46 protein-coding genes and 2 pseudogenes are annotated in these 54,279 nt (G+C 51.9%); 17 read left to right on the forward strand and 31 right to left on the reverse strand.

The features are described 5' to 3' along the window. Window positions 1–334: 334 nt before the first annotated feature. The 5 genes from PsAD37_RS08530 to PsAD37_RS08550 form a co-directional block, all read right to left on the reverse strand. Window positions 335–952 (reverse strand): imm11 family protein, encoded by a 618-nt coding sequence (locus tag PsAD37_RS08530; protein ID WP_063295781.1) that lies wholly within the window; start codon window positions 950–952, stop codon window positions 335–337. Window positions 953–1,570: 618 nt separating this feature from the next. Continuing rightward, window positions 1,571–2,899 carry a TRAP transporter large permease subunit gene (locus PsAD37_RS08535; RefSeq protein WP_063295782.1) on the reverse strand — a complete coding sequence of 443 codons (1,329 nt, stop codon included), beginning with the start codon at window positions 2,897–2,899 and terminating at the stop codon, window positions 1,571–1,573. After that, window positions 2,896–3,435 (reverse strand): TRAP transporter small permease subunit, encoded by a 540-nt coding sequence (locus PsAD37_RS08540; RefSeq protein WP_063295783.1) that lies wholly within the window; start codon window positions 3,433–3,435, stop codon window positions 2,896–2,898. Before PsAD37_RS08540 ends, PsAD37_RS08535 begins: the two co-directional genes overlap by 4 nt. 77 nt (window positions 3,436–3,512) lie before the next feature. Next, on the reverse strand, window positions 3,513–4,532 hold the full coding sequence (locus PsAD37_RS08545; RefSeq protein WP_063295784.1) for a TRAP transporter substrate-binding protein: 1,020 nt from the start codon (window positions 4,530–4,532) through the stop codon (window positions 3,513–3,515). Window positions 4,533–4,573: 41 nt separating this feature from the next. Beyond that, complete coding sequence (locus PsAD37_RS08550; RefSeq protein WP_063295785.1) at window positions 4,574–5,104, reverse strand: gluconokinase; 531 nt, start codon at window positions 5,102–5,104, stop codon at window positions 4,574–4,576. 110 nt (window positions 5,105–5,214) lie between these two features. On the opposite strand from PsAD37_RS08550, the gene PsAD37_RS08555 reads away from it, so the two are divergent. Further along, window positions 5,215–6,213, forward strand: a complete 999-nt coding sequence (locus tag PsAD37_RS08555; protein WP_063295786.1) for a LacI family DNA-binding transcriptional regulator — start codon at window positions 5,215–5,217, stop codon at window positions 6,211–6,213. Window positions 6,214–6,240: 27 nt separating this feature from the next. Here the strand turns inward: PsAD37_RS08555 and dld are convergent, their stop codons facing one another. From dld to PsAD37_RS08570, 3 genes are all read right to left on the reverse strand, one after another. Further along, window positions 6,241–7,926 carry a D-lactate dehydrogenase gene (dld, locus tag PsAD37_RS08560; RefSeq protein ID WP_063295787.1) on the reverse strand — a complete coding sequence of 562 codons (1,686 nt, stop codon included), beginning with the start codon at window positions 7,924–7,926 and terminating at the stop codon, window positions 6,241–6,243. Between the two features lie 9 nt (window positions 7,927–7,935). Beyond that, complete coding sequence (locus PsAD37_RS08565; RefSeq protein WP_063295788.1) at window positions 7,936–10,002, reverse strand: TRAP transporter large permease subunit; 2,067 nt, start codon at window positions 10,000–10,002, stop codon at window positions 7,936–7,938. Between the two features lie 102 nt (window positions 10,003–10,104). Then, on the reverse strand, window positions 10,105–11,169 hold the full coding sequence (locus PsAD37_RS08570; protein ID WP_063295813.1) for a TRAP transporter substrate-binding protein: 1,065 nt from the start codon (window positions 11,167–11,169) through the stop codon (window positions 10,105–10,107). A 339-nt stretch (window positions 11,170–11,508) separates the two neighbouring features. Here PsAD37_RS08570 and PsAD37_RS08575 point away from each other — a divergent pair, with 339 nt between their 5' ends. Further along, entirely contained in the window at window positions 11,509–12,294 is a 786-nt protein-coding gene (locus tag PsAD37_RS08575; RefSeq protein ID WP_057462458.1) for a FadR/GntR family transcriptional regulator, read from the forward strand. A gap of 74 nt (window positions 12,295–12,368) precedes the next feature. Here the strand turns inward: PsAD37_RS08575 and PsAD37_RS08580 are convergent, their stop codons facing one another. Continuing rightward, window positions 12,369–12,854 (reverse strand): DUF2478 domain-containing protein, encoded by a 486-nt coding sequence (locus tag PsAD37_RS08580; protein WP_063293076.1) that lies wholly within the window; start codon window positions 12,852–12,854, stop codon window positions 12,369–12,371. A gap of 461 nt (window positions 12,855–13,315) precedes the next feature. On the opposite strand from PsAD37_RS08580, the gene PsAD37_RS08585 reads away from it, so the two are divergent. The 4 genes from PsAD37_RS08585 (at window position 13,316) to PsAD37_RS08600 (ending at window position 17,154) form a co-directional block, all read left to right on the forward strand. Continuing rightward, window positions 13,316–14,305, forward strand: a complete 990-nt coding sequence (locus PsAD37_RS08585) for an ABC transporter substrate-binding protein (protein WP_063295789.1) — start codon at window positions 13,316–13,318, stop codon at window positions 14,303–14,305. 104 nt (window positions 14,306–14,409) lie between these two features. Next, on the forward strand, window positions 14,410–15,165 hold the full coding sequence (locus PsAD37_RS08590; protein WP_208991778.1) for an ABC transporter permease: 756 nt from the start codon (window positions 14,410–14,412) through the stop codon (window positions 15,163–15,165). Next, window positions 15,155–15,967, forward strand: coding sequence for an ABC transporter ATP-binding protein (locus tag PsAD37_RS08595; protein ID WP_063295790.1), 813 nt, complete (start codon window positions 15,155–15,157; stop codon window positions 15,965–15,967). Before PsAD37_RS08590 ends, PsAD37_RS08595 begins: the two co-directional genes overlap by 11 nt. Then, complete coding sequence (locus PsAD37_RS08600; RefSeq protein ID WP_063295791.1) at window positions 15,964–17,154, forward strand: NnrS family protein; 1,191 nt, start codon at window positions 15,964–15,966, stop codon at window positions 17,152–17,154. The genes PsAD37_RS08595 and PsAD37_RS08600 overlap by 4 nt, the downstream gene beginning before the upstream one ends. A gap of 255 nt (window positions 17,155–17,409) precedes the next feature. Here the strand turns inward: PsAD37_RS08600 and PsAD37_RS08605 are convergent, their stop codons facing one another. Further along, window positions 17,410–20,007, reverse strand: coding sequence for an ATP-binding protein (locus PsAD37_RS08605; RefSeq protein ID WP_063295792.1), 2,598 nt, complete (start codon window positions 20,005–20,007; stop codon window positions 17,410–17,412). Beyond that, window positions 20,004–20,777 carry a response regulator gene (locus PsAD37_RS08610; protein WP_063295793.1) on the reverse strand — a complete coding sequence of 258 codons (774 nt, stop codon included), beginning with the start codon at window positions 20,775–20,777 and terminating at the stop codon, window positions 20,004–20,006. Before PsAD37_RS08610 ends, PsAD37_RS08605 begins: the two co-directional genes overlap by 4 nt. 313 nt (window positions 20,778–21,090) lie before the next feature. Here PsAD37_RS08610 and PsAD37_RS08615 point away from each other — a divergent pair, with 313 nt between their 5' ends. The 4 genes from PsAD37_RS08615 to PsAD37_RS08630 all read left to right on the forward strand — a co-directional run bounded on the left by PsAD37_RS08615 (window position 21,091) and on the right by PsAD37_RS08630 (window position 26,805). After that, window positions 21,091–22,113, forward strand: a complete 1,023-nt coding sequence (locus PsAD37_RS08615; protein WP_063295794.1) for an ABC transporter substrate-binding protein — start codon at window positions 21,091–21,093, stop codon at window positions 22,111–22,113. A 106-nt stretch (window positions 22,114–22,219) separates the two neighbouring features. Further along, window positions 22,220–24,427: an iron ABC transporter permease gene (locus PsAD37_RS08620; RefSeq protein ID WP_063295795.1), complete on the forward strand. Its 2,208-nt coding sequence runs from the start codon at window positions 22,220–22,222 to the stop codon at window positions 24,425–24,427. A 23-nt stretch (window positions 24,428–24,450) separates the two neighbouring features. Further along, complete coding sequence (locus PsAD37_RS08625) at window positions 24,451–25,521, forward strand: ABC transporter ATP-binding protein (RefSeq protein WP_063293066.1); 1,071 nt, start codon at window positions 24,451–24,453, stop codon at window positions 25,519–25,521. A 192-nt stretch (window positions 25,522–25,713) separates the two neighbouring features. Beyond that, the gene (locus PsAD37_RS08630; protein ID WP_063295796.1) at window positions 25,714–26,805 is read left to right on the forward strand and encodes a DUF2235 domain-containing protein; all 1,092 of its coding nucleotides are present in this window, start codon (window positions 25,714–25,716) and stop codon (window positions 26,803–26,805) included. A 53-nt stretch (window positions 26,806–26,858) separates the two neighbouring features. Here the strand turns inward: PsAD37_RS08630 and PsAD37_RS08635 are convergent, their stop codons facing one another. The 8 genes and pseudogenes from PsAD37_RS08635 to PsAD37_RS08665 form a co-directional block, all read right to left on the reverse strand. Beyond that, a complete protein-coding gene (locus PsAD37_RS08635) occupies window positions 26,859–27,464 on the reverse strand; it encodes a cytochrome b/b6 domain-containing protein (protein WP_063295797.1) in 606 nt (201 codons plus the stop codon). A gap of 3 nt (window positions 27,465–27,467) precedes the next feature. Beyond that, on the reverse strand, window positions 27,468–27,929 hold the full coding sequence (locus tag PsAD37_RS08640) for a cytochrome c (protein ID WP_063295798.1): 462 nt from the start codon (window positions 27,927–27,929) through the stop codon (window positions 27,468–27,470). Between the two features lie 266 nt (window positions 27,930–28,195). Further along, window positions 28,196–28,912 (reverse strand): ATP-binding cassette domain-containing protein, encoded by a 717-nt coding sequence (locus tag PsAD37_RS08645; protein WP_063295815.1) that lies wholly within the window; start codon window positions 28,910–28,912, stop codon window positions 28,196–28,198. 12 nt (window positions 28,913–28,924) lie between these two features. Next, a complete protein-coding gene (locus PsAD37_RS08650; protein WP_063295799.1) occupies window positions 28,925–30,100 on the reverse strand; it encodes an FtsX-like permease family protein in 1,176 nt (391 codons plus the stop codon). Continuing rightward, window positions 30,097–30,906, reverse strand: a pseudogene (locus PsAD37_RS08655) (HlyD family efflux transporter periplasmic adaptor subunit); the annotation flags it as partial. The gene PsAD37_RS08650 and the pseudogene PsAD37_RS08655, both read right to left, overlap by 4 nt. Before the next feature lie 12 nt (window positions 30,907–30,918). Then, complete coding sequence (locus PsAD37_RS28690; protein WP_208991780.1) at window positions 30,919–31,326, reverse strand: hypothetical protein; 408 nt, start codon at window positions 31,324–31,326, stop codon at window positions 30,919–30,921. 181 nt (window positions 31,327–31,507) lie between these two features. Beyond that, window positions 31,508–33,187, reverse strand: coding sequence for a methyl-accepting chemotaxis protein (locus PsAD37_RS08660; protein ID WP_063295800.1), 1,680 nt, complete (start codon window positions 33,185–33,187; stop codon window positions 31,508–31,510). Window positions 33,188–33,198: 11 nt separating this feature from the next. After that, window positions 33,199–34,215 carry a cytochrome-c peroxidase gene (locus PsAD37_RS08665; protein ID WP_063295801.1) on the reverse strand — a complete coding sequence of 339 codons (1,017 nt, stop codon included), beginning with the start codon at window positions 34,213–34,215 and terminating at the stop codon, window positions 33,199–33,201. Between the two features lie 732 nt (window positions 34,216–34,947). Here PsAD37_RS08665 and PsAD37_RS08670 point away from each other — a divergent pair. Further along, the gene (locus PsAD37_RS08670) at window positions 34,948–37,302 is read left to right on the forward strand and encodes an autotransporter outer membrane beta-barrel domain-containing protein (RefSeq protein WP_208991781.1); all 2,355 of its coding nucleotides are present in this window, start codon (window positions 34,948–34,950) and stop codon (window positions 37,300–37,302) included. A gap of 150 nt (window positions 37,303–37,452) precedes the next feature. Next, window positions 37,453–38,502 (forward strand): TIGR03032 family protein, encoded by a 1,050-nt coding sequence (locus PsAD37_RS08675; protein WP_244272499.1) that lies wholly within the window; start codon window positions 37,453–37,455, stop codon window positions 38,500–38,502. A gap of 78 nt (window positions 38,503–38,580) precedes the next feature. On the opposite strand, the gene mbfA is transcribed toward PsAD37_RS08675, so the two are convergent. Next, window positions 38,581–39,531, reverse strand: a complete 951-nt coding sequence (mbfA, locus tag PsAD37_RS08680; RefSeq protein WP_244272500.1) for an iron exporter MbfA — start codon at window positions 39,529–39,531, stop codon at window positions 38,581–38,583. 369 nt (window positions 39,532–39,900) lie between these two features. Between mbfA and PsAD37_RS08685 the strand changes: the two genes are divergently transcribed. After that, window positions 39,901–42,141 (forward strand): hypothetical protein, encoded by a 2,241-nt coding sequence (locus PsAD37_RS08685; protein ID WP_063295803.1) that lies wholly within the window; start codon window positions 39,901–39,903, stop codon window positions 42,139–42,141. An 83-nt stretch (window positions 42,142–42,224) separates the two neighbouring features. Here the strand turns inward: PsAD37_RS08685 and PsAD37_RS08690 are convergent, their stop codons facing one another. After that, the gene (locus PsAD37_RS08690; protein ID WP_063295804.1) at window positions 42,225–43,121 is read right to left on the reverse strand and encodes an AEC family transporter; all 897 of its coding nucleotides are present in this window, start codon (window positions 43,119–43,121) and stop codon (window positions 42,225–42,227) included. Window positions 43,122–43,226: 105 nt separating this feature from the next. Between PsAD37_RS08690 and PsAD37_RS08695 the strand changes: the two genes are divergently transcribed. From PsAD37_RS08695 to PsAD37_RS08705, 3 genes are all read left to right on the forward strand, one after another. After that, complete coding sequence (locus PsAD37_RS08695; protein WP_063295805.1) at window positions 43,227–44,141, forward strand: LysR family transcriptional regulator; 915 nt, start codon at window positions 43,227–43,229, stop codon at window positions 44,139–44,141. 370 nt (window positions 44,142–44,511) lie between these two features. Continuing rightward, window positions 44,512–45,828, forward strand: coding sequence for a sodium:alanine symporter family protein (locus tag PsAD37_RS08700; protein WP_244272502.1), 1,317 nt, complete (start codon window positions 44,512–44,514; stop codon window positions 45,826–45,828). 392 nt (window positions 45,829–46,220) lie between these two features. Further along, window positions 46,221–47,276 (forward strand): SEL1-like repeat protein, encoded by a 1,056-nt coding sequence (locus tag PsAD37_RS08705; protein ID WP_208991782.1) that lies wholly within the window; start codon window positions 46,221–46,223, stop codon window positions 47,274–47,276. Window positions 47,277–47,428: 152 nt separating this feature from the next. Here PsAD37_RS08705 and PsAD37_RS08710 read toward each other — a convergent pair whose 3' ends face one another. From PsAD37_RS08710 to PsAD37_RS08720, 3 genes are all read right to left on the reverse strand, one after another. Continuing rightward, window positions 47,429–48,184, reverse strand: coding sequence for a hypothetical protein (locus PsAD37_RS08710; protein ID WP_208991783.1), 756 nt, complete (start codon window positions 48,182–48,184; stop codon window positions 47,429–47,431). 150 nt (window positions 48,185–48,334) lie between these two features. Further along, window positions 48,335–49,063, reverse strand: coding sequence for an RES family NAD+ phosphorylase (locus PsAD37_RS08715; RefSeq protein ID WP_244272501.1), 729 nt, complete (start codon window positions 49,061–49,063; stop codon window positions 48,335–48,337). Next, entirely contained in the window at window positions 49,060–49,398 is a 339-nt protein-coding gene (locus tag PsAD37_RS08720; protein ID WP_084407702.1) for an MbcA/ParS/Xre antitoxin family protein, read from the reverse strand. The genes PsAD37_RS08715 and PsAD37_RS08720 overlap by 4 nt, the downstream gene beginning before the upstream one ends. Before the next feature lie 127 nt (window positions 49,399–49,525). On the opposite strand from PsAD37_RS08720, the gene PsAD37_RS28325 reads away from it, so the two are divergent. Continuing rightward, the gene (locus tag PsAD37_RS28325; protein WP_193778235.1) at window positions 49,526–49,675 is read left to right on the forward strand and encodes a hypothetical protein; all 150 of its coding nucleotides are present in this window, start codon (window positions 49,526–49,528) and stop codon (window positions 49,673–49,675) included. A gap of 170 nt (window positions 49,676–49,845) precedes the next feature. On the opposite strand, the gene PsAD37_RS08725 is transcribed toward PsAD37_RS28325, so the two are convergent. From PsAD37_RS08725 to PsAD37_RS08750, 7 genes and pseudogenes are all read right to left on the reverse strand, one after another. Beyond that, the gene (locus PsAD37_RS08725) at window positions 49,846–50,523 is read right to left on the reverse strand and encodes a type 1 glutamine amidotransferase domain-containing protein (protein ID WP_063295810.1); all 678 of its coding nucleotides are present in this window, start codon (window positions 50,521–50,523) and stop codon (window positions 49,846–49,848) included. A 90-nt stretch (window positions 50,524–50,613) separates the two neighbouring features. Continuing rightward, window positions 50,614–51,645: an NADP-dependent oxidoreductase gene (locus PsAD37_RS08730; RefSeq protein ID WP_063293039.1), complete on the reverse strand. Its 1,032-nt coding sequence runs from the start codon at window positions 51,643–51,645 to the stop codon at window positions 50,614–50,616. A 47-nt stretch (window positions 51,646–51,692) separates the two neighbouring features. Next, window positions 51,693–52,106, reverse strand: coding sequence for an Ohr family peroxiredoxin (locus PsAD37_RS08735; protein WP_082826929.1), 414 nt, complete (start codon window positions 52,104–52,106; stop codon window positions 51,693–51,695). 62 nt (window positions 52,107–52,168) lie between these two features. Then, window positions 52,169–52,561, reverse strand: coding sequence for a TetR family transcriptional regulator C-terminal domain-containing protein (locus tag PsAD37_RS08740; RefSeq protein ID WP_244272503.1), 393 nt, complete (start codon window positions 52,559–52,561; stop codon window positions 52,169–52,171). 51 nt (window positions 52,562–52,612) lie between these two features. Next, window positions 52,613–52,762 (reverse strand): annotated as a pseudogene (locus PsAD37_RS29385) (TetR/AcrR family transcriptional regulator); the annotation flags it as partial. A gap of 148 nt (window positions 52,763–52,910) precedes the next feature. Further along, window positions 52,911–53,519 (reverse strand): TetR/AcrR family transcriptional regulator, encoded by a 609-nt coding sequence (locus tag PsAD37_RS08745; protein ID WP_063295812.1) that lies wholly within the window; start codon window positions 53,517–53,519, stop codon window positions 52,911–52,913. Window positions 53,520–53,716: 197 nt separating this feature from the next. Beyond that, the coding region (locus PsAD37_RS08750) for a trans-aconitate 2-methyltransferase (RefSeq protein ID WP_153039696.1) at window positions 53,717–54,279 on the reverse strand (563 nt) is incomplete at its 5' end.

Genomic DNA, 54,279 nt, shown 5'->3' on the forward strand with positions numbered 1-54,279 from the left:
GCCCCATCAGAACTTCAACCTGCCGTAACTTCACAACAATATCTTCAGGTTTGGGGCGCTTGATAGCCATCTATGGTCCTCCGGTTTCCTAACTATAGGCGTGGACCACTTCAAAGGGGGAGGCTCATTAACATCCAAATGTTCAGCAATCGGCAGGCCACTGTTCATATGCTTGAAAAGCCATTTTAGGTCAGGGGCGAGCCTCGCCTTTCCATGAACGTGCGCTCCTTGGAAACCATTTCCTGTCACATCACCAAAACCAGACAGATCGCTCAAATCCGGGCGTTTTAAATCTTTAAAGTTAGTCATAATTGTAAATGTCCCGAAATCTATTTTAAGCAACCTGCATTGGATCGTAGTTCAGACCGGTAAGGTTCAGTGCCTGCAACCGGGCAGCAAACTCATCAGAGATACGGCGACCCATATTAAATTTGTCGACCCAAGCGTGATGGCCTGCGATCTTCTCTTTCGAAAAGACAATCTTTACCTTCTCACCGCGTGGAGGACGGCGAATGAAGCCTTGGTCATCTCGCTCTGGCCAGCAGGCTGTATCGTGCAGCGTGTCCAGGCGCTTACAAAAGATGAAGAGATACCCTTCTCCAATCTTGCTCGACCCTTCAAAATACTCCATCGGGAAAAACTGATGCGTGTTGGGCTCCAGCTCTTCAAGAATATCCTTGAATGCTTGAGGGACGAGGGTAATTCCATTCCACCTGTTAAAATCGAGTAATGGCCGGGTTTTGATTGAACCGTTTAGGCGTTCCAGTTTGGTCGGCACATGATCAGGTAAGATGGGGCGGCCTGCTTCCATATCCCCTGTCATAACCAAAGCTCCCCCATCAGGGGCTGGATCAACCAGGCGGATTGTGTCCTCATCTCCATTAAGCGCATCAAATGATGTTGTACTGTCATCAGTGCCGGGCTGCTTGCCGCCTGTAATGTGAAATGGCATGAGTAACTCTTCCATATATCTGTTTTAACTTGTGAAATTGATGAAGAATGACCTCTTCGTGATTAATCGCGCGGATTACACGAGCAATCAGCAAGAGGTGAAAGTCTGATGAGAATTCCTTGCAACACGATGTAAAAGTAGGTGAGCTGTGTCTCACTGAATACCAAATTCAGAATAAGAATTTTCCTGCTTCTCCTCATCTAAATGACGAATCCGAGCACGCCTAATTTATGTTCAATTAACTATTGATCGGCGTGGGCTCTGAGTGTGTCAAGAAGATAAATTCCATGTAATTTTAATGAATCAATACCACTCAGCGTTCTTTGGAGGACTTGTTCAACATCCTGCTCATCGCGTTATTCCAATAAAAATCTGATCGATTGTTCCCCATCGAAGCCTTTTGGGCAGCTCGGTTGATTTGAGTAAAGGAATGTTTTGGCCATGATCACTAGATTAAGAGTGAACAATTAGACCAAACACAAAGACCGCCAGAGCAGCAGCTGAGAGGGCAGATAAAGATTGTGCAGCAGTGGGTCACTGCCAGAAGCACATAGGCTTAAACAGTAAAAGAGCCTGCGGTGGTGGCCGCAGGCTCTTTTTTCAGTGTGGTTATTGTTGTTAGCTGACTGCGATGCCGGGGAAGATGATCAGCAGGGCGACGGCTGCGATCTGGATCATGATGAAAGGCAGCAGTGCTCTGAAGATTTCGCCCAGACTTATATCGGGCGGTGCCACACTCTTCAGGTAGAAGGCTGCGGGTCCGAATGGTGGCGACAGGAAGCTGACCTGCATGTTCATGGCAAAGACAACGCCGAACCAGATTGGATCGTAACCAAGCTGTGAGACGATTGGCACGAAGATCGGCATGGTAAGCAGTGCGATGCCAACCCAATCCAGGAACATGCCAAGCACGAACAGGATGAGCATCATGAACAGGATCACGACGGTTGGATCGTCGGAGATACCTGTGATCAGCGCCTGAACAAAGCGGATACCACCCATCAAGTTGAACACGCCGACCAGTGCAGAGGCCCCTACTCCAATCCAAACGATCATACCAACAGTTGATAAGGTCTGCTTAGCTGCCCCCATGATGAGGCTGACAGAGAACTCGCGGCGGATGATGGTTGAGATGGTTACGCCGAGCACACCGATGGCAGAAGCCTCAGTCACACTCGCGATGCCGCCATAGATAGAGCCAAGAACGAACACCACAACGAGGATCGGAAGAAACAAGCCTTTCAGGAGGCGCATTTTTTCAGCGATTGGGATCTCGCCAGCTTCTGGTATTGGCGCGACTTCAGGGTTGGAATAGGCGCGGATCAGAATATACGCTGCGTACATGCCTGCTAGCATCAGGCCCGGGAAGAACGCTGCCGTGAAAAGGTCGCCGATGGAGACACTGGCGGTCAGGCCATAAATGATGAGTACGATGGATGGCGGGATCATTGTACCCAGAGCGCCACCTGCACAGCATACACCAATCGCAAGTTTGCGGTCGTAGCCAAGACGCAGCATTTGCGGCAGGGCGATCACTCCAAGCAGAACAACTTCACCACCGATGATGCCGGACATGGCCGCCAAAACAACAGCCACGAGAAGCGTCTGGATGGCGATGCCACCGCGCAGACGCCCGCCAACGAGGCGCATGGCGTCAAACAGGTCCTTGGCTATGCCCGATCGATCCAGGATCGCGGCCATGAGCACAAACATGGGAACGGAGACAAAAACGAAGGAATTCACAAAGCTGAAGATGCGGCTGACGATCAGCGGCACAGCGCCTGGGCCGAACCAGCCCAGTGCGAAAATGAGAGCAACAAGCAGTGTGACGAAAGCAAGAGGCATGCCCGTCAGCAGCAGCAGAAGCAATGAGCCGAACATCAGAACCGTAGCCAGCTCGATGCCCAGAGCTTTAAAATCCGGGATCAGGACGAGTAAATCGGTCATTTTTTCTTAGCGTAGTTGACGGCCAGAATTGCAAATTGCAGGCACATGAGAATAAGGATACCAAGCAAGAACAGCTTTAGCAGACCTGGTGTTGGCGGGTTCCATGCAGAGCCGGAGGTCTCCAGACGGAAATCGCCGGCGGGTGTCCAGATTGCGCGTTTTACAACGAGCCAGCCTGCCCAGGAGAACAAGGCGCTGGCGAGTGCACAGGCAATGGAGATAGCAACGTTAAAGACACGCCGAAGCTCGGGAGAGAGTGCATCGTAAATCAGAACCACACGGATGTGTTTGTTTGTCGATGCGCAGTAAAGACCACCAAACAGGAATGTTGTCGCCGTCAGGAAGATGACGGTTTCGTGGGCCCAAATGGTTGGTGAATTAAACAGATACCGCATTGCGACTTCAAAAATCAGAATTGCCGCAGACGATACGATTGCAAGTGAAAAGAGTGTGCTGAGTTTTGCTATTATGCGCCCGAACAGACCCGCTTCAGGTATGGCTCTTTGGCCAGCGTCTTTTTCTTCGTGATCTGACATTCACCCTGCCTCCCCGCTAGGTACCGAACCGTCGGGGAATTTGACGGTCCGGTATGTTTCACGCGATTTAAATCAGCTTACTGAGCAAGCAGACCCTGCTCTTTCAGGTAAGCAGACAGTACCGCGTAAACGCGTTTTGCGTTATCAGATTTCGCAGCAACTTTTTCCCACTGAGAGCGTGCAATTGCACGGAACTTAGCACGCTCTTCTGCAGACCAATTGTGAACGGTGATGTTTGGATCTGCAATAGCTTCTGCCACTGCAACAGCATCACGCATGGATAGTTGAGCAGTAATGTCACGTGCGTAATCACGCACAGACATTTCCAGGATTGCCTGAATGTCGGCTGGCATGCCGTCCCATGTTTCTTTATTCATGGAAACTTCAACCAATGGCATGGAGTGGAAGCCTGGATACACCGGATGACCTGCTACAGCGTGCATGCCCTGCTGGTGGTTGGTTGAGAACACTGTGTAGTCTGCTGCGTCGATCACGCCTTTATCCAGCGCGGTGAACACTTCAGAACCAGGCAGGTTCACAGGTGCTGCGCCTGCTGCAGCGAATACGTTCTGTACCAGACCTTCTGGTGCACGCATTTTCAGACCCTTCAGGTCATCAACGCCGTCCAGAGGAACTTTGGAGATAAAGGCTTCGAGCCCCGGAGTGCTCGCGCCGATGAACTGAAGACCATATGGGTTCAGCAGTTCGTTCATCAGCTGCTTGCCGCCGCCGTACTCCATGAAGTTGAGCATTTCGGATGGAGAACCGTATGCACCAACCGGGTTTGCGATCAGACCGAAGGCTGCATCTTTACCGGTGAAGTAAGAGGTGTCAGTGATGTGACCGTCAATGATGCCTGCTGCAACAGCATCCTGAGTTTCAGTGTGCTGAACGATGGTGCCAACTGGCAGCATTTCAATATTAACGCGGTCGTTGGTAAGAACGCCAACACGTGCTGCCCAAGCCTGCTGAAGTTCAAAGTTTGGGTTGCCAGCTGGGTCAGATGACTGGAAACGCAGAGAATAATCTGCTGCAAGTGCCGTTGTGGCAGTGGATGCTGCAATCACTGCTGCAGCTGCAAATTTCAAAAACTTCATACTCACAGTACCTCCCTGAAGAGTATTCGATGTTGGCGGCCTTAGGCCACAGTTTCCGGCATGATTTGGTGCAAAATTTGATTGATGATGTCAGTTTTAGCGCCACTCACGTCGACGTTGATGTGCAGCTCGTCTAAAGACGGAGGCTGCAGGATTTCTAACTGGCTGTCTAGCAGCTCAAGTGGCATGAAATGATCCTGCCGGTTGAGCATTCTTTCACGAATGATATCTTTTGATCCTGAAAGGAAGATAAAACAGGCATGAGGCAAATAAGTGCGGATGATGTCACGGTAAGACCGCTTAAGGGCGGAACACGCAACAACAACAGCAGGTGTTGCTTCTTGTTTGTTTAAGTCAACGATCGCTTGCGAAAGATCATTCAGCCAAGGTCGGCGCATGTCATCCGTTAGCGGATGCCCCCGGCCCATTGCTTCAATATTGCCTTCAGGATGAAAATCATCGGCCTCGACATAGGTCGCCGGTAAACACGTAGCCAAAGAGCGTGCCACTGAAGTTTTGCCGACGCCACAAACACCCATGACGACAAATACTGATTTTTTATAGTCTTCCACGGCCCTAATTTTCCTCCTAAGAGAATTTGATCATAAATGATTGCGCAATCATTTTGCAAGAGGTATCTGAAATATCTACAAAGGCGCTCAGGAATAGGGAGTATTTTTTGATGCCAAAACCAACGCTTGTAGATGTTGGACGAGAAGCTGGCGTTAGCGCAATCACAGTTTCCCGCGCACTTCGCTCACCGGAAAAGGTGTCTGAGACATTGCGCGCGAAAGTTGAAATTGCTGTGAAAAAACTTGGCTATGTGCCAAACCAGTCTGCTTCTACTCTTGCGTCAAATAAGTCCAGTTCCATCGTGGTCATGGTCCCTTCCATCTCGAACAACGTGTTCACTGACGTGCTTGGTGGCATCAGTGATGCATTGCACGGGTCGCGCTTCAATATGCAGATCGGCTACACCAACTATGATTCGCAGGAAGAAGAGCGCATCCTGCGATCATTCCTGAATCCTACTCCCTCCGGCGTAATAATTTCTGGTCTTGAACAAACTGACGAAACCCGGCAAATGCTTGAGAATGCGGGCGTTCCTGTCGTGCAGATTATGGACATTAGCCCGAAACCAATCGATATGATTGTCGGTTTCTCGCATGATCAGGCCGCAGAGACAGCAACGCAACATCTGATCGATTCGGGTTATAAAAACATCGGTTTCATTGGTGCGCAGATGGATCCACGCTCCCTGAAACGTCTGGCTGGCTTCAAGAAAGCGATCAGCGACAATGGGGAATTGCGGGAGCAGTGTATCGCGGTAACGAACAAACCCTCCAACGTGCGGCTGGGTGCAACATTGCTGGATAAGCTCACCTCGCAGTTTCCTGAGTGCGATGCTGTCTTTTGCAACAATGATGACTTGTCTGTCGGCGTGCTGTTTGAATGCCAGCGCCGGGGTATCAAGGTTCCTGAAGAGCTTGGCATTTGCGGTTTCAATGATTTGGGCATCTCATCAGAAACCGTCCCAAGCATCACCTCGGTGACCACTCCGCTGCGAGAGATTGGTCGTCTTGCCGGTGCGATGGTGATTGGCGAAGAAGGCGCACCTTCAACTCCGATTGTTGATTTGAGCTACACAATCTCCGCACGCGAAAGCACAAAAAGAACATAAGCCAGAGTGGTCACTCTGGCTTTTTAATCAGTGGTAGTGTTTGCAGCGGGATGTTTTGCCAAGACCCGGATTGAAGCTGTTTGTCGGGTCTATGGACTTATAGAACTCGACCAGATCCGGTTTCGCTTTATAGATGTGTCCGACATTGTGTTCCGCCGGATATTCAGCGCCGCGTGTGTCTAAAATGTCAAGCATCTTTTGCTTGAGGGTAGCTACATCCACGCCCTTTTTCACGATGTAATCCTGATGCAGCACATGGCACATGAAGTGGCCGTAATAGAGCCGGTGGATCAGCTTGTCTTCGATATGTGCGGGTAATTGCTCAAACCAGCTGCGATCATCCCGGCGCAATGCGATGTCCAGCGCAAGAATGTCTTCCGCCGCATCTTCATGCACCGCTTTGTACCGGATTGCAGCACCTGCCGCAGCAAAGCGGTGAAGCGCAGCCATCTTGCCCTCCTTCGCATCACAGGCGAAGAAGTCACCTGAGCGTGATGCAAAAAAGTCCTTCAGGAAAGTTCTCGCTTCATCAATGCCTTTATCGCTCATCTTCAGGATGAGGTGATGCTCATAATCTCTGCGGTACTGCCTCATACGTGTTGGCAGAACGTTCGGCCAGACCTTCGCAAGCACTTGCATGAAGCGGTCCGTCAGGTTCTTTGGGAGAAAGTTGACCTTGTTCAGGTAAGCATCCACCGCCCCCTTCAGAGCAAAGAAAGTTGGCAGGCGATCTGTACCGAGGTGGTTGATCATGACGACGGTGTCTTTGCCGTACTTCTCTGAGATGTCATAGGCTTCGCGGTGCATGTACTCCGCTGAAACCGGAAGGTTCTCAAAATGTGACAGGATATGGCGGCGCAGTTCAGTCAGCTCTGCCGGATCATTGGTGCCTATGTAGAAAGTCTTTTCAGCACCTGCTTTGGGGAACGTATCCAGACGAACAGCAAACACGCCAAGCTTACCTGCGCAGCCGCTGGCCTCATAAAGACGGCGTTTATCCGCATTAAAACGCGCTGGTGTGGCAGCATCTACATCGCGAACACGGCTGTGGTATTCGCTATCCGATGCTTTCTGGTTGGTGTCGTTCACATCGGTTGGAGCGTAATTGCCACTTTCCAGATTGCTCAGGATTTCCTCAGCTGAGTTGCCAAGTTCAATCCCGAGATGGTTGACGAGAACCAGCTCACCATCCGCATTGAGCTGAGCGAACAGAGAAAGCTCGGTGTAGCACGGGCCGCGCTCAATGAGCGATCCGCCAGAGTTATTGCATACACCGCCAATGATGGAGGCACCAATGCAGGACGAGCCGATGACCGAGTGTGGCTGGCGGCCCAGTGGAGCCAGCATTTTCTCCAGATCAAACAAAATAGAGCCGGGAAAGCTGATGATTTGCTTGCCGTCGTCCAGAGCCTGAATCTGTGTCATCCGGTTGGTGTTGATGAGCACCACATCGCGCTCATACGTTCCCTTGGGCGTAGAGCCTTCCGTCAGTCCTGTGTTCGCAGCTTGCATGATGACGATCTTGTCTGCTGCAACACAGGCTTCCAGTATCTTCCATTGCTCCAACAGTGTGCCGGGACGCACAACTGCAATCGCCTCCCCTTCTCCAGAGCGGAACCCTTTACGGAACCGCTCTGTCTTTTTTGGGTCGCTGAGAACGTGGCGAATGCCAACGATACCTTCAAATTGCTTGATCAGGTCTGCGTTGTTCATCTCGGCATCCTAATAGGCGACGGATGGCAGCCATGTGACCAATGGAGGCAGGAAGTACACCAGCATCAGGCCCAGCAACTGCAGCAGCACGAACGGGATGATACCGCGATAGATGTCCATCAGCTTGATCTCCGGCGGGCACACACCTTTCAGGTAGAACAAGGCGAAGCCTACGGGCGGTGTCAGGAACGAGGTTTGCAGGGTGACTGCCACAAGGATTACGAACCAGATCAGTGCAGGCTCATCAATCACGCCGTAGCCACCGATGTCGAGACCAAGGCCATTGATGATCGGACGCATTAGCGGCAGCACAATCAGGGTGATCTCGATCCAGTCCAGTACGAAGCCGAGCAGGAACACGATGAACAGGATGAACAGAACTGTTCCGTTAGCACCAAAGCCAGTGGAAGCCACCATCTCCTCGATCAGCGCATCTCCACCCATCTCACGCAGCACATAGGAAAAGATGGTCGCGCCGAGGAAAATGGCGAAGATGTAAGCGGTAGTGTTGAAGGTGGACTTCAGAACGTTGACCAACTTGCGGAATGTGAGCTTGCGATAGCCGAGGGCCAGCACAGTCGCACCCAGCGCGCCGATTCCGGAAGCTTCCGTTGGTGTGGTCAGGCCAGCGAAGATAGAACCCAGCACGGCAAGGATCAGCAGCAAGGTTGGCAGCGCTGCAATCATTACGTCTTTGATGGCGTGCCAGTCTGGTGCCTTCGCACCTTTAGGTACTGGAGCCGCATCCCGTTTGATCAGGGCAATCACGAAGATGTACACGAGGTAGAGCATACCGATGATGACGCCAGGGAACACCGCCGCCATGAACAGGTCACCAACAGACAGTGCCATCTGGTCTGCCATGATTACCAGCATGATGGAAGGCGGAATGAGGATGCCCAATGTCCCGGAGGCAGAGACCACGCCAGCCGCAAGTGACTTGGAGTATTTTTGTTGCATCATGGATGGGAGAGACAGCACACCAAGCAGCACAACAGAAGCACCGATGATACCAGTGGAGGCAGCAAGGATGATGCCGATGAGCGTTACTGTGATTGCGAGACCACCACGCATTGTACCGAACAGCTTCTGCATGGAGGTCATCAAGCGCTCGGCCACGCCGCTTTCGTCCAGCATCAGACCCATGAAGATGAACATAGGTAGAGCGACAAGAACAGCGTTGGACATGGTCGCATAAACACGGTTTACGGTAGCGCCCAGTGTCAGGTAGTCGAGGCCGGTGAAAGTGCTCTCAAGGCCGGTCCAGACCATGTAGTCGTTGTCAAACAGGTAAGCTAAGCCGCAATACGCAATGCCCACGCCTGCCAGAACCCATGCAACAGGGTAACCGGAAAAGAGCAGCGCGATGAAGCTCAGGAACATCGCGATGACGAGTTTCTCTTCGGTGGTCTCGACGAGGAAAGACAAACCGTAAGCAACAATAGCAAAGCCAAGGAATGCGAGGAGGATCAGGCGGATGCCCTTGCCTTTACGCTCGCTCTCACTGTTGACCCAGATTGCGTGAACGTCGTGAATAAGGCGGGCGAGTGCTGCAATTCCCAGCAAAACAAAGCTTAGCGGGATGACTGCTTTGAGTGCCCAACGCGCAGGCAAGCCAGTAGGACTGGAGGAGCGTTCACTCACGCGGAAACTGTCGTAGAAATAGTCGTAGCCCTGATCCACCATGAGGTAGATGAAAGGAACTAAAAGCGCAGAAATGCCGATGATTTCAATGAAGCGCTGTGTCCGCGGGCTCAGCTGCATGTGCAGCAGATCCACACGTACATGACTGTCTGTAACCAGTGCGTAGGAGATGCCCACCATGGTCACCAGACCGTAGATATGCCACTGAAGTTCATCAAGCTTAGGGAAGTTGTAGTTAAACAGATAACGCATTGTTACCTGAGTGACGATTGCAAGGATCAGTAGCAGGTTGGCCCACATTACAACGTGGCCAACGCCTTTTACAAAGTGATCCAGTGCAACGGCTATGGGTTGTTTGTCAGTGTCTTCGTGCTCGAGAATTTCTTCAAAGAGCTCAATTGGATCTGAAGTGTCCTGAGGATTTTGTATCATAGCATTCACTCTTGCAGGTCAACGCCGCAACTATCTGGTCTGGAAGGCTGAGGCCAATAGTAGAAATGGGAGCGGCAAAGAAAAGCCGCTCCCAAGTTTTTATTACTTACGCGGCAGGAACGCGTTTTCTTTCCAGATTTTGTAGTTATCGCGGAACTGGTTGAGGTCAGTCAGAACCTTTGCGAAGAATGCATCGTTTGCAGCTTCTTCCTGAGCAACGTCGTTCCATGTTGAACGGAACACGTCGAGCATTTCAGGAGACCACTGCTTGATCTGAACGCCGTTGTTGTTGACGTTGTCGAGCAGAGCTTCGTGCTGGATTGCTTCACCTTCAGCAAAACTGTCGGTGACAGATGCCTTACATGCGTTCTCGATGATCGCTTTGTGGGTGTCGCTTGCTTTGTTCCATACGTCTTTGTTGATCAGCAATTCGAAGACGGTGGCCTGCTGATGCCAACCTGGGAAGTAGTTATACTTTACCAGTTTGTGGAAGCCGAGGCGTGCGTCAATGGCAGGCATGGAGAATTCGGTCGCGTCAATTGCGCCTTTCTCAAGCGCCGGGAAGATTTCACCACCTGGCAGCAGGGATGTTGCAACGCCGAGCTTCTGCATGACTTTACCGCCAAGGCCGAAGAAGCGCATTTTCAGGCCCTTCAGGTCTTCAGGAGAGTTGATCTCCTTAGCGAACCAGCCGGATGTCTCTGGAGCGATGATCGCACATGGCAGAACTTTTACGTTGTAGCCAGCCTGATCGTACATTTCCTGATACAGAGACAGGCCGTTGCCGTAGTAGAGCCAAGCCGCGTATTCACCAGCTTCCGGGCCAAAAGGAACGGCTGAGAACAGTGGAGCTGCAGGAATTTTACCAGCCCAATAGCCAGCCGTTGTGTAGCCGGAATTGATTTTGCCTGAAGAAACAGCGTCGAGAATTTCAAATGGTGGAACCAGCTTGCCCGGCTCATACACCTTCATTTTGATGGAGCCGCCAGACATCAGCTTCAGCTGTTCAGCGACCCGAGGAATTGGGCTTCCCAAACCTGGCAGAGAGGTAGAGAAGGCAATTGGTGTCTTCAGCAGCAGCTTATCGGCTGCGTTTGCGATAGGAGCTGCGAGCACCGAGGCAGCTACAGAGGCGGCGAGAGCAAGGCTTAAGACAGATTTTTTCATGTTTCCTCCAAATGGCATTCGGCTGCTAAACGCGCTTTTGCGCTGTCCTCCCAAGCAGCTGGCTAATGGTAAATAATATTGACCTCTAAAATAAATCAAGAAATATATTTTGCCGTTTTAGCCGTTTTTCGGGCTTGACATGCGGGCAAATACTAATGGTGTGGATGCGTAGGGTTATTGGGTTTGCATACCTAAGGGATAGAAAATTCGCTGTAAAACAACGTATTAGTGCGTAATACATGCTTTGATATATCAATATTGTGGCTCTCGGCGCTCTTCCCCTTGAATTGGAAAATAAAATCGACCAATATTGGAATTGTGACCGGCAGGAAGTGTAAAATGGTGTCTGTAGATTATCTTTTTGAGCCTATCGACCACGATACAGTGGTGGATTCTGTAACTGAGCAGATTGAGGGACTCATTTTGGCCGGCGTGCTGAAAGAGGGGACGAAGTTACCCTCTGAAAGAGATATTTCCGAGCGTATGGGTGTCTCTCGTCCGAAGGTTCGTGAAGCGCTGAAGCGACTGGAAGATTCCAATCTCATTGCTATCCGTCACGGTGAAGGATCGTTCATAGCGCCTCTTATCAGTGCAGCTATGAGCCCTGCCTTGATCAATCTGATCAGCCGCAATCAGACGGCTTTTTATGACTACCTTGAATATCGGCGCGTTCAGGAGGGGTTTGCAGCTCGTCTGGCTGCTGAGCGTGCAACCAAACTGGATCTTGAGCGACTTGAGGCTATTCTCGTAAACCTGCGGGAAGCACAGGCCAATGGTGACGATATTGCTTCAAAGAAGAATGATATCGCGTTCCATTTGGCGATTGTGGATGCAGGTCACAATGCCATGCTTATTCATATGATGTCTTCCATCTATGAGCTGACGCAGAAGGGTGTCTTCTATAATCGCGAGTTCTTGCGCTCGATTGATGGGACTGGGGAACAGTTGTTAGAGCAGCACGAGGAGATCGGCAGGGCTATCTTTACGCGAAATGGCGCAAAGGCTGAAGAGGCCGCGCACCGGCACATTGATTTCGTGGAGACGTCTTTCCGCCTCGGACAAGATCAACAGCGCCGTGAGCTTATTTCCTCAAAACTCTTTGCGCTGCAAAGAGGTGAAGAATAATTACCACTCTTACGTATTGGGAATAGAGAGGATCATTCGCATACGCCGTAGCGAATGATCCATATTATCAGTGCCTAGCGATTTTCAACCCAAGCGGTGAGATCAGCAACGTTTGGTTCTACGAACTCTGCCATGCCACCGGAGAATTCTTTAAAAGCATCGATGTTGATGTGGTTGGTACCAACAAGGACAGATGCTCCGCTTTCCAGGGCTTTCACAATCAAATCACGAAAACCGCTGCCATTGGCTTCCTGCTCACCAAACTTGTTCAGGATGAACACGTCAAACGGCTCGTCGATCCGCTGAGTAACTTCGCCTGCAGCTTGCGCGAGGGCTGATGTGTCTAATCGGCAGCCGGAAGACTCCTTGCCAAGGGATTGTGTGATGGAAATCTGTGGTCCGTTTGGCAGGACCAGAACGTCCATGTCGCAGCGATGGCGATCTTCGTTGACCGTATCTGCCTGCACGATACCGCAAGTCCGTATGCCGTTTTCCCGAAGTTTCTCGGAAAGCTCTGTCAGCACCAGTTTCCCTTTTGGTAGGGTGTAAGCAATTCTCATCTGGGGTCTTCCTTGCGCTTCTGTTTTTTCAGCTATGTGAAAACTCTCATATCAAACTGTAATAATACTGGTTTGATCTACGCAAGGTTACCCCTGCGGCGAATGCGCACAATTATTATGAGGAATGTGTTTTTGCGCATTTACCGCAAGAGAGGTTAACTTGATTTCGTGCAGTTTGGGTATCTTTGAGCCTACCCTACATGAGCAAGCTCATCCCCTTGATAGCTTTGTGCTTTGAACTTAAAATTCAGGGAAACTATGAAATAGTCGCGCAATGCTCCTGCGCATCTTGGAGGCTCTAAGTGGGATTTTGTAGGCTAAATTGCCTTAATATGAGTTTAATCTTCAGGTTATTGACTTTTGTCAAATAAGCGAAGGAATGTTCGTGATCTACAGTAGTTGCAATTCATTCGCATTTGCGAGCTGTTCGCTTTCTATCTCGTTTCGATGGAAACTCAAAAATGATCACACGTCGTTCTTTTCTTTCGCACACTGCAGTGTTTACTGCTGCAGCATCTCTGGGTAGTACGCTGCCATTCGTGGCACAAGCGGCAAATCCGGCGCTGGCTCTGCATGGTCCGCCAGTGGGGCCATCTGTCGTGTTGTCTTACATTGCCAACAAAGGCTTGCTCTCTGACTTTACAGAGAAAGTAGATTTCTCCGTTTACAAGTCACCAGATGTCCTGCGCGCTGGTTTCGTTTCCGGTGACTGGAAATTGGCGGGCACCCCGTCTTATGTTGCCGCGAACCTTGCCAACAAAGGCCTTCCCGTGAATATGCTGAACATCATGACCTGGGGCATGCTTTATGTGCTCAGCTATGATGGTTCTGTGAAGTCCCCTGCGGATCTGGCCGGTGAGAAGATCGGCATGTTCTTTCGAAATGATATGCCGGATCTGGTGTTTGGTCGCGTCATGCAACAAAACGGGCTGACTGAGGGCAAAGACTATTCCTTGCACTATGTCAGCACCCCGTTTGAAGCATTACAGCTTCTGCTCTCAGGTCGTATCAAGCATTGCGTTCTGCCAGAGCCGGCTGCGACAGCGGGTATGGTCAAAGGCAAAAAGATGGGTAAGTCGATCCATCGTTCTATCGATTTGGCCAGTGAATGGGCGTCTGTGACGGGCGGCGAAGGTCGCTTCCCGATGGCAGGTATGATGGTGCATGAAGATCTTCTCAATGCGCAGCCAGAGCTGATTGAAGGCTTCCACAAAGCCTGTGTCACCGGCACTGAGTGGGTGAAGGCAAACCCCAAGGAAGCGGCGGCTGTTGCATCTGAAAGCATCACGCTTCCTGCGCCTGTGATCGCCAAGTCCATTCCGCATACGCATCTAACAGCAGAGCGTGCCAAAGACATTCAGGCCGAGTTGGAGCAGTTCTACTCCATTCTGGCGGAAAAGAACCCATCCATCATTGGCGGAAAATTGCCGAACGCAGACTTCTATCTGTAGCGAAGCAGGCTTGGCAGGCTGCGCAAAGGTTACGGTCACCTGATCTGCTGAGCCCAACACACAACGAGAAATACCTGATGATCCATCACATGCTATCGACGTTAATGAGTAAACTTTGGAGTGGTTGGGGCACTCTGGCGGGGGTATTTCTCATTTTCGCGCTCTGGCAAGTCGGTTTTGAGACCTTCGGGTCTTTGGTGTTGCCTGCGCCATTGGAAGCATTGAGCCGGTTGGTGGATCTTGTCGCTTTGCCATCCGGGCTCGAATACATTCTGATCACTGCCAAGCGGGCCTTTGCTGGCTTTCTGCTTGCCAGCGCTTTTGGTATTTTCTTTGGCCTGATAGCCGGTTGGTCCAACACACTGTCGCTACTCTGTAAGCCGTTTATTACCGTGGCTCTTGGGGTGCCGCCGATTGCATGGATCGTGCTTGCGCTGCTGTGGTTTGGCGGCGATGACGGCACGCCGATCTTTACAGTGTTCATCTCAACGATCCCGCTCATTTTCGCAGGCGCTCTACAAGGCGTGCGGATGCGGGAGAAGGAGCTGGATGAGATGGCGCAGAGTTTTCATGTGCCGCTGGTTCAGCGGTTCTGGCAGGTGCAGGCACCGCAAATCGTCTCCTACCTCTTTCCGGCATGGGCAACAGCGTTGGGGTTGAGCTGGAAAGTTGTGGTGATGGCAGAGCTTCTCTCCAGCACGCGCGGTATTGGCGCTGGCCTTGCGGAAGCGCGCGTCAACATCGATACAGCATCCACCATGGCGTGGATTGTTGTGGTTGTTGGGCTGTTGTTGGTCATCGAAGGTACGTTGCTCAACCCGGTGAAAGATTATGTGGAGGGTTGGAAGCATGCTGAATGATGCAGCTCCCCTGCTCTCCGTCGTGCCAAGTGGCGCAGCAGATACAAAGCCAACCGTTTTATCTGTCTCAGTGGAAGACCACCTCTATCATCCTTTGCAGCAAACACTGGCACCGAGTGCGCTGGAGCTGAAAAAAGGCGAAGTAGTCAGTATCATCGGCCCATCAGGATGTGGGAAGTCGACTTTTCTACGCATTGCAGCAGGGTTGATTGAGGCAAGTTCCGGGAAGACCTCAAGCACTGCAGATCGAACGGCGATCCTGTTTCAGGAACACCGGTTGTTGCCATGGAAGAGCCTTCTGAACAACATCAGCTTTGGTCTTCAGGGCCAAAAGCTCTCCAAGTTCCAGCGTATGAAGAAAGCACGTGCCGTCGCTTATGCCATGGGTTTCACTGAGGATGATCTGATCAAGTATCCCTCAGAGCTCTCCGGTGGCATGCGTCAGCGTGGAGCGTTAGCACGTGCGCTCGCGGTAGAACCTGATCTGCTGTTTTTAGATGAGCCGTTTAGCGCTCTCGACATTGGCCGCCGCCGCGATCTTTACCGGTTGGTGTTGCATGAAGTTGATAAGAAACAGTGTTCCGTTCTGATGGTCACTCACGATGTGACAGAGGCTTTGGCTTTGAGTGACCGTGTTTTGGTCATGGCGCCGGATCCGGGTCATTTTGCCAAGGAATATGAAGTGCCACTGGCTCGCTCCGAGCGTACGCGTCAAAACCTTTTGGAACTTGAGGCGAGCTTGCTGGCAGATGATCGGATTGCGCAGCTGTTCAACATGAGCAATTGGGAGCAACTCGTATGACTGAGCTTTCCCATGTGCCTGCACAACAGGTTTCTTTTTTTGATGCTCCGGTGTTTTCTGAAGGGTTTCGCGTCTTCTTTCCGCTGTCAGCGCTTTATGCGGTGTTCTCCATCGTCGTATGGGGGCTTGTGCTTGCTGATGTGTTGCCAGTGCCACTGGATGCAGATCCTCTGCTCTTCCATCAGTATGAGATGTTCTTTGGCTTTTTCACGGGTGCGATGGCAGGCTTTTTGACCACTGCTGTCCCATCCTGGTCAAACACACCAAAAATTGCAGGCGCACAATTGGCGGGGCTTGGCGCGCTTTGGCTGGCGGGCCGCGTTGCTTTCTGGATGCTTGGCGTGCTTTCGCCAACTGTTGTCTTTGTGGTTCAGGCTCTCCTTCCTGCTGCACTACTGGTTGTGATTTTACCAAGGCTCTGGCGTGCCAAGATGCGCCATCTCATGTGGCCGGTGCTTCTGCTTTGCGTGGCGCAGCTTGTTTGCTTTTGGGAGTACACGCAGATTGGCGTTCTTAATCAGGGGCTTGCGATTGCGGAGGGGGCGTTTGTCCTGATGGTCCTTACCGCGCTTGCACCTGTTTCCATGGTGATTGTGAATGATGCTTTGTCCACGCGAGATGATGGCGCCGTTTTTGTTCCGCGCCCACCAATGAGGCGTGCAGCGCTGTTCTGCATCTCTGCGTTTACTCTTGCCAAGGTGCTGGGTGTTTCTGATGCGTTGCAAGGATGGCTGGCGCTGGCGTCTGCCTGTGCAGTGCTCAACATCCTGCAGGACTGGCATATGGCTGGCGCTTTACGAACTTCCTTCGCAAAAGCGCTTTATCTGGTTTACTGGTTCTTTGGAGTTGGCTTTGCCTTGGAGGCTGGCGGATTGCTTGGACTGCTGTCAGCTGGCTCTTATGTTTCTGGTCAGCATATGATCTTCATCGGCGGTTTATCTCTGGCGACCTTTATGGTTTTGACCATCGCGGGTCTGCGGCATGCGGGGTACTCGCTGAAGCTTTCCAAGCTGCTTGGAGCCGCGATCCTCTCCCTCATAAGTGCTTGTCTGGTCCGTTCGCTCGGCCCACTGCTTCTCCCAGATCTGGATGTAATATCACTGGCCTGGAGCCTGTTTGCGCTCGCTTTCACTCTATACCTGATCCACTTCCTGCCCGTGGTTCTCCGCGAAAACTTCGTAAAATAAAGGCAACTGACTATGCTTTCTTTATCGAGATTGTTTGAACCGAAGAAAACCGACCTTTCTGAAGGTCCTGTTTCAAATGCCTTTGCGCCTGAGTGCGGCGACGCAGTATCAGCTGGCAAGGGCTGCAGTATGAAAGACAGAGAGTTTTGCCATGATGCTCGGTGTTATGCTCTCTCGCAGGCTTGTCATGCAGGTTGTGATCAACACCAATTTATTGATGCGCTTTGGGCAGAGAACAGGCACTGATGCATAGCCCTAGTCAGCAGCCTCAAACTGCTTTATCTGGCTGAGCAAAGCTTCTGCCAGTTGCTCCTTGCTGTAAGGCTTAGCCAGTCGTGTGATTCGCTCTAGACTTTGTGTTTGTGGTTCCAGTGCTTTGGGGAAACGACCAGAGGTGACGACCACTTTTTGGTCTGCGCAGGCTTTGATGCTGGCTTCAGCCAGATCCCATCCGATTTTGCCATCTTCAAGCTGAACATCTGTGAAGAGAATGTCGAACTTGGTTCCGTTCTCAATGAGCACTTTAGCGGAGCCGTAGCTGTTGGCCTCGATACAGATGAGCCCCATCTCTTTCAGCATGGTCTTGGCGCGCAACAGGGTTTGTAGATCATCCTCAACCACTAGAATGCGGCGAGGCTGGTCAAACGTAATCGCGGTGGTGGGTGCCAGATCTTCCAGCGGTGCCTGCGGAATGACGAGGGTCACTGTTGTCCCCTCTTCCTTCTCGCTGGTGATGCCCATTTCCCCGCCGGATTGCTTGATAAAACCAAACACCATGCTCAACCCAAGTCCAGACCCTGCAGACGTGTGGCGGGTGGTGAAGAAAGGTTCGTAAACGCGTTCCAGCGTTTCCTGATCCATGCCGCATCCGTCATCAGTCACACTGATGGAAACGCTCTCTGACCCATTGACGACGACATGAATAGAGATGGTGCCTGCATCTGAAATGGCATGGGAGCTATTGATGCAAAGGTTCAGCATTGCGCTTTCCAGCTGACCGGGATCGATGCGCACATAGGTTGCGTCCTCCGGTAAATCTGTCGTCAGGACAATCCGTTCATCGATGCTCAAGGAAATGATCTCAGCCACACTCTCAATGAGATGGTTGATCTCAACGACCTCTGGTTCAAGGTGCTGTTTGCGGGCGAAGGCAAGCAAGCGCTGTGTCAGGTTGGTGGCCATCTCTACCGCGCTGTGAATGCGCTGGATGTTGCCTTTCAGATCAATGAGTTTGGAGCTTTTACGCTCAATTATTCCGACACAGCCAGAGATGCTGGTCAGGATGTTGTTGAAGTCATGGGCCACTTCACCCGTCAGCTGCCCAAGGCTTTCCAGCTTTTGTTTTTGTTGCGCCTGTTCCTGAACAAAGCGACGGTCCGTTGCATCAGAAAATGACCAGACTGCGCCACCTTCAGGTAGCGGGCTTTTGCGCACTTCGATCAGGATTCCGTCATCATCTATCAGTTCTGCAAAGCGAAAGCGCGTGCCATGTGGGCGGACGTTTTCATCCTTCCATCTGAACCCTGAGTTCTGGATGAGCACACGAATGTCTTTGGCCGTATCGATCTCTGCCTCACTGATGCGAAGCGTTTCTGCCAGCCGCGGGTTCCAGGCTGTCATATCATGGGCATCGTTGGTCAGAACCAGCCCTTCAGCAATGCAGTTAAAGGTGGTCTCGAACAGCTCTGTCTTACGCTGTAACTGGCCATAAATGCGGCGCAACCGAATGGAGTTGGCGCGGAAAATGCGGAAAGAGTGCAACAACCGCGTGATCTCATCATCCTGCCGTGCAGGACGTGGGAGTACGGTGGTGTGATTGCCCTTTGCCAGACTGGACATGGCGTGGGAGATGCGGTTGATGTTTTTGGTTACATATCCGGCGATGTAGTGTGCCGACATTAAAGCCAGCAGAATACTTGCGATGCCTGTGAGCAGAACAACAAGCTGTGCGCTAGAGATGTAGGAGGATGTTTCCTGCCGTTGTTTGGCGATTTCGTTGCCGGACAGACGTACAAATTCAGCCACCAGCTGGTTGATCATTTGCGCGCTGGATTTGATTTTGAAAAGCGCGTTGCGAGCTTCCAGCTGTCCTGCCATTGCCAGATGGCGAATAGCGTAAAGGCCCGCGTTGTCCTCTGCTATTGTCTTCAGAACTTCAACAGCCTCCTGAACCTCAGGGGCTGATACGCCTTCCAGCTCGACCATCTGCAGATGATAGCGGCGACGCAGCTCGCCCAGACTGAGGAAATCGGTCACATGAGCTGCGGAAATCAGCAGATTAGCTGCTTGTCCAATCCCCTGCCACGCCTCACGTTCGTCTACATTCTGGTAGAACGTAGAGGAGTTCTTGACTGCGAGGCGCTCCATCTTAGTGAGATCAACAAGCAGGGTGCGGACCCGATCCTCAGACTCGCTGATTTGCTGGGCTGCGTTGACCAGCACAGCCACCTGAGAGCGCATGAGCGAGAGGTTTTGCTGCACTTGCGGCAGAAAACGCCCGAGACTGCCCTGTTGCCGTGCAAGTGGGAAATTGTCTCGATATTGCTGTTCTGCCTTACTCAGCTCAACAAGCAAGCGAGAGCCTTCATTCTCGATCTGATAGACCGAGGAAAGATTCAGGATGAAGGGAGCTGAACTCACCAGACCTGCCGATTTATTAGCCAGTTGGAGTGAGCTTGCGATTGCTTCAATGGTTTTTTGGTAGTGCCCAACGAGTTTCACGTTGGCTTGGTCCAGCCAATACCAAGCGATCGATCCTGCAAACAGTGTTGCAAAAGTCAGCAGCGTGATGGCTGCCAGCAAACGTGTTTTGATGGAAAGCAGAGCTTTCAAGCGTTGGGGTAGAAGGGTCATGGCAGATCTACAGCGGCTTCATCCAGTGCGAAGACATAGCCTTTGCCGCGGCGGGTCTGCAAGAAGACCGGCTTGGATGGATTGGCCTCAATCTTCCGGCGCAAACGCAGGATCAAAACATCGACGGTGCGGTCCATATAGCGGGAAAGATCGCCCCCCAAATACTCCAGCAGTTCTACGCGATCAATCGGGCGGTTCGGATTCTCTATGAGAAACTCCAGTAGGCGCAACTCAGAATTGGTCAGGCTAATTTCCCGTAGGTTCTTGTCCAGCAACCGCCGCTCATCGCAGATGAAAGAGAGTTCACCGAGAGGAATGATCCCAGCGCTGGGAGCTTGAGGTGCAGCGAGCGCGACTGTGGGCTCCGGTTCTGCAGGAACGTTGCGCTTGTAACGGCGCAGAACGGCACGAATGCGAGCGATCAGTTCGCGCGGATTAAAAGGCTTCATCAGAAAATCATCAGCACCCGTTTCCAGTCCGACGATCTTGTCTACTTCATCACCTGTGCCGGTGAGTAGGATGATAGGAAAATCGTAGGATGTTCGCAGGCGTTGAGCGAGCATCATGCCGCTTTCACCATCCAACTTCAAATCTATGATTGCCAGATCAAGGTTTTCCAGCTCTTTGAGCGCGATAAGCTCTTTGCTTCCGTGGCATGGCAGTGCCTGAAACCCGTATTCATGCAGCAGTTCCTGCAAGACCTCGCGAATAGCCGGGTCGTCATCAACGACAGCTACCTTTGAGGGTGACCCATCCCAACTCTCGGTCATTTAAGTAACCTTCCTCGCAACCCGTACCATGCTCCCAGACGCATACTTGGAGGTCGTTTTTGATTTTCTTCAGATTGCGGCGACAATGCACGGGAAAGTGCCTTGTCATCAATAATTCTAATATTTCATATGTAACTCATTTCTGTAATAAATGTAACATTTAAAATATATATCTGCTAAATAGGAACATACTTAACTGTAAATCATAAGCACTCCTGTGATGTTTCATGTAATTTTCTAATCAAGTTATGGGATTATGTGGGTGTACTTGTAAGTTGTTACACCTACATGCGTTTAGACTTGGGAGAAGATAATGAAAAACGCTCTTTTAGGTGGTCTTGCTGCTGTTGGCCTTCTTGCTGCACTTCCAGCAACAGCTTCTGCTGAAGAACTCAACATGGTCTGCGGTGCTGAGCAGGACTGGTGTGAGCTGATGGCACGCGGTTTTGAGGATGAAACCGGTAATGAAGTTCTGATGGTTCGCAAAAGCACTGGCGAAACACTCGCTCAGGTACGTGCAGAAGCAAGCAACCCTAAGATTGACGTATGGTGGGGCGGTACTGGCGATCCACACCTGATCGCAGCATTTGAGGGCCTGACACAGGATCCAGGCGTTGATACCAGCGACCTGTTGGGTTGGGCATCCAACATGCACAAAATCTCAAACGGCGGCACTGTTGGCATCTACGCTGGCGCACTTGGCATTGCGTATAACGCTGAAGTTCTGGAAGAACGCGGCCTGCCTGCTCCAGCTTGCTGGAAAGACCTCACAAACCCTGCGTACACCGGCGAAATTCAGGTTGCGAACCCGAACAGCTCCGGCACTGCTTACACTGAGCTGGCAACCTTCGTTCAGCTGTTCGGTGAAGATGAAGCCTACCGTTTGCTGACTGAAATCGGCAAGAACGTGAACCAGTACACAAAATCTGGTTCGGCACCAAGTAAAGCTGCTGCTCGCGGTGAAACCACCATCTCTATCGGCTTCATGCATGACATGGTTAAGCTGGCAGGTTCCGGTTTCCCGCTGAAGATCGTGGCGCCATGTGAAGGTACTGGTTACGAAGTTGGCGCTGTGAGCGTGATCAAAGGTGCAAAGCACCCTGAGCTGGCAAAACAGTTTGTAGAATACGCTCTGCGTCCAGAAGTTCAGTCCCGCTCTATTGAAGTGAAGTCCTTCCAGGTTCCTTCCAACTCCAAAGCATCCGTTGCTCCTGAGTCCCCAGATCTGGCAAGCATCAAGCTGATCGACTACGATTTTGCAACATATGGTGAGCGTTCCACTCGTGAGCGCCTGCTGAAGCGCTGGAACGAAGAAGTTAAAAACGCTTCTCACTAAGTAAATCGAGCGTTGAAGGGCGGACTTATTCTCTGTCCGCCCTTCACCCCATACGCGTTGCATCGTATTCGCGCTCGCGCCAATACAAAACTCTCGGATCAACATCATGCGAAAGACAATTGCGCTCTGGCTCGCCGCCGGAATAGTGGGATTTTGCATATTTCCCTGGTACTCAGTAGAAAGCGGCTTTTGGTCTTTTAGCTGGTTGTTCAGCGAGTTCCTTAGCGAAGACGCCGCACCTGCCCTCTTCCAAGCTCTGCTTTATGGCCGCTGGTGGTTTGTTCCATTAGCATTGGCATTCGTCGGTATCGGCCTGTCGTTTGCTTTGCTGAAAGATGAGCGAACCCGGGCAAAGGCCCTTGTTATTCTGTCTATGACAGACCTTGCTCTGTTGTTTGCGCAGGGCTTTGCAATTGGCAGAGTCGGGCCGGAACTGTTCGCTGATGCCCTCAACTTCGGTTCAGCGGCAGCAGGTCAGGTTGGCTTTGGCTCTGGGGCGATGATCACCGCTGGGGCTCTCCTCTTTATCCTCACCACAAGCATTTCTGGTCTTGGTCAGGGCCGCGGTGATGCGTTCATCGTTGGCAGCATCGGCCTCATTATTGCTTTGGTGATTACCTTTGTTTTCTATCCGGTTTCCCAAATCCTCATCCGCGCCTTTCAAGTGTCAGATGGCAGCATCGACATAACTGCCTTCTTCGGGCGTTTCTTTTCCAGAGATATCTGGAGCCTTGCCTGCCTTGTTGGTGGCGGAACATGCGGTCCGGCCTGGAACTCCGTTTTTCTCGCAGTGCTTACTGGTGCTGGTACAACCCTCCTCGGCCTCGCCTTTGCGCTGGTCGCAACCAAAACCGCGTTTCCTGCGAAAAAACTGCTGCGCATTCTCACCATCATTCCAATCATCACTCCTCCCTTTGTGATTGGTCTGGCGCTGATCCTTATGTTTGGTCGGGCAGGTGTAGTGACAGATGTGCTGCATGATGTTTTTGATATCTCGAAAAGCCGTTGGCTCTACGGTTTCTCCGGCATTTATCTCGCGCAGCTGCTTTCCTTTACGCCGATAGCCTTCCTCGTGCTCATCGGTGTGGTAGAGGGCGTAAGCCCATCCATGGAAGAAGCTTCTCAAACCCTCAATGCATCCCAGTGGCAGACCTTTAAGAACGTCACATGGCCTCTGATGCGTCCGGGTCTGGCAAATGCCTTCCTGCTTGGCTTCATTGAAAGTATTGCCGACTTCGGTAACCCGCTTGTGTTGGGTGGCAACTTCAACGTCCTGTCTACTGAGATCTACTTCGCCATTGTCGGTGCTGTGGCTGACCCATCCAGAGCGGCTGTTCTGGCTGTCGTCTTGCTCATGCTCACCCTGTCTGCCTTTGTGGCGCAGCGCTTGTGGCTTGGCAAAAAATCTTATGCGACTGTGACAGGCAAGGCTGATTCCGGCCAGCATTCGCCGCTGAACTCTGCGCTTAAATGGACATGCTACGGTTTTGCATTGCCATGGGCAGCGTTCACCGCTGTTGTCTATTCCATGATCGTATTCGGCAGCTTCGTGAAGCTTTGGGGCTACGATAACACCTTCACGTTGGATCACTACATTCGGGCATTCTCCGTCAGCTTCAATAACGATATCCGCTGGACGGGTGTGGCGTGGGACAGTTACTTCACCACGCTCACCATCTCCACTATCGCGGCTCCACTCACCGCTGTCGTTGGTTTGCTCACTGCCTACCTGCTGGTGCGTCAGAAGTTTGCTGGCAAGAACCTGTTTGAGTTCAGCACAATGCTCAGCTTTGCAATTCCGGGCACTGTGATTGGTGTGGCTTACATCATGGCCTTCAACACACCACCAATTGAGCTGACTGGCACCAGTATCATCCTGATCATCGTGTTCGTATTCCGTAACATGCCAGTGGGTGTGCGCGGTGGTATCGCGGCTATGTCCCAGCTGGATAAGAGCCTTGATGAAGCCTCCATCACGCTTGGAGCAAACAGCTTCACCACTGTTCGCAAGGTGATCCTGCCTTTGATGGGGCCAGCGATCCTTGCAGCTCTGGCGTATAGCTTCGTTCGTGCAATCACTTCTGTGAGTGCGGTGATCTTCCTGGTGAGTGCGCGCCACAACATGGCAACCTCGTTCATCGTGGGCCGTGTTGAACATGGCGAGTACGGTATCGCGATTGCGTACTCCTCTGTGCTGATCATCACCATGCTGGTGGCAATCCTACTGCTGCAGGTCGTCATTGGGCAGCGCAAGTTGCGTCGTCAGAACCGTCTGCAAACCTCAAACAAAAACAAAGAGCTGGCTTCAGCTTAGTCCTGGAGTTTCTGGAGTAAATCATGTCTATTATGCAAAAAGCAGGCTCTGTACAGTTCCGGGATGTCGTCAAAAAATACGGTTCTGTCACCGCACTGAAGCCTCTCAACCTGGAAATCCAGCAGGGTGAGCTTGTCACTCTGCTCGGCCCAAGTGGTTGCGGAAAAACTACCACTCTGCGTCTCATCGCCGGGTTGGAAGCCGCAACTGAAGGCACCATCTACATCGGTGGTAAGGATGTCACTCACCTGACCGCAACGTACCGCAATGTGTCCATGGTGTTCCAATCCTACGCACTCTTCCCGCATATGAGCGTGGTCGACAACGTGTCCTACGGCCTGCGCGTCAATAAGGTGCCTGCCAAGGAAGCCAAAGCCAAAGCAGAAGAAGGCTTAGCGATGGTTGGTCTGGCTGGTTACGGCGAGCGCCTACCAAGTGAGCTTTCCGGTGGTCAGCAGCAGCGCGTGGCAGTTGCTCGCGCTGTTGTGCTGGAACCGGAAGTGCTGTTGCTCGATGAACCGCTTTCCAACCTTGATGCGAAACTGCGTCGTCATGTACGTGAAGAGATTCGCGAAATTCAGCAGAAGCTTGGCCTGACCGCTGTCTATGTGACGCACGATCAGGAAGAAGCGATGGCTGTTTCTGACCGCATCATCGTGATGAATAAAGCGGAGATTGCACAGTCTGGTACTCCGCGAGAGCTCTACAACCAGCCGAATTCCGCGTTTATTGCCGACTTTATTGGTGATGCAAACGTGGTGGATTGTGAGATTGCAGGTTTCAGTGAAGGCACAGTTTCACTGAAAGTTGGTGGGGCCTCTGTTGTTCTGCCTTACTCTGGTCCGGCGTGTCAGCACGGTAAGCTGGCGATCCGTCCAGAAGGCATCACCGTTACACAAGATGGGACCAATGGCATCGCTGCGGGCATTGCTTACGCAGCTTATCTCGGCAACCAGATCCAGTACTCCCTCAACACTGGATTTGGCAAGTTGTTCGCCATTGATCACAACCTGAGTGCAACGGTCATTCCAACAGGTGCAGAAGCCTTCATCCACCTCAAAGAAGAGGGGCTGGCCTTTTTGCCAGAAGCATAAGGGCTAGGACGGCCACCTCCATCCGAACCCTCTCTTCTAAAACAGAAGCCCGGAGATCCCCCTCTCCGGGTTTCTTTTTGTCTGGCTCATGAGAATGTGTGGGGTGCATGAGGTGTAGATACCCGTATAAACTGTACTTACCTGTATTTGCTGATTAAGTTTAAGTGACACTGCAGTTTTGGGAGGTAGGCCATGGCAAAGAACATAGTGGTGTTTTCAGACGGAACCGGTCAGGAGGGCGGCGAAGGCCCGGACACGAACGTCTATAAACTCTTCAGGATTTGCGAGAACAGAACCAAACGGCAAGTGCTGTTTTATGATCGCGGATTGGGCACGAAAGCGCACCGCTCTCGTGTTACGCGTTTACTGGGCAATGCCACCGGGCTTGGCATCAGCAAGAACCTGATGGAATGCTATCAGTTCATCTTCGAGAATTATCAGGCCAAGGATAAAATCTATCTGTTCGGCTTCAGCCGCGCCACCACCACCGTGCGCAGCCTTGCAGGCTTCATCGAGATGTTCGGCATCCTACCCAAATCCCGACCAGAACTGATCGCCAAAGCCTACAAGATTTACCAGATCAGTGATTGTCATGCGCGAAAAGCCAAAGCACAGGAATTTCGCGAAAAGCACCACAATATGTGGGCAGACATTGAGTTTATCGGCGTGTGGGATACGGTCGCAGCGCTTGGGCTGCCTTGGAAACCCCTTTCCGCTGCCGTCAACAAGCTCCCCGGCTTCAAACATGAGTTCCATGACCTGACATTGCCTGCAGCCGTGAAGAATGTTTACCATGCCTTATCCATTGATGATGAGCGTGAGGTGTTCCATCCTGTCCTGTGGAATGAGAGTACCGCGCCAAACCAGATCATGCAGCAAACCTGGTTTGCAGGTGTGCACACCGATGTTGGCGGTGGTTATGAGGATTCCCGACTTTCAGACATCACATTTAATTGGATGCTGGAGCACGCAGAACGAAACGGTTTGCGCATTCATGAAAGCAGTCGCAAAGCGCTGGTTGCCAAGTTGAATCCGGATGAGACAGGCACGATCCACAATCCGCGTGAAGGCATCTTTGAGTACATCTACAAAGTGAAGCAAAGAATGTGGCCGCGGCTGGATCTGAACGCACGAGAACGCGGGCAACCGCACGTTCATCCGAGTGTGCTTAAGCGGGCGAGCAATACGGAGATCAGCTACAAACCCTGGATGATAGAAAATAACCCAATTGAGGAGCCGCCGATCAAACGGACGGCTAAGGCACGGGAAACTGAAACCTCTTAGGCAAAGAAAAGCCGGAGCAGATGTTGCTGCCCCGGTCTGATTTATTGCGAAGATCACTTGGCTTTTTGATAGCCTGTGATCATTGGGGTGACAAGATCTTCCCGCTTCCACAAACGGTAGAAGAAGATCGCCGCCACGTGCAGAACCACCAGAATGAGCGTTGCGCGGGCCAGAATGCCGTGCCACGCCAATGCGGTGCGGGCGCTGTCGATGCCCACCCATGAAGCCAACGGCCCCACATTGATGTAATCTTCCGGGTCCAAGAACAGACCCAGTGCTGCCTGTGCTCCAATAACGCCGAGCAAAAGGAAGACAAACAGGCCGCCAAGGGGGTTGTGTCCCTTCCAGTTGCTTGCATGCCGTTTTGGCAGTTTGGCAATGTAGGAAAACAGTGCTTTGGGGCAGTAAACAAAGCTTGAGAAACGAGCTGTCTCAGAGCCGATGAAACCCCAAACCAGTCGGAAAGCAATGAGGGCGAGCACTGCATAGCCAAACCAGAAATGCAGCGTCATAACATCTGGCCCAAATTTGCCCAAACCCCATGCGGCGGCAACACAGCCTGCGAAAAGCCAATGGAACAGGCGCAGTGGCAGGTCCCAAACAGGGGCTCCTGTTTTCTCCTGCGTTTCCATGGATTGATCAGTGCTCGCAACCGTCATTTTTTAGAAGTCCTTCGCACGGAATTCTTTGTGGCAGCCTTTACAGGTTCCACCCAGTTTGCCGAGTGCCTTGCCCAGTGCAGGGCGACCTTCGCCAGCTACGTCATTCAGGGCAACAAGCGCCTGATAGAAACCTTTTCCCTTGGCCTGATAGCCTGCCATATCTTCCCAGATGACTGGAAGTGCGCGGGTTTTACCAGGCAGATCAGCGTTTGAAGTGCCCGGAACATAAAGGCCAGCTGCGTTGTAGCTGGCAACTGTCATCATGTTGCCTGCAGCTGCTTTGGCTTTTTCTGGGCTGTATTCAACTTCGCCTTTTGCCATGGCTGCCAGAGCGCCCATATCATGCCCAAGTAAGGTGAAGTAAGCGCGACGGGCGTCTACGGCATCGTCTTTGGTTGTGTCAGCCGCAAAAGCTGAAGTTGCAGTCATAGCGACCAGCGCAGTGATCAATAGTTTACGCATGGATTTCTCCGTGTTTGGTGATTGTCTAGTATTTGATGGGGGTGTTTTTGTTTTGGTTGTTCTGTTCGAAATAAATCTTCTGGCACTGTATAAGGTGACAGCGTCTATTTCTTATCTCTGCCTAGTCTAGTTATGTATATATCCGTACAAGGCGGATTTGAGCTTGCTTTCGATTAGAATAGTTGAGTCAAATATCGCTTCAACGGGAATGTTGTATTAGTTTGTCGCAAGGTGTAACGGATGCTTGCAAGTTGAGGTTGGAGAGGTCATGCAGGCACGGCTTCCTCAATTAAATGGCCCTCATCCATTGTCAGGATACGGTCCGCCAATTGCAGGATGCGGTTGTCATGTGTCACCATCACCGTCGTGATGCCGCGCTTTTCGCCCAGCTCTTTGAGCAGTTTGACCACTGTGAGCCCGGTGTCCTTGTCCAGAGCTGCCGTCGGCTCATCTGCAAAGATGATATCTGGAGAGGAAACGAGCGCGCGTGCGATGGCAACGCGTTGTTTCTGTCCGCCGGAAAGGTGAGCGGGCAGATAGTCACTGCGATCTTCCAGTCCCAGAATGCTGAGCATATGCCGTGCAGCCTTTTCTTGCTGCGCTCCATCGACTGTTGCCTTCACGCCGTTTTGGTGAACTTGCAACCCCATCAGAACATTTTGGGTCGCCGTCAGGCTTTCGTGCAGGTTATGCGCTTGAAAAATAAAGCCAAGGCGCCGCCGCAACATGATCTTCATCGTCTCGTCCGCGCTATGTAGTTCATGACCCAGCAAGGCGAGCTGGCCCTTCTGGACATCACGGAGGCAACCCATAAGCGTTAGCAGCGTGGTTTTGCCGGACCCGGACGGACCCATCAGCACGGTTAGACTGCCTTTTTCGATCTCGAAGTTTACATCAAAGATAGCCTGCTTACGGGCTTCTCCTTCGCCAAACCAATGATTGAGACCGGAGACACTGATTGGAGCATGTGGTGTGTATGTCATCATCTGCTCCCCTTAAAATAGGTCAGCTGGATCAGCATGTGCCAATCGACGCGTTGCAATGGTGCCGGAAAGTGCGCAGGCGGCTAGCGTGCCGAGGAAAACAATGAGCGCTCGTGCCAATGTGAGTCCCACCGGGAGACCGGATTTCAATGCCAGCATCTTGTAAATGCCCATGGCAGCAAACACACCGGGGAAGAACCCAAGCACAGCAAGGACCATGGCTTCCTCAAAGATGATGCTGAGGAAGAAACCTTCACTGAACCCCATTGCCTTGAAGGTGGCATATTCCTTCAGGTGATCGGCCACATCAGTGCTGAGAACCTGATACACGATGACGATGCCCACCAGCACACCGATGATAGTGCCAAACCCGAAGATGATGCCGACTGGCTTTTCTGAGGTCTGGTAGGCCTGTTCATCTGATGCCGCCTTGGCGAAACTGCGGATTCTCAGGGTATCTGTCGGCAATACCTGCTTCAGCAGTTCAACCGCTCGCTCAACAGAAGCGCCTTCTTGCACTTTCAGCAATATGTGGTCTGGCGCACCGGAACTGCGGGAGGGTGAGAGCCGGAGGACGCTCTGGTCAGACATCACCAGATTACCATCGGCACTAAACCCAGCACCAATCTGCAAAGTGCCGATCAGTTTGATCTGACGGTTGCTCATTTCAAACACAGCAGGTGTTTCCGGTGAGAGGGAGTTGAAGAACTCCTCTGTTCCGCCACGTGTTTTGCGGTCTACCAGTGCAGTATCGGGCAAAGCCAACTGCAAAAACTGAGGGCGCAACACTGGTGCCATGAAGTCAATGGCCTCAATGGGAAGCCCAACCAGTTGCAAACCGGCGATCTGGTCTTTCTGCACCCGCCAATCCACCTTGGCGATATAAACAGGAGCTGCTGCTGCAATCTCTGGCAGGGTCAGCGCTTGTAGCATGTGCACTCGGGCAACATTGCCGCCTTCGGTGAGAGACTTGGCATCAGACGCGGAAATCAGAATGTCCGCCTCAAACAGCTCATAGGGCTGTAACGTGGAGCCAGTCAGAGCCCCCATCATACCAAGTTGCACGAACACCAATACGTTGGCGAAGGCGACACCAGCCAGCGCAGCGGCAAAGCGGCCTTTGTTGTGCGTCAGTTGCAGCCAGCCAATGGGCAACCGGCCCAGCACCCATGTGAGAAACCGGGTCACTTGGATGCCTCGTCGATTGCTGGCTGGAAGTAACCGAGGATCTCCAGATTGGTGAGGTTGGCTGCCAGTTCAGATGATGTCTCGTCCAACGTCACAACAACTGTCACCACACGTGCATCCGTGTTTGCAGCTGGGTCGACGCTAATGATGTTCTGACGTCCGACGATCAGCCCGATCTCTGTCAGGGTTCCACGCAGTTCTTGTGTTAAGGCTTCAGCCCACAGAATGACGGCATCGCCGATGTTCAAACGCCCAATCTGGTTCTGGTAAATCTCCATTTCCGCTGTCATTTCGCGGGTGTTGCCAAACTCAATGAGACCAGCAGAAGACGGGCGTTCACCGGGCTGCACTAACAGATCCAGTACAGCGCCATCAAATGGTGCACGGACAACGGATTTCTCGAGATTTACTTCAGCAGTGCGCAAAGCGATTGCAGCGGAGTGCAACTTGCGCTTGGCGAGTTCCACATCGGCCTGAAAGATATCGGCTGAACCGCTGTAGCGTTGCAAGGTTGCGACCTTGCGGGCCACATCCAGCAATGCACTTTCAGCCTCAGCTTCTGCGCGGTCCAACTGAGCCTGAGTGACGACTTTGCGGGCAAACAGAGACTTGGTGCGCTCAAGTTCCGCCTGTGCCAGATCCGCGTTGGTTTTGGAACGGTTCAGATCAGCCTCATTTTCCACCTGACTGGCAGTGATGGAAAGCTGTACTTGTCGGAGAGATGCCTCAGAAACCGCGATTTCCGCCTTGGCTGCCTCCACACTGGCTTCCAGCGAAGGGCGATTGTCCAACGAGGCGAGCACAGTACCTGTCTCAACCTAATCACCGACTGAGACTGGCAACTCCGCAATGCGGGCATCCCCTGCCCCGAATGGCAAGGCGATGGTTGAAACACCGTCTCTTGGGATCAGCTTACCAAGTGCCACCACAGCGCCAGCTTCCAGCGCTTTAATGTCTTCTTTGGTCACTGTCGTGTTGATTGGAACTGCAATTTTCTGATTGCTTCCACCGCCCGGCACCAGCCCCGTCATCTCATAAAACAGGCGCAGGCCAGCGGGTTGGAAATACATGCCCATGACGCCACCAGTGAACATGATGGCGATGAAGACAGGGACAAACAGAATAATCCGTTTGAACGGCAAGCCCTTGCGAGCATTGCCGGAAATAGACGAAATGCCAGTGTCTTCCAAAGGCAAATCTTTGTTTGGCGCGTTGTGATGGGTCACAGGACCACCTCTGCTGTGACTTGTTAATTAGTACATTCATATATTCTAATATGAAAATCACGCAACCCAAAAATTGTACGGATTTGTAACACAGGCGGAATTTGCGTTTTGGGTGCGATGGGTGGACTTGGAGGTGGACCTGAACTGCCTTTTACAGCAGTTCAGGTTTTATGTGTTGCACTTAAGCTCGGACTGCCTGTTGGGTGTCTTCTTCTGCGATGCGGGTGAGGAAGGTGTCTACTTCGGCGGAGAGGTCGTTGGTGACTTGCTCCAGCAAGGCTGAGGACTTGTTGGCTGCTCCGGCTTCAGTGGTTGTTTCGTTGATTGCGCCGCTGACGGAAACAACGTTGCTGGCGGCCAATGCAGTTCCGTCGGATGCTGCCTGAACGGCCTGGGCGATCTCTGCGGTTGCCATTTGCTGCTGTTCAACGGCATCAGAGATTGAGGAGGTCAGCTCGCTGATTTCTTTCACCGCCGCCGTGATAGAGCCAATGGCTTCGACTGTGCTGCGCGTGGAGCTCTGAATACCGTTGATCTGCGCCGAAATCTCCTCGGTGGCGTGCGCTGTCTGGCTTGCCAGAGTTTTCACCTCTGTGGCTACCACCGCAAAGCCCTTGCCCGCGTCCCCTGCCCGTGCAGCCTCAATGGTTGCGTTGAGCGCCAGCAAGTTGGTTTGCTCGGCGATGTCGCGGATGAGGTTTAGAACGGTGCCAATTTGCTCAGCGGACTTTGCAAGGGCAATGACTTCATTGTCCGTGGTCTGCGCGATTTCAGAGGTGGACTTCACCAGTGTATTGGCGCGTGTGGATTGGCTGGAGATCTTCTGGATAGAAACAGACAGCTCCTCCGCTGCCGCTGCAACGGTCTCCACGTTTTGTGACGCGCTGGCAGAGGCTTCGCCTGCGCTGTTGGCCTGCTGGGTTGCCTGATTGGCCACATCGAACAAGCGCTCAGAGGAACTGCGCATTTCCATGGACTGGTTGGAAAGCATGGATACATTGCGTTCCAGAACCACGCGGAACTGCTCGACAACCTCTTCTTTTTGCTGTTGGCGCGATTGCTCGCGGGAGCGCTCTGTTTTGGCGCGCTGTTCCAGCTCACGGCGGGCGATTGCGTTCTCTCGGAACACCATGACCGCGTCCTGCATCTTGCCGATTTCGTCTTTGCGGGCGGCAAGATTGAGGTCCACATCAACCGCACCGGAGGCAAGCTCATCCATCTTGGAGGTGAGCGAGACGATTGGTTTGCTGAGGCTGTTGGCGAGCCAGAGAGCAAAGCCAAGACCGCCAAGACCTGCGATCAACGCAAAGCTGAGGGAAATGATGTTCAGCCGCCGTGCATCCGCATTGGCCTGCGCAAGTGCTGACTGACTGGCGGTAACGGTGGATGATACAATCGCGTTGATGGAAGCCCGAAGTGCCTGATTGTGGCGCTCGATCTTCTCTTTGGTCGGGATCATGCGGGATGGTGTAATACCCAGCAGGATAGCCGCATCTTTACTCCAGTTTTTAAAGCTGGTCTGCGCTGAAACAACGGCCTGCTGCATCTCGTCATTGAGCGCGACCTCTAACGTCTCCTCAATGTCCATACCCAGAGACGCGTTGATGTCTTTGAACTCGCGGCGAAATTCTTCAGGCTCAATGAAAGTGGTCATGGCCAGAGTTGTATCGACAACTTCTTTGGCATGCTCGAAGTGGTTGACAATGGTGAAGGAAAGGCGCTGTGCTTCCAGCGCTTTCAGCGTTACACGACCAAGATTTTCACGGCCTTCGGCTGCCTGCCAGACGAGGAATGCCATCAGCGCCATAGCGACAATGATGAGGCTCAGGATCGGAATGAAGATTTTACTACGAATAGTCATGGATCCGGTCCTTAGTTTGGCAGCGTTGGCATTGGTGTTTCAGTCCGCTCGGCGGTGAGCGAAACAAGGAATGCCTTGAGGTCCTGAACTTCCCGTTCAGACAGGTCAAGCGGACGTACATGCTCGGATCGGGATGGACGCTCAATGCCGCCAGCATTGTAATGCGCGATCATGGTTTCCAGATCAGGAATGCTGCCATTGTGAGTGAATGGCGCACGGTAGGTCAGATTGCGCAGGCCCGGAGTTTTGAAAGCAAACTGAGCTTTGGGATTGTCTTCCTCATAAAGCCCGCGGCCAATGTCTTCGGTTGGTGTGCCAATGTCATGAAACTTGTTGTCCGTGAAGTTCCATCCTCTATGGCAGACTGCGCAATTGCCTTTGCTGTTAAACAGTTCAAACCCACGTTTTGCAGAGGTTGAGATCGCACCCTCGTCTCCTTCAACCCAACGGTCAAACGGAGACCAGCCGGAAACAACCGTGCGCTCATACGTGGCGATTGCGGTCAGTACAGTGTCGCGTGTGATGCCATCCTGCGGGAAGACAAGGCCAAACCATTTGTTGTAACCGGGGATCTCATCCAGGATCTCGACGATGGCTTCAAACTTGCCGTCCATCTCTTCCGGATTGGTGATCGGTCCAGCGGCCTGCTCTTCCAACGTCTCGGCACGGCCATCCCAAAACATAGGTGCAACCCAGGCAGCGTTGAGGACTGTTGGAGCCTGACGCCCAAGCAGAGTGTTGGCTGACCCAACAGCAGTCGGAACAGGCACTTCATAACCAAAGGATGGGTTATGACAACTGACGCAGTTGATGTTTTTATTGCCAGACAAGCGAGGATCGAAGAACAGCATCTTCCCAAGCGTTGCCATCTGCGGAGAATATGGTGCGCTCTCCGGAAACGGAATTTCCAATGGTCGGCGATATTGCTCTTTCAGCGAATTGATGTCTGCAGCACTCAAGGGAGATGAGGTCAGCCCCAACACAACGGCAGCAGACACATAGCCTGCAACTCTTCCTAGAAATGACATGATGCTCTCCCCTAAGCAAATATAAGGGAGATCCCCTAGACGAAGAGAGGTTAATGAATGCTTTATCGATTGTTTTGATTAGGCACCTTCACTGATATGTGATGTGAGTTTAAGTGGCTTTCCACTGATGACTCCAAAAATTGCGGTTCTACAGTGAGTTACGAAGCATTTATTGCCTGCAAAACGCGTATTGAACTGGCGCAATAGTGTCTCTGGAGCGTCCTCAATATGCTCAGCGCATGCATGTAAGGGTAAGTTCTACAGCTTGACTCCGCTAAGAATCTCTTATGTCCCTCGTCAGTTGAATCCAGCTGAACCGGTGCCCCCACTTTTCAAAGCTTGTGACAAGAGTATGCCTCGCTACTGCCCCTTCTTAACTCTTTGTTAACGAAATCGCTTGTCTGCGCTTATCAATGGCATCCATTCGCAGTTCAGGTGAACCCGTTGACGTGTATCTGTTTAGCATAGTTACACACTGTCAGACGAAAGAGACAAGTACTCGGCATATCTTGAGAGATTTAAGTGCCTTAGTTTTTGTAGTCTTAAGGGTTTAAATGAGCGGCGGCGTCACATTTTTCAAGCCGGCACGGTTGTTGTGTTCTGGTGGCTTCTATCAATCTCTTCTTCTTTCCACGGCCATCATTGTGCTGCCGAGCGTGGCAATCATGCCAGCGCGTGCGCAATCTGTGTCGCCCCAACCTCAATGTTCCATCAGCGGATCAATCGGGTGACTTGTCAGTTGGGGTTGATATCGACGGGGGAGCGGGAGGAACTTACACTAATCTGATCATCGAAAACGTCACGACAAACATCACACCCTCCGTTTTTCTTTCAGGCATTTTATTTGAATCCAACGGCGATATCACGATCAACAGTGATACAGGTGACTTTATCAATTCGACAGATGGCCGGAACGCAATTGAGGTGGAGCCAGCTGGCGGGGATGTCTCCATTACGCACACTGGTGGTATTCAGACAATAAGCCAATACGCCTCTGGTGTTGAGGTGAGGAACGCTGATGCAGTAACAATCACCTATACCGGCGATATTACAACGGATGGCTATTACAGCCGAGGTATTGAAGCTGTTTTGTCTGAAGAGATTACGATCACCCATACTGGTGATATTGCCACGACTGGCAATATGTATGCTCAAGGGATCTATGCGACCACGCAAGCTGGCAGTACTGGTGCCATAACCATCACGCAGACCGGTAATGTGGATACAGCGGACACATCAAGTACAGCCTTGTTTGCGCGTTCTGATGGGACGGGAGATGTTGACATCACGCATGTCGGAACGTTGACCACTACTGGTAACGACTCGCGCGGTATTTTTGCACGCGCTCGCGGCGTTGGAACGGTGACGATCGACCAAAATGGTACCATCACCACAGGCGGCAACGCCGCGTATGGTATCATGGTGTACTCCGAGAACACCGCGACTGTGACACACAGTGGAACGATCAATGCCAATGGCACAAACTCGGATGGGATACTGATTTCAGATGGCCTTGCACCTGTGAGTACCTTTCAGGTCAACCTGACCAACAGCACCATCAATGCACAGTCGTTTGGTATCAACATTCAAACTGTGGGTGTCACCACATTTACCTTGAACGGCACCAACTCAATCACTGGTGTGTCGGATGACATCAAGGGAGGAGGTGGAGATGATACCATCAACAACTCCGGCACGCTGACGTCAACCAATGGCATTGATCTGGATGCTGGCACCAACGCTTTCAACAACCTGAGTGGCGCAACTTTTAACTCAGGAACCTCGGTTGTTCTTGGGGCAGGTAACATGCTTACAAACGCCGGTCTTATTTCTCCGGGTGGCGAAAGCGGTATCGAGAGCACCGTGATAACAGGTGATTTTGATAGTGTGGAAGACACCTTGTTTATTGATTGGAGTTTGTCCTATGGTGCCAATTTCGTAAACCTGCCTGCGACTGCTATTGCCGATAATTTTTGTGGCTTTGCTAGCAACGAAAATCAGCGGTCTGTGGCTTGCATAGGTTTGGACAGCTTGCCGCTTTCAGACCCATTGCCGCAGGCTTTGCTCGGTCTTTCCAACGGAGCAGAGGTGCGTGCGGCTTATGATGATATTCCAGGCGAAATCTATGCCTCCATCCAGGGGGCATTGGTTGAGAACAATTATCGCCGGATGGCCTTGATCAACAACCGTATCCGCAATGCTGATGCATCGCTCGGCTCCATCTCAACAGCTTTTGTGCCTGAGGATCCCATGGAGCTGGAAGAAGACCGCCGAAACGACTTCTGGGGCATTGGTTACGGGGCACGGTCCAACACGTTTGGAACCAGTGATACTGCGTCATTGGACAACAGTCTGGGCGGTTTGTTCTTTGGGTATGACCGGGAATTTGCCGAGGAAACGCTCGCGGGTGTTCTGGGTGGTTATGGCCGCACCAATGCGAAACAGGATGCGCGCTCCTCCAGCGGATCGGCGACAACATGGTCCATCGGAATCTATGGAGAGACGGTGGCCAAAGATATCGGCTTTGTTCTGGCGGGTATTTACAACTGGCACTTCCTTGAAGGGTCGCGAACGGTGGACTTCTCGACCATCAACGAGCGTGAGCACAGCAGCTATAAAGGTCGCGGCTGGCAGTTTTATGCCGAGGCCAACTATGAGTTTCCTGTGATGGAGGCGTTCGCGTTTGAGCCTTTCCTTGGCGTTTCCTATATCGATGTGCACACAGATGGCTTTGCGGAGAATGTCGGAACTGCGGCCTTAACCAAGCAGGGTGGCAGCTTTGACAGCACCTTCACCAATCTGGGTGTGCGGGGTGCTTATAACGTCTATGACTTGTTCAACGTCAATGCTTTCCTCAGCTGGCGACATGCCTATGGAGATGTTGATCCTTCGGCCTTGCTGGCCTTTGCGGGCAGCACTGCCTTTGGTGTGGATGGGGCACCAATCTCGCAGGATGCATCTGAGCTGGAAGTTGGCCTTGATGCCCGTGCGGCTGACAACCTCTTTGTAAACGCAGAATACAATGGTCAGTTTGGTGACAACGCGACCATTCATGTTATCGAGTTAGATTTTACGATCAAATTCTAAGCCTCGTAGATATCGAGCCTTCATAACTCGCTGAGGCCCCTCCTGCGGGATGGGCCTATAGTCCCAGATTGTTGCAAGCGTAATCTAAAAGGGGATGAGATGGCTGGTTCAACACACAATCCTGCGCAAAATGCAGAGCCAGTGGCGTAATTGGAGCCCAACGATATCTCGTGCTCTCGTGGCATGGCGATCTGGCTCAGCACCAATCAGGTCTGGCTTGCCATTTCCTCCTATCAAACAGGGCAGCTGTTTCTGGTTGGCGTCAAACCCAGTGGCGGTATTCATTTTCATGCCATCGGCACGGGTCGTGCTATGGGCCTTTGGGCAGAACCACAACGGTTGATCCTTGGTACGGCCAAACAGGTGATCCGGTTTGAGAATATTCTGGAGGACGATCAACGCGTTGGGGATGCAGACAAGTATTATGTACCTCGTGTGGCGCATACGACGGGTGATCTGGATATTCATGACATCGTGGTCACAGACGATGGTGGTATCGTGTTCGCAAACACCATGTACTCCTGCTTGTCGACCTTGCATTCCATCCACTCCTTTGCCCCTTGGTGGACACCTGACTTCATCTCCAAACACGCTGCTGAGGATCGATGTCATCTGAATGGCATTGCGCTTAGGGATGGCAAACCAGCTTATGTGACCATGGTCAGCCGGGCAGATGTGATCAACGGGTGGCGGGACCGTCGGGAGGAAGGCGGCTGTCTGATCGATATTACCAGTAATGAAGTCATTACCGAAAAACTCTCCATGCCGCACTCACCGCGTTGGCATGAGGGTGAGCTGTGGGTGGTTAACTCAGGCACGGGCTATCTTGGCACTATTGACCTTGCCAGCGGCACATTTCAGCCACGCTGTTTCCTGCCGGGGTTTGCACGTGGACTGGCGTTTCACAACAATCATGCCATCGTTGGCCTCTCCCTGCCGGGTGACGGTTCATTCAAAGGCCTGCCGTTGGATGAGGAGTTGAAGAAACGCGATGCAGACCCATGGTGCGGCGTGCAGGTCATCAACCTTGCCACAGGGGATGTGGTGGAATGGATTCGGTTTAGAGGTGTGGTGAAGGAAATGCTTGATGTTTGCACTTTGCCGGGAGTTCGTTTGCCGTCCGGCGCCTCGCCGACGTCCTCAGAAATGAGTAGCCTGCGCACAATCGCCAGCGCTTCAAAACAAACGGAAATTGCGTAATTTGAACGGATTAATGGCTACATGCAAGAAGTTAGCATCTCATAGCTTACTGCGATAACCTTGGCCAGCGGAGCAGGTCTAACCTCCGCCGATAATGACACCGGCGGCAAACACCAGTGAGCCGCCGAGAACAACCTGAAACGTCGCCCGCAAGAGCGGCGTTTCCATGTATTTGCTCTGGATCCACGCAATCGCGCAGAGCTCAACCGCCACAACGAAAAACGCAATGAACGTGGCCACCCAAAAATCACTGAGCAGGTACGGGATGGTGTGGCCCAGCCCACCAAGAGCTGTCATCACGCCGGACGCAACGCCGCGCAAGACAGGCGAGCCTCGTCCGGAAATCTGCCCGTCATCCGAGACAGCCTCCGTAAAGCCCATGGAAATACCCGCGCCGATGGAGGCTGCAAGGCCAACGAGAAACGTGGTCCATGTGTTGCCTGTTGCAAAGGCTGTTGCGAACACGGGCGCCAGTGTGGAGACGGAGCCATCCATCAACCCTGCAAGCCCCGGCTGGATCAGGGTCAGGATCAGCTTGCGGTGTGCGGTTTCTTCCTCTTGCTCTCCCGTTGAGGCCAGATGAGTTTGTGACAAGGTGCGGGCTTTGTTCTGGTGATCAGCTTCCACCGCTGCCAAGTCGCCCAGCAAGCGCCGTGTATCTGCATCCGTGCTCTTCTTTTCGGCGTTCTCGTAGAATGTGCGGGAGGCCGTCTCCATGTTCTCGGAGATATGACGGATCTGATCGAGCGTCAGCTGTGTGGACAGCCAGAGCGGGCTTCGGGCATAAAACCCGGAGACATGTTCGCGGCGGATCAAAGGGATGGTGTCGCCGAAGCGTTTTTGGTGCAGCTCGATCAGCGAAATCCGGTGTTGATCTTCCTCATTGGCCATGTCAGCGAAGACGGCGGCGGTTCCTGGGTAATCATCCTGCAATCGTTTTGCAAACCCCCGATAGATGCGAGCGTCATCTTCCTCTGACGAGATGGCAAGAGCCAGCACCTGCTGCTCGCTCAGGTCAGAAAATCGCATGCGTGACGTCAGATACAACATCCATGAACTTTCTATTTCGCAATTTCGCGCAGATCCTAAGCAGATTTCATTGCAAACAGGCGGTTTCAGTCTCTCAAATAAACCGCAAATTTGAACGGGCTGGCGGGGTAAATGAGGAGAATTGAGTGCCGCGCCATTGATTGCGCTATCAGCAGATGTGATTGATGTTTTTGGGAAAACGTGATCGGCAATGATGGTTTAAATGCAAAGAACGCTTGCATTTGAACAGACTGGTTTAATCAATCTTAACTTATTATACTAAAGTCGATTCCGTGCCTTAAAATAAACGGATAGGAGGAGCACAACTTTATTAGCCAATAACAAAACTTAGTTAGCAGGAGACGTGTCATGCCTGTAAATAAGTTGAATGCTGAACAGCACGATTGGGCCAAGGCAGTCTACCAGAACATGCATTGGAACTTCCCCGAGGAAAACGGGGACCAACGCAATGGAACTGCTGAACCGGATTTGAGCGACTATGTCGTCGTCGACACCCCACCTCCAGAACGGCCCGCTGGCGAAAAGCCAATGCCGGTCCATGCTGTCTTTGAGGAAATTGGCCTGCCGGAATCCGAAACGCTTCGTGAGCGGTTAGACCGCTTGCGTACCTTCCAGCAGAAGAAAGAGGCTTTCTTAAAAGACCCTCTCGCTACAGCTTATGCTGACCCTTCAGCCGCCAAATGGGAGCATCATGTGAAAGATGTACTGGGCATGCCTCAGGAAAAAGCTGATGAAATGGTCAAGCAGCAGTTCACCCGTGATCTGAAAAAAGAGCTGAAGGATGAGTCCCGGAGTGTCACCAAGGAAATTTTTGACAGTCAGGCGGACGATCCCCGTTTCAATGAGTTCCTGCAGAATGCAGCCAACTCCAACCCTAAGCAGCTGACCCCGGCCCACCGCGAAATGCTGGTGTTTATGAGCCAGAATATGGTCAAGCTCGGGAATGCTCTCGTCAAAGATGTCAATGAGCTGTACCGCCAGCATGCCTTCGGCAAGGCTATGAGCGACACCATCGACAATGCGAAGGAAAATGCAGTTTCTGACAGTGAGCGACAAAAGCTGGAAGAAATTGAACAGGAAGTTGTTGAGTACCGTATGGCCGTTGCCCGGCAATTGGGCATGGCACTGAACACCACAAACGACGTTCAGTCTGCCATCAGCTTTGGTCAGACCGTGGATTCTGCCGTTGATGAACTGGCAGAGCAGAACGACCGAGCCCTGAAGGCAGCCTCCGGCCTTGCAAAGATGGCGAAGAACATGGTCAACGACCACCTTGCCCAGACCAACAGCCCCCGCAAGACCATGAATTGGGTTGCCACCCAGCCATGGGCAAAGCTGGTTGATATCGACATCACCACCAAGGGTGAGTTCTTCAACATTGAAGCGCAGCTGCGCGACAGCGCTGCGGGAAATGAAGACACTGACGGTCTGGGTATCGACAGCAGCACTGATCTGGCACAGCGAAATCTGTCCAAAGAAAAGCTCATGGCCAATCCTGAGCTGATCTTCAACGGCTTGCGCTCACCAAAAATGATGGAGGCCCTGACCACCAAGGTTACGGGTGAAGCCAGCAATGATGATGTGCCATTTGTCGAAAAGCCAAGTGATCTGGCAATGAACTGGGGTGAAACCCTCGCCCGCGCACAGGCAAGTGGCCGGGATATCAGTGATCAGCTGCCTGATTACATGACTTTGAAGCAAATCCGCTATCACGACATCAAGAAGGGCTTCTTCTCCAACACGGACACCGTGAAAACGGCCTGGGTTGTGGAACAAAAACCAACCTCTGACACTGTTGCCGAGGTCAACCTGATTAACAATCTGCCACGCGCCATTGCAGGTGATCTGGGCGATCTGGCTCTCAATATGTCTGATCTGCGAGAAGATCAGTCACAAAAGAGCAGCGACATTCAGGACAAGAGAGGCCATCTGGACGAGTTCCTTACCTCCAAGGGTGACGGCCTGTTGCAAAGCTATGGGAATGCACATGATGCGATCAGCAGCTTGCAGGACCATGCCATGAAGGAAGTCATGGCCAAGATGAGCAACGGCACGAGCATCCGCAAGATCCTGAAATGGGCCAAGGAACAGCCTTGGTCAGCCATGTTCCAGGTTGAAATCACACCGATGGAAGGTGGCAAGAAGGATCAGTACAATGTCGTGATCAAGGAAGTTGAACACGGCACCACAGAAGCCAGCAGTGTTGTGATGAATGAGCCAACAGATCAAGACAAGGAAAATGCCGGTAACATCGCTGACGAAGATGATCAGGCCTTTGGTGAAGATCTGCATGGTTTGAGTGGTGCCTTGAAGGCCCTGTTGAACCCATCCGTTTACAAGCAGCTGATCTCCAAACCCACCGGAGAAAAGAGCGACGGAATGCAAATAGTCGAAGAACCAACCAAACTGGCACGGGATTGGGCAGACCTGATTCAGAAATCTGCTGGCCCCGGTGCAAGCTTGCCGGACTATCTGGAACTTCGTCAGGTCAAATACCGCGTCCGCTCCTTCCTGCCTTGGAAGAGAAACAAGCTGGAAGCCTGTTGGGTTCTGGAATTTAAGCCTACGGCTTTCAAACAAGCCGCATAAATGAGCCTCATGTGCTCATAAACGATGAATGACCTTCCTTATCTAATGGCTTGGGCTCTGCGGTCTCCGCAGGGCCTGTTTTATTATCCGGTTTGCAGGGTTATCCAAAGCGGCAGGCTGATGCAGGAGAGCAAGGTGGACTGGGCGATCAGCGTGGCCGGTTGCCGGCAGTCCGCCCCAAAGGCAGCGGCCAGAACGTGAGCAGCTGAAGCGGTGGGCAAAGCTGCGAACAGCACCAATACGGATGCCTGTTCTTTTGGAATGGCAAAGCTGTGCACCATAAACCAGGCGATGCAGGGCAAGGCCAACAGTTTTATGGAGTTCAACCCACCCGTATAGATATCCAGCTTCATCAGTCCCTGCCAATCAAGTGTCGCTCCAATCGCCAGCAATGCTAATGGGATGGCGGCCAGAGCCAGTTGATTGAGACCTTCCGAAAGGACTGAGGGAAGCGGATACCCACTCAAGCCCACCGCAACACCGCTAAGGGCTGCCAGAAAGAATGGATTGAGCACCACCTTTCCCACAGCCTTGCGCAGACCAAGACCTTTGCCCATGGAAAGAGCCGTTACCGCCATCAGGTTCGCCATTGGCACCGCAAAGCCAATGGCTATGGCCATGAGAGAGGCACTGTCTGCGTCCAACGCATTGATGGCCACAAACCCGATTGCTGTATTGAACCGCCATGCTGTTTGCCAACCAGCGGCAAAATCCAAAAACTGTGTTGGACCAAATGGTCGCAACATCCAGCCAAGCAACAAGCCGACCCCTAAAATACCCCAGGTACCCAATCCGATGATGGCTGCATCATCCAGATTGATGGGCCGAGCTGCTGCGGCGGAGAACATCAGGGCTGGAAACAGCAACTGAAAGTTCAGTGTATCAATGCCGCGCCAGGTGGCCTGGTCCAGACGCTTGCCAAACACACCGCCCAAAGCCAGCAAACCCAAACTTGGCAGCAATGCCATTGCGATCCCCATGCGCCCTCTCCCTACTGGTTTGGCTGGTCTTTCCTGCTGCTATGTCTTAGGCTAATGACAAGATATAAAATAATAAGCTGAGCTTATAATATGCGGTGATACCTGATGACCAAGCCTGATGGCCTCAATTCTTTTGCAATGCGCTTGCCAGAACTTGCCGTGCGCGCTCTGCCTTTGCTGCAGGTGGTTGGCTCCGTCACCAAAACCGCGCATCAACTGGGGGTGAGCCAGTCTGCCGTCAGCCAGTCCATCGCAGAGCTTGAAAAGCGGCTTGGCGTAAAGGTGCTTCGCCGCGGTGCACAGCCGGTGCAGCTGACGGATGAGGGCAAGTTGATCGCTCAATATGCCCTGAGCGTGCAGGCGGCGGAAGAAAATGCACTGGCTAGCATCAATGACCTGCGCCAGAACAAAGGCGGGCGCGTGCGCATCGGGTCTTCAGGCCCTTCCGCCTCCACACGGCTCCTGCCTCATGTCATGAAACGCTTCTCACGCCACTACCCCGGTATCGCGCTGGAGCTGCGCGAGGCGCAGGATCAGGAAATCATCGCAGCTTTGCGACGCGGTGAGGTGGATGTGGCCGTAGTCCCGGGACTAGATGGTGATGAGGAGTTCGAGAGTCTGCCCATTGCCTGTGACCGACTTGTCGCGATCACTGCAGATGATATGGATCTGCCGCAGCACATGAACGCCGAAGCTTTTCAAAAGCAGCCCTTCATTATGACTAAGGGCGGTAGTGAGCCGTTGGTGCGGAAATGGTTTGGCCGGTCAGATACAGACCCACGCGTGGATCACTCCATTCAGCAGATCACATCCATTCTGGCAGTCGTACGATCCGGTCTTGCATGCTCGATTATTGCGGAACTTGCGCTGCCTGAGGATCTGGATGGTGTGAAAGTTTTACCGCTTGATGCCCCTGCCCCGCGTAGCCTGTTCTTCACCCGCTTGCCGACAACACCCAGCAACAGCGCGGTGACGAGATTTTGGGAGTTTACCGAGCAGGAGATCTATCGGGAGGAGTAATTTTCCCCTGCCCTTGGGGCAATACCGCAACTCTCTTATCTTGGTTAATCAGAATGTGCTCATAAGTTACGAATCCGGGGATGGATTTTCCAAAACTGTACCGGGTGGTCGGTTGAAAACGATAATTTACGCCCGTCAGACGCGAAATTTTCACCAAAATTTTTCGTGATAACCGTAGGTAAACTACGTATTTTCAAATTAACTAATTGAAAAACAACAGAAAAGTTTGAAATAGGTCTATTGTAGATGTATTCCCTATGCATGCCGAGGATGTAAACTAAATCATAATAAAAATCATGGTGGGAGGCTAACCATGGAAATAATGACGAATATCCTAGGCGAAATCAATTCTATCGTTTGGGGCCCTGTGATGCTTATAGCCATTCTCGGGGTAGGACTTTTTCTCCAGATCGGACTCAAACTAATGCCCATCTTTAAGTTGGGCACGGGCTTTAGCCTGCTCTGGAAGGGTCGCCAAGGCGAAGGTGGTGGTGAAATCAGCCCCTTCAATGCGTTGATGACTTCTCTTTCAGCTACAATTGGAACAGGTAACATTGCAGGCGTTGCGACGGCTGTGTTCCTGGGCGGGCCTGGCGCTCTCTTCTGGATGTGGATGACTGCTCTTGTGGGCATGGCAACCAAGTATGCTGAAGCTGTCCTCGCGGTGAAATATCGTGAGCGTGACAACGCTGGCAACTTTGTTGGTGGCCCGATGTACTACATCAAAAACGGTCTTGGCCGTAAGTGGTACTGGCTTGCTCCAACCTTTGCTGCATTCGGCGCTGTTGCTGCGTTCGGCATTGGTAACGGTGTGCAAGCCAACAGTGTTGCGAACGTTCTGAATGAGAACTTCAGCATTCCGGCACAAGCAACGGCTGTTGTCCTGATGGCACTCACAGCTGCTGTTATTCTGGGAGGAGTAACGCGCATTGGTAACGTTGCCGGCAAACTGGTTCCGTTCATGGCTATTGCGTACATTGCAGCTGGCCTTGTTGTTCTGATCATCAACATCGATTCCATCGGTGCTGCTGTGCAGACAGTGTTTGCTCAGGCATTCACCTCCACAGCTGCTGAAGGTGGCTTTGCTGGTGCTGCTGTTTGGGCTGCGATCCGCTTTGGTGTTGCGCGTGGCGTCTTCTCTAACGAAGCTGGTCTGGGTTCTGCGCCAATCGCTCACGCGGTTGCTGAAACCAAGAGCCCTGTTAATCAGGGTCTGATCGCAATGCTCGGCACGTTCATCGACACCATCATCGTTTGTACCATCACTGGTCTTGCGATTGTGGCATCCGGTGTGTGGACCTCTGGCTCCTCCGGTGCAGCGCTCACCTCTCTGGCATTTGAAACATCTCTGCCAGGTGTTGGTGGCTACCTGATTGCGATCTCGCTCTCAGTGTTTGCATTCACCACCATTCTGGGGTGGAGCTTCTACGGCGAGAAATGCGTTGGCTTCTTCTTTGGGCCACGTGCGCTCAAGCCATACCGCATCCTCTGGGTGGTTGCGATCTACTTCGGCGCAACTGCGGAACTGAGCTTCATCTGGCTGCTGGCTGATACGCTGAATGCGATGATGGCTATTCCAAACCTGATCGCGCTGGCACTTCTCAGCCCGATTGTCTTCAAGCTCACCAAGGAGTTCTTCTCCGAAGATGATGAGACTGAGGACACGGAAAAAGCCCCGGCTGAATAAGAGAAAACACAGTTTTCAAAGGAATGGCCCGGTTTCATCACCGGGCCATTTTTGTATGTGCCGCGATCTATGAGATTGCCGATGTAATTCAGGCTAACCATATCAAATGCCAGAAGAGTGGAATTGATTGGTCCTTGGTTGCAATCCATGGTTTAGATAAGTAAGTAAAGACTCCCGAAATGAGGACGCAAATTCTCTCATTATCATACTCAAGTTGATTCATGTGGCAGTCGAAGATGACATCACTTCTTCCGCTTTGAACTAAGCAGTTGGGAGCTCGGTGAAATGTCGTTTTAACCTTTCACCTATTGGGGTTTGTTGAACTCTGTTTTGGTTAATTGGCTTCGAGTTCGGAGTGCAGCATGCAGTTGCGATCGTTGTGAGTATTGTTATTGTTTATTACCATTCTTCTCTTACTCAAGTTCCTTCTTTATTCCGAAGCTGAGGACTTTCAAACCACCTACCAAGCTGCTCAAAACGGTGATGCTAAGGCTCAACATAATCTTGGTTTCATGTACGCCGAGGGTCTGGGGGTGCAGCAAGATACTGCGAAAGCTATGAAATGGTACCTACAAGCAGCTAATCAGGGTGTTGTCAGATCGCAATACAATCTTGGTATCTGGTATGAAACCGGACGTGGAGTGAAGCAAGACTATACGCAGGCTCTTAAATGGTACCAGCTTGCAGCTGATCAAGGTTTTGCTATGGCACAATCTAATCTCGGTGCCATGTATGATACCGGTAGTGGTGTAAGCCAGGATTATGCACAGGCTATAAAATTGTATCAGCAGGCTGCTGATCAAGGTTATTCCGTTGCGCAGACTAATCTCGGCGGTATGTATGACGCTGGAAGAGGAGTGCAGCAAGATTATGAGTTGGCTTTTAATTGGTACCAGAAGGCTGCCAATCAAGGCGAGGCCATCGCACAGTATAATCTAGGTGTAATGTACTATACTGGCAAAGGAGTTTCGCAGGACTATTCTCAAGCGCAAAGTTGGTCGCGCTTTGCTGCTGAACAGGGCTATGCTTTGGCGCAATCTAACCTGGGGCTCATGTACGCGGAGGGAAAGGGCGTACCTCTGAGTTATGAGCAAGCTTTGAAATGGTATCGCATAGCTGCTGAGCAAGGTGAGGCCGTTGCACAAAAGAATCTCGGAGATATGTACGTGGATGGAAGAGGTGTGTCTCAGAGTTACGTGGAAGCAGTAAGGTTGTATCGTCTAGCTGCAGCGCAGGGTGAAGCTAATGCGCAGTACAATCTCGGGGTAATGCATGCAAATGGAGAAGGCCTGCCGCAGGATGTGGTAAGCGCTTATGTTTGGTTCTCGGTTGCGAGTTCAAATGGCAATGAGAAAGCGCGGCAACTAATGGAGCAGGTTGCAAGGGTACTTACGCCTCAAGATTTGACCCAAGCGCAAGAGCGAATTAGCGAACTTATTGAGAAGTAAAGAAGTTACTAGTGGCCGGCCTTAGCAGATTGAAACCTCTGGAAGAGTTCATCGACTTCTGGGGCAAGGACGTCCCAATGCTTCTTCAGTGCCAGCGCATTGGCTGACCCCTGCCAATCTTTGAAGCAGGGATCATATGGCCTATTGCGATATTACTTCCACCAGGCATCCGGTGAGGTGTAAGCGTCGTAGCTGTTGTTGTTCCGTTCCCATTGGTACTGAGCGGAATCGTAAGCGGACATGGATTCCAGTTTTGCGTCAGGATTGGTTTTCTGCACGTCGAACAGGTCTTCATGGGCTTTGGTGAGCAAGTTGACGACCGGATCATTTGAAAAGAGGTCGCTCTCCTTACCACCGGATAGTCGTTTATAAGCGGCCTGAGCGCTGGCTTTGCTTTCTGCCCACTCGAAGGACTTTTGCTCTTCTGCGGAGGTTTCTTCCTCCAGATACTTCAAAAGAGACAGATAATTGTCGGCAGTTGGTCCATCCTCGGGAGCGTCTTTCTTCAGGATCTCGTCAAGCTGCTCTTGCATCACTTGCTTTGCGGCTTCTATCTCTTCATCAGAGAAATAGCCGTTTTCATTGCTGGCGATCTGGTGGAGGGTTTCGCGGTCAAACTCCAGGTCATCAAAGATATCCTTACGAAACGCTTCGATGTCATCCTTGTACTTGCTGGAGGTCGTATCAAGGTCGCCATAAAGATCGGTCAGCTTGGCGCGCGCATCAACAGCAGCATCCGGGGTCGGCTTAAGGTCAGGCGTCTTTGTCTTGTCTTTGGACTCATCATCCAACGACAAAACACTCTGGTTGACACGAGTGCTGATCGACGACGACGCATTGCCTATATACTTTGCAACGCTGTAGTTGGAGAAGCTGTAGGTTCCGCCGCTGCTGCTGAAAAAGCTCACAATTATTGTCCTTATAAAATCAATAGTGTGATGCTAGTGGTCGAAACCTGCGTGGCGCTGTCCTTTCTGGAAATAAAAGTTGCAAAACTGCAATTTTTGACGCAAGGGAATCTACGTGGAAAATCTAGCTTATTTTATAGGGTGTTGGTGTTAATCAGCGATCTCGAAAACTTCGCCTGAGTTCAGGTCCTTGATCATATCAATCGCTTCACCGCTCCAGTGATAGCTGAAATGTCGGGCCTGCAGCGGTGCTTCCACCACATCGGGATAAAACGCGGCAATACACAACCCGCCCTCGTCGCGAACGCTTGGGTAGAGAATGCCCTCGCCGCCATCTTCCAGCAGCTTACGAGCGAAGACCTGAGAGGCGCTGTAATCATCGGGGTGGAGCAGAACTTCAAAACGTGGATCTGTCACGTCAACAAGTTTAGCCTCAACACTGCCGATCAACTCGCGCATCTGCGCAATCCACCCCGGCGCCTCTTGTGTGGCAACATAGAAATTTCCGGTGTGGTGAACGGTTTCGAACAGTGCGGTTTCAAAAGACTTGGCGGCATAAAACGCGCCGAAATAGCCATCATGGAAGCGGCCAGTCCGATCAGGAGAGGCATGGGTGAACGGTGCCATCAGATAGGATGAGCCTGTTCCATTGACCCGTCGCTCAACAGGGACAAGGTCCAGATTGCCGATGGTTTCTGCAAGGCGCGGATTGGTGCGGCTCTCTGCAGCGGCCAAAAGTTCCCAGTCTGCCGGATCGGCAATGTCTTCGAACAAATCTATGGGTGGGTAAGCCGAGTTGACCAGACGATAATACTTGGGCCAGCTGACATGTGTTTCAGGAGCTTTCAGGTCCGTCTCCACCAAAGTTAATGTGGTCACCAGTTGCCTCGCTGCGCATCAAGATATCTGCGCACGCGCATTAAGTCCGTGAGTTGCCCGCCCATCATAATTTCAAGGGCAGATCTGCCGTCAAAGTCTGTATTGGCGCGTTTCACCCAACCATATCCACGGTTGGCATCACTGAACAGCAAGCGAAGCGCCTTGTGAATGCCAAGCAGGTTGGACAGGCGCGCTGCAAGGTCCACGCTGACACGGCCATAGTGTCTGGTCTTCCAACGTTGATAGGTACGCTTGGCAATGTCTCCCAGCAGCAAAGTGGCCTGCTCATCCGTCAGCTGCCAGCGCTCAAACAAGTTGATCACCGCCCGCTGCATGGCATGCACCTCTTCCTCGGTAAACTTCGGCCCACCGGGTGCCAGAGGTTGTTCAATCTTACGAAGGCTAGGCATCTTCCCTCTCGTCAAACCAGCTGAATAGAATAATGACATATGGCACTATATTATGAATTTGGCGCCAAATGTCAAGAATGGGGCCGAGCTCAAAGAAAATCATCAATTGTTGGCTACCAATGGGGTCTTTATCACCTCTGCGGATGCGAAGGATTATTCGGAAAAGATGGAGGCGGTGGTCAAAGCTCTGCTGGGTGCGTAAGAGTGGCTTATTTTACCTTGCAACGCACGCAAAACGTAAAGAACGCAAACGAACGCACAAAGGAACGCAAACTGAGCTAGTGGGACTTATGCCCGTCATGGAGCGGACAATAAAAAACCGGCACAGAGCATAACTCCGCACCGGTTCTCTTAATGGGGAATGCTAGAGGCTTAGCTCAAGCGCGCCAGAATTGCTTTTGCCGCAGCTTCAGAGGAAGCCGGGTTCTGGCCGGAAATCAGGTTGCCATCTTCCAGAATGAAAGAGCCCCAGTCAGCGCCCTTCTCATAGATTGCGCCTTTTTCCTGCAAGGCATCTTCCACCAGCAACGGCACAACATCAGTCAGCTGCACAGCGTCTTCTTCTGTGTTGGAGAAGCCGGTGACCTTCTTGCCGTTGACCAGTGCAGAGCCATCTGCAGCCTTAGCGTTGACCAATGCGGCAGAGGCATGACAGACAACACCGACAGGTTTGCCAGCGGAATACAGCTGCTCGATCAGAGAGATAGAGGCTGTGTTATCGACCAGATCCCACAGTGGACCATGGCCACCCGGGTAAAACACAGCGTCAAATGCATCGACAGAAACACCATCTAGTTTCACGGTGTTGGCCAAAGCATCGTTTGCGGCTGCATCGGCCTTGAAGCGGTCAGTTGCGGCAGTCTGGAAATCCGGCAGGTCGCTCTTCGGGTCCAGCGGAGGCTGCCCGCCAGCAGGAGAGGCCAGAGTGATTGTCGCGCCAGCGTCTTTAAAGACGTAGTAAGGGGCCGCGAACTCTTCCAGCCAGAAGCCGGTCTTTTCGCCTGTGTTGCCCAGCTTGTCGTGGGATGTGAGGACCATAAGCACGTTCATTGTGATCTACCTTTCAGCAGGCATAGGGGGAGTAGCCACCAGTGCCGTGGCACTGGTGTTCGTGTTGTTTTTATTCTTCTCGTTTTGAGATCAGTCGCCGATTTTTACGACAAGTTTGCCGAAGTTCTTACCTTCCAGGAGGCCCATGAAAGCTTCCGGCGCATTTTCCAAACCGTCTACCATTTGCTCGCGGTACTTCACTTTACCCTCTGCAATCCACTGCTGCATATCCGCTGCGAATTTAGGGTAAAGATTTGGGAAACTGTCAAAGATGATGAAGCCCTGCATGCGGATCTTCTTCACCAGTAATGTGCCCATCAACAAGCCCATACGATCCGGACCATCCGGCAGGCTTGTTGCGTTGTATTGAGAGATCAATCCACACAGCGGAATACGGGCATTTGCGTTGAGAAGCGGCAAGACCGCATCAAACACAGCACCGCCGACATTCTCAAAATAAACGTCAATTCCGTCCGGACAAGCAGCTTTTAGGTCCTGCGCGAAGGTTGGGGAGTTGCGGTCAAGGCAAACGTCAAAACCAAGGTTATCAACGGCGTGCTTGCACTTTTCCGCACCGCCCGCGATGCCAACAACGCGGCAGCCTTTGATCTTGCCGATCTGGCCAACTGTTGCGCCAACTGGGCCGGAAGCTGCTGCAACTGCAATGGTTTCACCCGGTTTCGGCTCGCCAATTTCCAACAGGCCAGCGTAGGCGGTAAAGCCCGGCATGCCCATAATACCCAGTGCCCAGGATGGCATGGCTGGCTCTTTGCCAAGGTTGAAAACCATCTCGCCATTGGAAATTGAGTAGTCTTGCCAACCACCCAGGCTCACCACCCAGTCGCCTTCGCTGAAGTTCTTCAGGTTGGATTTCACCACCACAGAAACAGTTCCGCCGACCATGGCATCGCCAATTTCAACCGGGTCTGCATAGGATTTGGCATCGCTCATACGACCGCGCATATACGGGTCCAGAGACAGATAAACCGTACGCAGCAGCATCTCGCCTTCACCCGGTGTCGGGATAGCGGCTTCTTCAAGACGGAAGTTTTTGGATGTTGGAGCCCCGACAGGGCGTTCCGCCAGCACAATCTGGCGGTTCACTTCGGTATTCTGCGGCATTTTAGGATCCTCAATTAATGTAATTAAGTCTTTGTGATTATATTACTTTATGAATTCAGCTTGGTGTAGACACGCACGTCCACATTGCCACAAATTGCATTGGAATACGGGCAGAGAGAATTAGCTGCCTGAATTACATCATCGGCTTGTTCACGGGTCAGGCCGGAGAATTCCAGATGCAGCTCAATGTCGAGCACAAAGCCGCCTTCGTCTTTTTCTACCACACTGCCAGAGGCTCGGACATCGATGAAGTCCAGTGGGTACTCTTTGTGCCCAGAGACCATCTTCAACGAATACTCAAAACAAGAGGCATAGCCCATCGCGAAGAGTTCTTCCGGCGTAATGCCTGCACCTTCAGTTCCTGGAGGAGTCACTCGAATTTTTGCAGCTTCGTCGCTCAACGTTAATGTGCCGGAGCGTCCGTTTTCAGCTGTAGTGTCTGTGTCATAGAAGACTTTCATATCTTCACCTTAGATTTTGTGTCTGACGTCTGTTGGACTAGGTTTCTTAGGGATTGATGGCTTTATGCAGCAGGCAGCATTATTTCTGTAACCTCCAGTGCTTTCTGGAGAGGCTTCTTATCTCGTGTGACTTTTCCAATGAGGCTCGCACCCAGCCACATCTGGTAAAGCATCTGAGCTGTCATTCTCGCATTCAGTATCAGAGCGATAGAACCTTCCTGAACGCCAGCTTCGATAACGTCACCAAGACGTTGTTCGATGCTGGAATTCATTTTGGCCAGTAGTGTTCTCATGTCTTCAGAAATGTCTGCAACCTCCGCACTTAGCTTTACGATCAAGCAATGCTTGGATGCATCCCCAGAGTGCTGGCAATTCTCCCAAAATTGCCAGTATTGGAACAGCTTTTCTCGCATGGTCAGCGCGTCGGTTTCAAACATCCCGTTCAAGTTTTTCATGCGCTCATTTATATATTGTTGAACCAATACGCAGCCGAAATGCTCTTTGGACTCGAAGTAATGATAGAATGAGCCTTTCGGAACTCCGGCGGTTTTTAACAGTACGCTCAGGCCCATGCTGGAAAAACCCTGCTCTGCTATCAACTTACGCCCGGTTTCCAAGATGTGTTGTCTTGTGGCTTCGCTTTTCTTCATCTTCATAAGGCGTATTTTAATTAAAAATAGACCGGTCGTCTAGTCCATTTCGGAATATCCCTTATGACGTCTATTCACAAGGACTTCAATGCGGGTAATTCCCTGAGTGGACTAGCGGGGATTGTTTATGATTGGGGTGAAGGCCGGGGCTGAGTTATGCCTGCAGCCCTTCTTCCATAATCGCCCATGAATTGTCGAAGCGCTGTTCGAAGTCAGTCGACTCTTCAAGACGGGAGATGATCAAAGTCCCTTCGACGAGAGCGATTATAGCTTCCACCACGTCGTGCTCGTCTTTCTTTTTGATGGTTCCCTGCTCTATGCCTTCCTTAACCAGATCGGAAAGCCGGGCTTTGATCTGCCCGAAGAAGCGGCGCAGAACCACCTTGGCCACGTTGTGGCGATAGAACTCAAACCAGATCGCGGTGATCACCCTGTGGGTCCGCAGGAAAATCAGCGCTGTTTTGCAGATGAAGTAAATCTGCTGCAGCTGCGTTTCCTCAGCCTTATCATGGTCGTCCAACTGAATGCGCAGGGCATCTTCATAGGTGGTGATGTATTCAGCAAGTACCTGATCTTTCGTAGGAAAGACCTGCGTTACATCCTTTACCTTCAGGCCAGCGTTTGCGGCGATATCAGCGTAGGTGGTCTCAAAGTAACCGAACTTCTCAAAACAAGTTATAGCGGCTTCGAGAATGGACGATTTGGAAGCAGGTACAAGGAAGTCCTCTGAATAGTCGGAGTGGGACCTGTCTGTATCACTCATAATTCGCCTCTTTCCCAAATCGTCGCCTGCTACATACTCAACTCTGCAAGCAGTCTGATTAGAAACATATGATGGGACAACATATTGCCAAGATGATGGTAAATCGCCATCTATGATTTCTGATAAATATAGATCGCTTGCTGAATTCCGCCGTTCTAATAGGGGCTTACAGGGTTCTCAAGTCGGTCTTTTACATATTACGCAACGCGCTTGAACGCGCTTGTCTGGAAATTCTGCTGGTTTTTCTTTGGCGTAATGTGAGTATGCGTTTGTGCGTCCGTCTGCGCAAAGACACCCGGCGCAAGCGCCTGAAGTTTCGCGGCAAGTGTGCGCGAAGAGTACCGCTGCACAGGAAGGCCGGAGCATTTCTCTGGACCATCCTCAGCAAAACTGGAGATGATTGCAGTGCCACCAACGGGAACAGCCTTAACCAACGCGTTTACATAGGCTTTCTGGTCTTCAATCTCCGTGAGGAAGTGGAAGACGGCCCGATCATGCCACACCTGATAGGTCTTGTCTGGTGTCCAGTTGGTGATGTCTGCGTTGATCCACTCCACATCATCAGCAACACCGCCAAGACGCTCTTTGCCAGCTTCCAGAACAACAGATGAGATATCGAGAACGGCAAGCGGTGGTGGTTTCAACTGGTGGTCGCAACACTTTAATCTTTGAATAAAGATGGAGTGTTCGACATGACGTATCGCCGCCGTATTTACTATTCTGCCGCACAACGAGCCGAGATTTGGGATCGATGGCAGCG

This window comes from Pseudovibrio sp. Ad37 (genome assembly GCF_001623075.1).
Lineage (GTDB): Bacteria > Pseudomonadota > Alphaproteobacteria > Rhizobiales > Stappiaceae > Pseudovibrio.

Coding starts and splice junctions, on each gene's coding strand:
- PsAD37_RS08530 (WP_063295781.1), bottom strand. CDS start 952: ATGCCATTTCACATTACAGGCGGCAAGCAGCCCGGCACTGATGACAGT.
- PsAD37_RS08535 (WP_063295782.1), bottom strand. CDS start 2,899: ATGACCGATTTACTCGTCCTGATCCCGGATTTTAAAGCTCTGGGCATC.
- PsAD37_RS08540 (WP_063295783.1), bottom strand. CDS start 3,435: ATGTCAGATCACGAAGAAAAAGACGCTGGCCAAAGAGCCATACCTGAA.
- PsAD37_RS08545 (WP_063295784.1), bottom strand. CDS start 4,532: ATGAAGTTTTTGAAATTTGCAGCTGCAGCAGTGATTGCAGCATCCACT.
- PsAD37_RS08555 (WP_063295786.1), top strand. CDS start 5,215: ATGCCAAAACCAACGCTTGTAGATGTTGGACGAGAAGCTGGCGTTAGC.
- dld (WP_063295787.1), bottom strand. CDS start 7,926: ATGAACAACGCAGACCTGATCAAGCAATTTGAAGGTATCGTTGGCATT.
- PsAD37_RS08565 (WP_063295788.1), bottom strand. CDS start 10,002: ATGATACAAAATCCTCAGGACACTTCAGATCCAATTGAGCTCTTTGAA.
- PsAD37_RS08570 (WP_063295813.1), bottom strand. CDS start 11,169: ATGAAAAAATCTGTCTTAAGCCTTGCTCTCGCCGCCTCTGTAGCTGCC.
- PsAD37_RS08575 (WP_057462458.1), top strand. CDS start 11,509: ATGGTGTCTGTAGATTATCTTTTTGAGCCTATCGACCACGATACAGTG.
- PsAD37_RS08580 (WP_063293076.1), bottom strand. CDS start 12,854: ATGAGAATTGCTTACACCCTACCAAAAGGGAAACTGGTGCTGACAGAG.
- PsAD37_RS08585 (WP_063295789.1), top strand. CDS start 13,316: ATGATCACACGTCGTTCTTTTCTTTCGCACACTGCAGTGTTTACTGCT.
- PsAD37_RS08590 (WP_208991778.1), top strand. CDS start 14,410: ATGAGTAAACTTTGGAGTGGTTGGGGCACTCTGGCGGGGGTATTTCTC.
- PsAD37_RS08595 (WP_063295790.1), top strand. CDS start 15,155: ATGCTGAATGATGCAGCTCCCCTGCTCTCCGTCGTGCCAAGTGGCGCA.
- PsAD37_RS08600 (WP_063295791.1), top strand. CDS start 15,964: ATGACTGAGCTTTCCCATGTGCCTGCACAACAGGTTTCTTTTTTTGAT.
- PsAD37_RS08605 (WP_063295792.1), bottom strand. CDS start 20,007: ATGACCCTTCTACCCCAACGCTTGAAAGCTCTGCTTTCCATCAAAACA.
- PsAD37_RS08610 (WP_063295793.1), bottom strand. CDS start 20,777: ATGACCGAGAGTTGGGATGGGTCACCCTCAAAGGTAGCTGTCGTTGAT.
- PsAD37_RS08615 (WP_063295794.1), top strand. CDS start 21,091: ATGAAAAACGCTCTTTTAGGTGGTCTTGCTGCTGTTGGCCTTCTTGCT.
- PsAD37_RS08620 (WP_063295795.1), top strand. CDS start 22,220: ATGCGAAAGACAATTGCGCTCTGGCTCGCCGCCGGAATAGTGGGATTT.
- PsAD37_RS08625 (WP_063293066.1), top strand. CDS start 24,451: ATGTCTATTATGCAAAAAGCAGGCTCTGTACAGTTCCGGGATGTCGTC.
- PsAD37_RS08630 (WP_063295796.1), top strand. CDS start 25,714: ATGGCAAAGAACATAGTGGTGTTTTCAGACGGAACCGGTCAGGAGGGC.
- PsAD37_RS08635 (WP_063295797.1), bottom strand. CDS start 27,464: ATGACGGTTGCGAGCACTGATCAATCCATGGAAACGCAGGAGAAAACA.
- PsAD37_RS08640 (WP_063295798.1), bottom strand. CDS start 27,929: ATGCGTAAACTATTGATCACTGCGCTGGTCGCTATGACTGCAACTTCA.
- PsAD37_RS08645 (WP_063295815.1), bottom strand. CDS start 28,912: ATGACATACACACCACATGCTCCAATCAGTGTCTCCGGTCTCAATCAT.
- PsAD37_RS08660 (WP_063295800.1), bottom strand. CDS start 33,187: ATGACTATTCGTAGTAAAATCTTCATTCCGATCCTGAGCCTCATCATT.
- PsAD37_RS08665 (WP_063295801.1), bottom strand. CDS start 34,215: ATGTCATTTCTAGGAAGAGTTGCAGGCTATGTGTCTGCTGCCGTTGTG.
- mbfA (WP_244272500.1), bottom strand. CDS start 39,531: ATGCGATTTTCTGACCTGAGCGAGCAGCAGGTGCTGGCTCTTGCCATC.
- PsAD37_RS08685 (WP_063295803.1), top strand. CDS start 39,901: ATGCCTGTAAATAAGTTGAATGCTGAACAGCACGATTGGGCCAAGGCA.
- PsAD37_RS08690 (WP_063295804.1), bottom strand. CDS start 43,121: ATGGGGATCGCAATGGCATTGCTGCCAAGTTTGGGTTTGCTGGCTTTG.
- PsAD37_RS08695 (WP_063295805.1), top strand. CDS start 43,227: ATGACCAAGCCTGATGGCCTCAATTCTTTTGCAATGCGCTTGCCAGAA.
- PsAD37_RS08700 (WP_244272502.1), top strand. CDS start 44,512: ATGCTTATAGCCATTCTCGGGGTAGGACTTTTTCTCCAGATCGGACTC.
- PsAD37_RS08720 (WP_084407702.1), bottom strand. CDS start 49,398: ATGCAGCGGGCGGTGATCAACTTGTTTGAGCGCTGGCAGCTGACGGAT.
- PsAD37_RS28325 (WP_193778235.1), top strand. CDS start 49,526: ATGAATTTGGCGCCAAATGTCAAGAATGGGGCCGAGCTCAAAGAAAAT.
- PsAD37_RS08725 (WP_063295810.1), bottom strand. CDS start 50,523: ATGAACGTGCTTATGGTCCTCACATCCCACGACAAGCTGGGCAACACA.
- PsAD37_RS08730 (WP_063293039.1), bottom strand. CDS start 51,645: ATGCCGCAGAATACCGAAGTGAACCGCCAGATTGTGCTGGCGGAACGC.
- PsAD37_RS08735 (WP_082826929.1), bottom strand. CDS start 52,106: ATGAAAGTCTTCTATGACACAGACACTACAGCTGAAAACGGACGCTCC.
- PsAD37_RS08740 (WP_244272503.1), bottom strand. CDS start 52,561: ATGAAAAACTTGAACGGGATGTTTGAAACCGACGCGCTGACCATGCGA.
- PsAD37_RS08745 (WP_063295812.1), bottom strand. CDS start 53,519: ATGAGTGATACAGACAGGTCCCACTCCGACTATTCAGAGGACTTCCTT.